Origin of the sequence: Desulfovibrio aminophilus DSM 12254 (genome assembly GCF_000422565.1) — a bacterium.
GTDB classification, from domain to species: Bacteria; Desulfobacterota; Desulfovibrionia; order Desulfovibrionales; family Desulfovibrionaceae; genus Aminidesulfovibrio; species Aminidesulfovibrio aminophilus.
This window is the reverse complement of record NZ_AUMA01000010.1, coordinates 1-56,089: the sequence shown is the minus strand read 5'-3', so window position 1 is coordinate 56,089 and position 56,089 is coordinate 1. Positions and strand designations below refer to the sequence as shown.

The following is a 56,089-nucleotide window of genomic DNA, read 5'->3' as shown; positions in this document are numbered from 1 at the left end:
ATAAATACGGCTTCACCGCGGCCTCCAAGCGCTTTGACTGGGGGTGCGATCACTACCTCGCGCACGGCCGGATGATGCCGGAGCATGCGCTGGACATCCTCAAAGGGTTCGACGCCATTTTTCTGGGGTGCGTCGGCGATGAGAGCAAGGTGCCGGACCACGTTTCGCTGACCATGCTTCTCGAGATTCGCAAGGGATTCAAACAGTACGTGAATCTCCGCCCGATCCGGCTTTATCCCGGCGTGTCCACGCCGGTGCGTACGGCGACGCCGGAAACCGTCGATTTCGTCGTTGTGCGTGAGAACAACGAGGGGGAATACAGCGGCGCGGGGGCCTTCTTCAAGATCGACGAGCCTGATGGGTTCGCCCTGCAGACCGGAATCTTTTCGCGCGGCGGCTGCGAGCGCGTGATGCGCTACGCCTTCGACTTGGCCGAGCAGCGCAAGCAGGCCGGCTACAAGGGCATGGTGACCAATTGCACCAAGTCCAATGCGCTCAACTACTCCATGGTTTTCTGGGATAAGATTTACCAGGAGGTCGCCGCCGGGCATTCGGACATCGCCACGGACAAGGCCCTCGTGGACGCCATGACCATGTGGATGGTCAAGAAGCCCGAGTGGTTCGACGTGGTCGTGGCCTCCAACCTCTTCGGCGACATCATCACCGACCTCGGGGCGATGCTTCAGGGCGGCATGGGATTCGCCGCCGGAGGCAACATCAACCCAGAACGGGAATTCCCCTCAATGTTCGAGCCCATTCACGGCTCGGCGCCGAAGTACACGGGCAAGCACGTGGTCAATCCCATCGCCAGCATCGAGTCCGTGCGCATGATGCTCGATTTCCTCGGGGAAAAGGACGCCGCCGAAGGCATCGGCGTGGCTGTCCGTTCGGTTCTCGCCCAGGGCGCCGTCCGCACTCGGGACATGGGCGGTTCCCACGGCACGGACGCCATGGGCGACGCCGTGTTGCAGGCCCTTCTGGCGGACTGACCCGCCTGGGCCTACGCCGTCTTCCGGCGGCGGAAGGATAAGGAGTCGATGATGAAAGTGCTTGAAAAGCTCAACGAGTTCATCAGAAACCTCTCGGCCATATCGCTTGCGTTCATGACCGTTCTGGTCGTGGTTCAGGTCTTCTTCCGCTATGTCCTGAACCATCCGCTTTCCGAGACGCAGGAATTGTCCATCTACAGCATGGTGTACGTGGTGATGCTCGGCTGCACCATCGCCGTGCGCAACAAGACGCACATCGCCGTGGATGCGCTCGTCGGGATTCTCCCGCCGCGCGTCGCCTGCGCCGTGCGCCAGGTCAGCTACTGCTTCATGCTCTTCTTCTTCATCGTCCTCCTCAAGGAGGGCTGGAAGCTGACGCTGCGCTCCATGCTGCAGATGTCTCCGGCATCAGGAATTCCATTGGGATATGTTGTCTTTTCCATCCCGCTCTGCTCAGCGATCTCAATTCTGTACATTTTCGAGCACATGATGCGGGATATGAAGAAATGAAGGCAATGTCCCCGCTGACATAAAAAATCGGGAGAGAGACATGGTCTCGATTCTGTTCATCGCGTTTTTCATGCTGCTGGTGATCGGAGTTCCGATCGCCATATCACTCGGCGTCGCCTCGCTCGCCGCGCTGCATTTCGGGAGCCATCTGCCGTTTCTCATTCTGCCGCAGAAGGTCTTCAACGGCGTCAACAGCTTCCCGTTCATGGCCATTCCCTTGTTCCTGCTGGCCGGCAACATCATGGCCGAGGCCAAGATATCGGACAAGCTCGTGGCTCTGGCGGCGATGCTGGTGGGGCGCTACCCCGGAGGACTCGCGCACATCACGACCGGGGCTTCGGCGTTCTTCGGCGCCATCTCCGGCTCGGCCCCGGCCACGACGGCGGCCATCGGTTCGATCATGATACCCTCGATGATCAAGCGGGGCTACAGCCGTTCCTATTCAGCGGCCGTGGTCGCCGCCTCCGGGGCTCTGGGATTGATCATTCCGCCGAGCCTGACCATGGTGGTCTTCGGCGTCATCGCGGGCGTCTCCATCGGCAACATGTTCCTCTGCGGCATCGTGCCGGGCATCCTGATCTCCATCGCCCTGATCGCGGTGAACTACGTCATCGCCAGACGCCGAGGCTTCGTCCGCGAGGAAGTGCTGTCCACGAAGGACATGGTCCGGGTCATCAAGGACAGCACACTGGCCTTGCTGATGCCCTTGATCATTCTCGGCGGCATCTATTCCGGCATGTTCACTGCCACGGAATCGGCCGCTGTGGCCTGCCTCTACGGCGTGCTCGTGGGGTTCCTCGTCTACAAGACCCTGACCTTCAGATCCCTGTATCGGATATTCAAGGGCACGGCCGAGAACGCCGCCCTGATCATGTTCCTTATGGGCACGGCCAACCTGTTCGGCTACATCATCACCGCCGAGCAGGTGCCGCAGCATTTCGCGGCCATGCTCATGGGCGTCACGGACAGCAAGGTCGTCGTGATGCTCATCGTGCTGCTCATGCTGCTGATCATCGGCACGTTCCTGGACAACGTTGCCGCCCTGGTCCTGTTCGTGCCGACCATCATGGGCGTGGTGCAGGCCATGCAGATCGATCCGGTCTATTTCGGCGTCTACACGATCATCGCCCTAGCCGTCGGGCAATTCACCCCGCCGGTGGGGCTGAACCTCTTCATCGCCTGCAACATCGCCAAGGAAAAACTGGAGGTCGTGGTCCGGGACATCCTGCCCTACCTCCTGGTGTACATCGTCCTGCTGGTGGTCTTCGCCTTTGTTCCGCAACTGATCACCTTGTTCCTTTAGCCGCAAGGGAGACGATATGGGAAAAGTCATTGTCCTGACCACCGGGGGAACCATCGCCAGCGTGAGGAACGAGGCGACGGGACTGTTCACCTCCGGCGCCATGCCGGGCGAAAAGCTCGTGGACAGGAACCGACTGGATTTGGACATCGAGGTTGAGGCGGAGTCCGTGTTCCAGGTGCCGAGCAACGCCATGGACTTCGGCAAGCTGATGATCCTGCGCGCCAAGATATTGGAGCGCCTGACCGATGAGGATGTCCTCGGCATCGTGGTCACTCACGGCACGGACACCCTGGAGGAATCCTCCTACTTCATGGACTTGGTGCTGGATTGCCGACGTCCCGTCGTGTTCACGGGGGCGCAGCGCGCACCCAGCGACGAGGGCACGGATTGCTACACTAACATCCGGGACGCGGTGGTCGCCGCCGCCTGTCCCGATTGCGCCGGACTGGGCGTGCTGGTGGTCTTCAACGAGGGAGTCTACTGCGCCAAGTACGTGAGAAAAATGCACGCCTTCAATATGCACGCCTTCACCGCCTTCACTTACGGCCAGCTCGGCTATGTGGACAAAGGGCAGTGTTTTCTCTCCCAGAAACCCCTGCGCCGGGAGCACCACGTCCCGACCAAGGCCTTTCCCCTGGTGGAGATCGTCAAGGCGAGCCTGGGCTCGGACGGTGATGTCATCAACTATCTCACCGATTCCGGCGCGGCGGGCATCGTGCTGGAAGGACTGGGGCGCGGTCACGTGACTCCCCGCTTCATGACCGCGGTGCAGCGAGCCGTGGACAAGGGCGTGCATGTGGTCATCACCACGACCTGCGAGCAGGGGCGGGTGCATCCGGTGTACGACTTCCCGGGAGGCGTGCGCGATCTTCAGGCTCGCGGCGTGATCGCGGGCCACGATTACAGCAGCCACAAGGCGCGGATCAAGCTCAGTGTGCTTCTGGCCTCCGGGGTCGATTCCTCCCAGGATTTGCGGGAAGCCTTCTCGGTCTGACCCCCGTTCTTCGCTTCCAATGGAAAAGCCCGCCCCGCCATATCGGCGAGGCGGGCTTCCTCTTCGCTTCGGAGCGCAGCTCAGCAGCTTATTTATACGTCAGGGACGTTTCCCAGCTTTTCGAGCTGACGCGGATGGCTTCGCGGATGGCCGTCTCATCTCTCGCGAGGAACGCCTTGTAGATGGCCTTGTGATCCTTCAGCGCCACCTCGGGCAGGGTGCGCATGGACGTTTCGATGGAGGCGTCGAACAACTCCATCATGGTTTCGCCGATGCGGATGACCAGCGGATTGTGCGTGGCGCGCAGAATCGCCATGTGAAAGGCGAGATCGTAGCTGGAATCCTGCCTGCTCTCTGTCAGGGCTTTTTCGAACGCCTCGAGCGCCTGCCGGATATCCTGGAGATCCTCCTCGGTGGCCCGCTCCATGGCCATGACCGTGTAGGCGGGCTCGAACATCTTGCGCAGGTCGAGCATATCCTTGGTGATGCCTTTGGCCAGAATCATCTGGAAGACCATGGAGTTGAGCGCATCCTCGCTGGGATGCTCCCGAATTTTCGTGCCCTGTCCGCGCCGGACTTCGAGGATGCCCATGGCCTGGAGCATCTTGATGGCCTCACGGACGCTCGATTTCCCCACGCCGAGGTTGCGTGTCAGCTCGGATTCCGAAGGGAGATAATCCCCCGGCTTCAGTTCGTCATTGATCAGCGCCTGCTTGATCCGATCGATCACCAGGAGGACCACGGATCCCTGAAAGAGGGGGGTGGTCAGGGAGTCACCGAGGGGCTGGCTGTTCTTTCGCGGGAGGGCCATCAGGCACATGCCTCTGCAACGTCGTGTTGTCCCATCGCCGCGCCTCCGGGATGCCGACGATTCGTTCTCGGAGGCCTGTGCGGGGCGATGAGCGGGAGGACAAGCGGGTCTCTGCGGAAGGAAGCCGTCGGGACGTGTCGCATGTGCAATCCTCATCTATTTGCAACAAGCTTGATAATATTAGTGATCTTCATGCGTGTCAATGAGTTGTAATGCTTGGAACAAAAAGTCGAAAGGTTGCGCGACCGCATGCGGCACGGAGGCGGCATATCCCCGAGCATGTTGCCCGATAGAAAAAGGGCCTCGCGGAATACCCGCAAGGCCCTTGTTTTTTCTGGTCGGGATGGCGCGATTTGAACGCGCGGTCTCTGCGTCCCGAACGCAGCGCTCTACCAGGCTGAGCCACATCCCGAAGTGAAGAAGCGGTCTTTACCCGAATCATTTTCAAAAGGCAAGGCCCCAATCTCGGGAGGGGCGGTTTTCGATCCGGGGCCCGAGTGTTATAACTTGCCTCGCGATGCCCGGCGGGCGTGGGGGCAGCGGGGATTTAATGGACAAGCGCCTGTAAATGTGCCAACATTCTTTAAGCTTTTCAGCCCGCATCGGCAACGATCCCAGCGGGTTCGACGCGCCGCCCGGAGAAGGGGGGCCGCCCGCGACCCTTGAGGAAAGGAGCAACGAGTGATCAAGGTTCTGGTTTGTGACGACTCGGCCTTCATGCGCAAGGCCATCAGCACCATGCTCGGGAAGGATCCCGAGATCGAGGTGGTGGCCACCGCGCGCGACGGAGAGGAGGGGCTGGAGATGGTCCGGCGCCACGATCCGGACGTCGTCACCATGGATATCGAGATGCCGCGCATGGACGGGCTCACGGCCCTGCGGCACATCATGATGGAGTCCCCCCGTCCGGTGCTCATGGTCAGCTCCCTGACCACCGAGGGCGCGGAATCCACGCTCAAGGCCCTGGAACTGGGTGCGGTGGACTTTATTCCCAAGCAGTTGTCCAAGGTCTCTCTGGACATCATCAAGATCGAGAACGACCTGATCAACAAGGTCAAGACCGTGGCCAAGCGCAAGATGCGCCATTTCGCGCCCCGTGCGGCCGCCCGCCCGGCCGTCCAGGCGCCCCGCCCAGCCGTGACCCGGCCCAGCGGAACCCAGTTGCGCGACGTGGTGGCCATCGGCGTTTCCACCGGCGGCCCGCCCGCGGTGCAGAAGATCCTTTCCGCCCTGCCTGCGGACTTCCCGGCCGGCATCGTCATCGCCCAACACATGCCGCCGGCCTTCACCGGTCCCTTCGCCAAGCGCCTGGACGGAGTCTGCAAGATCCGCGTCAAGGAGGCCGAGACCGGCGACCGGCTTCAGCCCGGCTGGGCTTTCGTGGCTCCCGGCGGCCAGCACTTGGTCCTGGACCAGAAGGTCAGCCGCATCGATCTGGTCATCACGCCCGAGCCGCGTGACGCCCTGTACAAGCCCTCGGCCAACGTGCTGGTCACCTCCACGGCCAACGCCGTGGGGCGGCGCGCCCTGGGCGTGATCCTCACCGGCATGGGCAGTGACGGCATGGAAGGCGTCAAGGTGCTCAAGGAGAAGGGGGGACGGGCATTGGCCCAGAGCGACGCCACCTGTGTGGTCTATGGCATGCCCAAGGCCATCGTGGATGCCGGGTTGGCCGACGAGATCGTCGACATCGACGACATGGCCGGAGCCATTCTCGGCAACCTCTACAAGTAGCCCGACGAACGGGGGGCGGAGGGGGTTCGATGCTGGAGTGCAAGAGCATCATTGAAAGGTTGGGGAGCGACGACAGCGAAGTCCTGCGCGAGGCGGCCTTCGAGGCGGGCGAGGCCCGTTGCGAGGATGCCGTGCCGCTTTTGGCGGGTCTGCTTCGATCCGGCAACCTGGGCGTCCAGGAGGCGGCCGACCGGGCCCTGCGTTCCATCGGTGGGCAGAAGGTCATTCAAGTGACCATCCCGCTGCTGCGGGTGGATGACGCCCCGGCGCGCAACCTGGCCATGGACATCCTGAGGGCGTTGGCCTCTCAGGACGTGGCCGCGCTCATTCCGCTCATCCACGACCCCGACGCCGACATCCGCATCTTCGCCGCCGACATCCTGGGCGCCACGGACAATCCGGCGGCCGTGCAGGTGCTTTGCGAGGCCCTGCTCAAGGATCCTGAGGTCAACGTGCGCTACCAGGCAGCCGTGAGCCTGGGGAGCCTGGCCCGGCCCGAGGCCGCCGAAAGCCTGAACAAGGCCATGGAGGACGAGGAGTGGGTTCAGTACGCGGTCATCGAGGCCCTGTCCAAGATCAAACACTCCAGTTCCGTGGGGGCGCTGGTCAAGGCCATGGCCCGTACCTCCGACCTCGTGACCTCGATGATCATCGACGCCCTGGGTGAGATGGGCAACATCAAGGCCGTGCCCATGCTCCTCAAACGCCTGGAGGAATCCCCCACGGCGCTGCGCAACAAGATCGTCAAGGCCGTGGTCCGCATTCTCGGCGGCAAGTCCCTGCAGTTGCTTTCCCGCGACGAGCGGGAGAATCTCAAGGTCTACATGCTCGTTGCCCTGGACGACGAGGATCTGGAGGTCCAGGACGCGGCCATCCAGGGATTGGCCTTCGTCGGCGGCGAACGGGCCTCCGAGGCCGTGCTCAAGATCGCCAGCCGGCTGGACCCGGACCGCGATCAGGAACGCCTCCAGCAGACCGTGCGGGCGCTGGCCCAGATCGGCCTGACCAGCGCCCTGCGCTCCGGCCTGCTTTCCGGCAACGCCGACGAGGCCCGGGTGGCCGTCATGGCCCTGGCGCATATGGACGACGCGAGCGTCCCCCAGGTGCTCATGGACGCCTTTTGGAAGCATGGGCGGGATCTCCAGCGCCAGATTCTCGGCGTCCTGTCCAAGACCGCCGGGCCTTCGGCCAAGCAATTTTTTTTGGACGTGTTGGATAGGCACGAAGACGGCAAGGTCATCAAGTCCGTGGCCTACTTTTTGGGCCAGAAACTGCATCTGGAAGAGGCCGCCGACCGTCTCTTCACCCTGCTCGAACATAAATACGACGACGTGAAGGAGGCCGGCCTCGAGGCCTGCATCGCCATCGGCGGCCCCCGCGTCAACGCGCGCTTCCGTGAATTCTACGGGAGCGAGGATCCGGTGAAGCGGCTCATGGCCGTCTACGCCTTCGGGCGCATGGGCCAGGCCGAGCATTGGGAAGCTCTCAAGGCCGCCCTGGAAGATGAGGTGCCGGATATCCGCAAGGTTGCCCTGGAGGCCATCGCGGGCATGTGCTGGGAGTCCGACGCTTGGCTGCCTCTGTTGGAAGGCCGCCTGAAGGACGAGAGCCGCGAGGTGCGGCTCACGGCCATCGATCTCATGGGCCGCTGCTACCGCAAGGAGGTCATCCCCTACCTTCTGAGCGCCCTGGACGATGAGGATGACTGGGTCAAGGTCCGGGCCCTGGACGCCCTGGGCTTTCACAAGGAACGCGAGGCCGTGCCCCGCATCGTGCCCTTGCTGGTGAACCCGAACCGGCTGGTGATGCTCAAGGCCGTGGAGGCCCTGGGCAGCATCGGAGGCACCAGCGCTTTCCGCGCCCTTCTGGACGTTTCCACCAGTGAGGAGCCGGAGTTGCAGCAGGCCGTGGAATCCTCCATCGCCAAGATTCAGGAAGAACACGAGACGGGGGAATAGAGCCGGATGTCTTCCCTTTTTTCAAGCACCATCACCTTGGGCAAGGAGCTCAAGGTCACCGATGCGGAGTTCGCCCAACTGCGCGACTTCATCTACGCGCAGTGCGGAATATACGTGGCGGACAACCGCAAGTACCTTCTGGAAAACCGCTTGGCGAATCGGCTCAAGCAATTGAACCTGAAAAACTTCTCGGAGTATTATTACTACCTGCAATATGACGCGGGCCGCCGGGAGGAACTGAACCGGCTTTTCGAGGTGATCACCACCAACGAAACGAGCTTCTACCGCAACCCACCGCAGCTTCAGGTTTTCCAGGAACACATTCTGACCGAGGTGCTGGACACGCTGCGCAAGTCCGGCCAGAAGAAGCTGCGGATATGGTCCGCGGGCTGCTCCACGGGCGAGGAGCCCTACACCCTGGCCATGATCATCGCGGACGTGCTCAAGGGCGAACTGCCCACCTGGGACGTGCGCATCACGGCCAACGATCTCTCCGAACGGGTGCTCGACTCGGCTCGGCGCGGCGTCTACAACGAGTATACCCTGCGCACAACGCCCAAGGAGATCCTGGGGCGGCATTTCGTGAAGCAGGACACGTTCTACAACGTGCGTCCGGAACTCAAGAAGCTCATTCTCTTCCACCAGATCAACCTGAGCGACGCGGCCCAGGTCAAGCGCGTGGAGCGATCCCAGATCGTCTTCTGCCGCAACGTGATCATTTACTTCGACGACGAGATGAAAAAGAAGGTGATCGGCGCCTTCTACGACAACCTGCTGCCCGGCGGGTACCTCATCATCGGGCACTCGGAGTCGCTGCACAACATTTCCAGGGCCTTCAAGCCGATACATTATCCCGGCGCGATCATTTACAAAAAGGAGGGTTGAGTCCGGCGGATGCGCGGGCCGGACTCCGGGAGGACATGTTGGGAGCGAGGATTTTGGCCGTGGCCAACCAGAAGGGCGGGGTGGGCAAGACCACGACGGCCCTGACCCTGGGAGCGGCGCTGGCCCGTCAGGGCGGCAAGGTTCTGGTCATGGACCTGGACCCTCACGGCAACGCTTCGGTACACCTGACCTTCTATCCCGAGAACCTGGATTACACGGCCTATGACCTGTTTCACGCCGAAGAGGGCGACGCGAACGTCTGGGACCGGATCATCAAGCGTCGTGAAGGGTTGGTGTTCGATTTCGTGCCGGGACACATCCGGCTGTCCGAACTGGAGGTGGACCTCAAGGATCGCAAGAACAAGGGCCTGATCTTGAGCCAGGCGCTTGCCCGGGTGCGCGACCGCTACGACTTCGTTCTGCTGGATTGCCCACCGCATGTGGGTGTGCTCCTGGTGAACGCGCTGGTGGCCTCGGACCTGGTGATCATCCCGATCCAGACGGATTTTCTGGCGCTTTACGGCATTCGGCTGCTGTTCGACACGATCCGGCTCTTGAACAAGGTGCTGCCCAGGCCGGTGCGCTTCATGGCTCTGGCGACCATGCACGACAGGCGGGCCTCGGCCTGCCGGAAGATCCTGAGGCTCATGCGGGACAAGCTGGGAGAGAGGGTTTTCGAGACGGTGATCAACCTGGATACGCGGTTCCGGGACGCCTGCGCCCAGGGGAGGGTGATCTTCGAACTGGACCCGGACACCCGGGGGGCACTGGAATACAGCCAACTGGCGAAAGAGATCGTGAGCCATGAAAACACCTGAGACGTATTTCATCGAGGACGTGCAACTTCCGGGCGAGGAGCGCGGAGGAACCCTGTCCCAGGCCGAGCAGGCCTTCTTGGACAAGTATGTGGGGCTGGAGCAGGACCGCCTCCTGTCCACGACCCCGCGTGTGGACCCGCGCGGCGATGCCGTGCTGCCGGGATTCGCGGCCAAGGCCGCCGCCGGGGCCGAAGACGAGGGCACGGACGCTGGCTTCGAGGCCCGGGTGCGCGAGATGAGCGAGGTCCAGCTGGTGAGCTTCGCCGTTGACGGCAGGGAGTTCGCCCTGCCCATCATGGTCATCCAGGAAGTCATCAAGTTCGTGCCCCCGACCAAGTTGCCCACAGCGCCCAGCTTCATCGCCGGAATCATCAACCTCCGCAGCAAGGTCACGCCGCTGTTGCGGCTGCGCAACCTCATGGGCCTGCCATCCAAGAGCGGGGAAAACGACCGCTTCATCGTGGTTTGCCGTCACCGGGGGTTGCAGGTCGGGCTGATGATCCAGTCCGTGGCCACCATGTACCGCGCGCGCCATGAAGACGTGGACTGGGGCGTGGCCGCCCATTTCGGCGACAGCGCGGAGTTCCTCATGGGACTGTTGAAGAACGGGGACAAGTTGGTGAGCATCCTGTCCATCGACCGTCTGGTGGAAGGCGTGCTGAAGCGGGAAGGAGGCCCCGATGCCTAAACATATTCTGATTGTGGACGATTCGAAGACCGTACGGAATCTCGTGGCCTTCATCCTCAAGAAGGAGGGCTTCAAGGTGAGCACGGCCGAGGACGGCCTGGACGGCCTGGAGAAGTTGTACGCCTCCGAGCAGGTGGATCTCATCGTCTCGGACGTGAACATGCCGCGCATGGATGGCTTGAGTTTCATCAAGACCATCCGTGAGCAGGAGGCGTACCGGGATATCCCCATCGTGGTTCTTTCCACCGAGGGCCAGGACAAGGACATCCAGATCGGCTTGGCCATCGGCGCGAATCTCTACATGGTCAAGCCGGCCCAACCGGAGAAGCTGGTCCGAAACGTGAAAATGCTCTTGGGCTAGGTGTGACGCCGGGACGCGGGACGTCCATGGCGATGACCCCGGGCCGGGGCCGACGACAAGCACCCGAATGGGGGAGCTGATGAGTCAGGAATTCATGGATCCGGAAATACTTGCGGATTTCTTCGTTGAAGCCAAGGAGCACCTCGAGACCATCGAGCCGAACCTCCTGGAGTTGGAGAAGAATCCCACCAACCTGGGGCTCTTGAACGAGATTTTCCGGCCCATGCACTCGCTCAAGGGGGCCTCGGGCTTCCTTGGCCTGAACAAGATCAACAGCCTAGCGCACAAGGCCGAGAACATCCTTGACGAACTGCGCCAGGGCGGCATGGCCGTGACCGCCGAGATCATGGACATCATCCTGGCCGCCACGGACGCCCTGCGCACCATGGTCGAGAGCCTGGAGACCAAGGGCAACGAGGGCGACGTGGACACCGCCCCGATCATCGCCCGCATTGAGGCCGCGCTGGAAGGCGGGGCCGCTCCAGCGGGCGGAGCCGAGGCCGGGGCAGAGCCTGATGCCGAACCGGAACCGGAGTTCGAGACCGAGCCGGAACTGGTGCTTGAAACCGAAAGCGTTTCCGAGGAGGTCGCCGACCAGACCAACGGTCGCCGCCCCATGATCCAGGTGGAGGTCGACCCCGATTTCGACGCCACCCCGTATGCCCTGACCACTGTGGGTGAAGGGCACTTGGCCGACTTCCTGGAAGAGGCCGGAGAGATCATCGCCAACCTGAATCAGTCCCTCCTGGACCTGGAGTCCGAGGAGGGAGACCGCGCCGGGCTGGTCAACGACACGTTCCGCTATTTTCACAATCTCAAGGGCAACAGCGGCATCATCGGCTTTCGTGAGCTGAACGCCCTGACCCACGAGGCCGAGACGCTGCTCAACCGGGCCCGCAAGGGTGAGATGGCCGTGAGCCAGGGGCTCGTGGACCTGCTCCTGGCCGCGGTGGACGCCATCGAGGCCATGGTCGGCAAGGTGGACGCGAAGAGCGGCCAGGTGGTGCCATCCGACATTTCGGGACTCGTGGCTCTGTTGCGCCAAGCCACCGAGAGCGGGGAAGTCGCCGCGCCGTCGCGCGCGGAGGCCGCCGCCCCGGCCGGAGAGCCCGTCCCGTCCGTCGCGGTCGAATCCGAGCCGGAGGTGGAGGCGGAACCCGAACCGGAAGCCGCCACGACCGAGGTCGAACCTTCCGTTTCGGCCTACGACCCCGAAGACGTGGCTGTGTTCGAATCCACGGTCCGGCAGCAGATCGAGAACGTGAACCTGGCCATGGACGCCCTGCGCAAGGATGACGGTCAGACCGAGTACGTGGACGGCCTGTACCGCAGTCTGGTCACCTTCCAGAACTCTTCCGGCTACATGGGCCTCGGGGAGTTGCGGGACTACGCGGAGCGAACGGCCAAGCTGGTGGATCAGGGACGCAAGTCCGGCATCGGCTTCGGCATGATGCTGGACATCCTGGAGCAGGAGTTCGCCATCCTGCGGGACATGGTGCTCAAGGAACTGGAGAGCATCAAGGCCGGCCAGGCGGCCGCTCCGGTCGCTCCGCCCGCGCCTGAAGCTCCGAAGCCCGAGCCCAAGATCAAGCCCAAGCCGGCGGAGACTCCAGCTGTTTCGGCTCCCGCGCCCAAGCCCGCTCCTCCGGCGCCCAAGCCGACGCCGAAATCGGCGTCCAAGCCCGCGCCCCGGCCCGATCCCGGTCCGCCGCTGCCCGACAATGGCCGGGCAGCCCCGGCGGAGGCGGGCAAGCAGAAGGTTTCCACCACCATCCGGGTGGACCACCAGAAGCTCGACCACCTCATGAACCTCATCGGTGAGCTGATCATCAACCGCAACCGGTACTCGATGCTGGCAAGAGCCTTGGAGGAGGGCCAGCAGGAAGTGCATATGGTGGCCCAGCAGCTCACCGAGACCACCTACGCCATGGCCCGCATCTCCGACGACCTGCAGGACACCATCATGAAGGTCCGCATGGTCCCGGTGCAGACGGTCTTCTCCCGTTTCCCGCGTTTGGTGCGCGACCTCTCCCGCAAGAGCGGCAAGGAGGTCGAGCTGATCCTGGAAGGCGAGGAGACGGAGTTGGACAAGAGCGTGGTGGAGGAGATCGGCGACCCGTTGGTGCATCTCGTGCGCAATGCCGTGGACCACGGCCTGGAGTCTGAGCAGGACCGCACGGAAGCGGGCAAGAAGGCCACTGGTCATGTCTGGCTGCGCGCCTACCACAAGGGCAACTCCGTGGCCATCGAGGTTGAGGACGACGGTCGGGGCATCGATCCCGAGAAGATGCGCAAGGTGGCGGTGAAGAAAGGGCTCATGAGTCAGGAAGAGGCTCAGGCCCTGGGTGATCGCGAGGCCATCGAGTTGATCTTCGCCCCGGGCTTTTCCTCGGCGGACAAGGTCACGGACATCTCCGGCCGGGGTGTGGGCATGGACGTGGTCAAGACCAACATCAAGAACCTCAAGGGCAGCGTCCAGACCCACTCCGAAGTGGGCAAGGGTACGCGCATCACCCTGACCCTGCCCCTGACCCTGGCCATCATCGACGCCCTCATGGTTCAGGTCAACGGCCACACCTACGCCATCCCCCTGGACGCGGTCTCGGAGACCACCAAGATCGAGACCGAACGACTGGCCGACGTGAACAAGCGCAAGGCCGTGACTCTGCGCGGCGAAGTCCTGGGCATCGTGGAGCTTTCGGAACTGCTCAACCTGCCCGCCAACGAGGAGAACCGGGAGATACTGCCCGTGGTGGTCATCCACGACAACGACCGTCGGTTGGGCATAGTGGTGGATCGGCTTCTGGAGCGCCAGGAGATCGTCATCAAGCCCCTGGGACACTACCTGAACACCTTCGACATCAAGGGCATCTCGGGCGCGACGATCATGGGCGACGGCTCGGTGGTCCTTATTCTCGACCCCCACGAGGTCTATGCATTGTCCACGCAATTGGCCCGCTGAACGCATCTCGGAAAGAACAAAAGGCCCTCCCGGCTGAGCCGGGCGGGCCTTTTTCGTCGCGGGGCGTTTGGGTCAGGAGAAAAAGAGGTTGGCGGCCACGGCCAGGAGCAGGCTGTGGAAGACCCATATCCCGCCGCCTGCCGCGATCATCAGGCCTTTGAGGCGCATCGGCGAACCGCTGCGGGCCACGGCCAGCCAGAGCAGCAAGCAGGTCAGCATGACCACCAGGGCCAGGGCCCAGAGCAGGGCCACCGAGGAAACCAGAACCAGGGCGCGTAGCTCCGGTTCCAAGCTGAACAGCATCCAGGGCTGCGCGGCCAGGACCGGAACGAGGCTCCAGGTCGCCCAGCGGGCGGCCCGGCGCATGGAGAAGGCGTAGTAGTCACGGCCGTAGTTGTCGCGGTCGCGGCGATGCAGGAGAAAGAGCAGGGCCAAGGCGCCCGCCAGGGTCAGCGAGAGGGCCGCGTACTGGACAAGGCAGGGCCAGAGCGGCGATCCCGGGCCGGGGAAGAGCAGGGCGACGAGGTTCGTGTCCCGCCCTTCGGGAGACAACAGGGGCGCGAAGCCGCGCAGCCCCGGCAGGGAGACGTGGATCGCGGCCAGCGAGGAGAGCGAGGCCAGGATGCCCAGGCCGCAGTGCGCGCCCTTGGGCAGCCTCCAGGTGCAGCGGTAGAGCCCGTGCGTCAGCAGGGTCAGGCCGAGGGCGACATAAAAGGCGTACAGCGGAGACCCCGGCGCGTGCAGCCGGGCCATGATTTCCTGGAAGCGTGCGGCGGCCAGCGCGGCGCCGGCTCCGCCCACGGCCAGGACGAGGAGCAGCAGGCCGAAGCCCATGGCCGAGACGTGCTGGGCGAACTTGTCCAGAAATGCCTTGCGTTGCGTCTGGCCCTGGATTTCCGAGGCCACGGCCAGAACGGGCGCGCCCAGGGCGGCCAATCCCAGGACGTCGAAAAAGGCCGGGGCCAGGACGCTGGAGAGAATGGTCACGGTTCCTTGCAGTTCCGCCATCGCGAAAAGACTCCCTCGAAAGTACCCCCGGCGGGGGGCCGCCTGCGCGGCTGGCCTGGGTATTGCCTCAAAACAGCCTTCGAGGCAAGGCCGGATGCGCTCGGGAAGCAACGGGAACCCCGTCGCTTTCCTTGCAAAATGCCGGGGCATGGCCTATGGAGCAGGGAAGATGAAATTCCTGCTCGCGGCACGACCCGTTCTTCTGACCGCATGCGTGCTGGCCGCCGTGGTTCTGGCCGGTTGCGCGGCCAAGTCCGACCCCGCTGTCGACGGCAGCGCCGAATGGCGTCTGCGCAGTCTGGAGGAAAGCTTTCTCCAGTTCCAGGAGGCCCAGCGCTCCCAGGAAGACCGGTTGAAGCATCTGGAATCCCGCCTGGAGGAACGCCTCAAACGTCTGGAAACGGAACTGGAGGAGGTCAAGGCCCAGCAAACCGCCTCCGCCGGTCTGGCTCCCGCCGAGCCCCCGGTGGCCCGAAGCCCCGAGCCCCGTCCCTGGACCCAACCTCCCGTCTCTGCCTCCTCCCAGACTCCGTCCAAGTCCGCCGCTCCGGCGCTGAAATCCTCATCCGCGTCCAAGCCCGCTCCCGCACCGGCCAGGGCTCCCTCGGCGAAGGAGATCCAGAACGCCTACGAGCGGGGACTCAAGCTGGTCCTGGCCGACAAACCCGGCCCGGGGCGCGACGCCTTGAAGGAGTTCCTGGCCCGCTACCCGGACAACTCCCTGACGCCCAACGCCCTCTACTGGATCGGCGAGACGTGGTATGCTCAGAAGGATTACACGCAGGCCGTTCTTTCTTTCAAGGACGTGACGCAGAAATATCCCCGCCATCCCAAGGCTTCGGCCGCGCTGTACAAGAGCGCCCTGGCCTACGAGGCCACCGGCGACAAGGCCAACGCCGTATTTTACCTCAAGGCGCTGCTGGATGAATACCCCCGTTCCGAGGAGGCTTCCCCGGCGAGGGTCAAGCTCAAGGCCCTGGGGGGATGACGCCTCGCCGTGAGCACCGGCTCGGATCAGGAATTCTTCGCCAGCTTGGCCTTGCGGCATTGCCCGGGGATTGGGTCGCGGCGGGCGTTGCTCCTGCTGCGGGCCTACGGTTCGGCCTATGCCGCCGTACGCGACGCCTCCAACTGGACCTCGCGCGGCCTTCTGGCCCCCGCCCTGTCGCGGACCTTCCTGCGCGAGGAATGGCGGCCGGCGGCTGAATCGGAATACCGCGCGGCCCGCGCCGCGAGCATGGAGCGGTTGACCTGGGCCGACCCGCGCTATCCCGCCCGTCTGCGTGAGCTTTCGGACGCGCCCCTGTTGCTTTATTGCCAGGGCGACGTGGCCCTGTTGGGCAATCCGTCGGTGGCCGTGGTCGGGGCTCGGGCCTGCACGAACATGGGCCTGCGCGCAGCCGAGATCATCAGCACCGGCCTGTCCGCCCTGGGAATCACCGTGGTTTCCGGCCTGGCCGAGGGCATCGACCGCCAAGCCCATCTGGGGGGGCTTTCGGGCCTGGGCTCGTCCATCGCCGTGCTCGGCGCGGGCCTGGACCAGGACTATCCGCCCAGAAACGCCGATCTGCGCACGATCCTGAACGAACGCGGCCTGGTGGTCACGGAATTCGGCCCGGGCGTCGAGCCTCGTCCGAGCCATTTCCCCGTGCGCAACCGGATCATCAGCGGCCTTTCCCTTGGTGTGGTGGTGGCCGAGGCAGCCGCCAAGAGCGGCAGTCTGATCACGGCTCGCCTGGCCTTGGAGCAGGGCCGCGAAGTCTTCGCCCTGCCGGGCCCCCTGGGCCAGCCCTCCTTCGTGGGCTGCCTCGACCTGCTCAAGCAGGGCGCGATCCTGGTGGAGAAGGCCGAGGACATCGTGGAAGCTCTGCGTTTCCCCTTGCGCACGGCACTGGGAGAGCTGCCGGACCCCCGACCGGACTTCCAGCCTCCGGAACTGCCTCCGGCCCGACTTCCGGAGGTATTGCGTCCCGTGCCTCGACCCGTGCGTACGGCGAAGCGGTTTACGCCTCCGCCGCCGACTCGGCCCGCGCCGGCTCCTCCGGCCGACTTGCCACCCCTGGAGCGCCGCCTGCTGGACGTCCTGAAGCGGGAACGCAAGACGCACATCGACGAGTTGTGCCGCCTGCTGGATCTGGGCAGCGCCGAGGTGGGCAGCGCCCTGCTCCTGCTGGAGATGAAGAACCTCGTCCGGCAGTGGCCGGGCATGAGTTATACCCTGTTCGAGGATGATGGGGCTTACGGAAGCTGAAGGTTTTCGGCCTTGAGCCCGTGCGCGCGGCGGGGTATGATCCCCGTCAGCACAACCCTGGAGCCGTCATGCAGAAGATTCCCCTGACCCTGGCCAAGCCGGGAATGAAACTCGCCAAGGCCGTGACCCGCGACAACGGCATGGTGGTCATGGGCGCGGGCATGGAGCTGACCGAGACGCATATCGAGCGCCTGCGCGGCATGGAGGTGGACCGGATCACCGTGGAGGGCAACCCAGTGGAGGGGGCCGACGGTGTGGACACCTCGGCGGCCAAGCGCCTGGAGCGTCTGGATCATCTCTTTCGCCGCATGTCCGGTGATCCCTGGATGGACCAGGTGCGCGGCTATCTGAACGAATATTTCCGGCTCAAGGCCGCCGAGCAGGCCGCCCGGGCCGCCGCCGAGGGAAAATAGATGGTGGAGCAGGATCTGAAGACCTCGGTGAAGGGGCAGATTCTGTCCATCAAGGATCTGCCGACCCTGCCCAAGGTGCTGGACGAGGTCAGCCGCCTTGTCCAAGACCCCAACGCCAACACCGACGAGATCGCCAAGATCATCTCCCGGGACCAGGTGCTTTCGGCCAAGGTGCTCAAGATGGTCAACTCTCCAGTCTACGGCTTTCCGGGCCGCATCGGCACGGTGCAGCACGCCCTGGTGCTGCTCGGTTTCAACGTGGTCCGGGGCATCATCATCTCCACCTCGGTGTTCGAGATGATGGTCAAGGCCATGGAGGGGCTCTGGGAGCACAGCCTGGGCTGCGCCCTGGCCGCCAACGTGGTGGCCAAGCACGCCGGGCTGGCTGATCCCGAGGAGTTCTCGGTGGCCGGGCTGCTGCACGACCTGGGCAAGGTGGTCGGCGCGGTGCAGTTGCCCGAACTGCACGAGGCCGTGGCCGCGGCCGTGCGCGAGCAGGATCTGCGTTGGTTCGAGGCCGAGCGTGCGGTCATGGGCTTCGGCCACGACCGTGTCAACGCCTGGTTGGCCCGCCATTGGAACCTGCCCGGAAACATCCGCGAGGGCATGAGCCACCACCATTCCCCGGAGACGGCCCAACTTTACCCCGAAACCGCCGCCGTGGTGCACGTGGCCGACTTCATCGTGCGGGTCTACGAATTCGGCACGGGCGGCGACGACCAAGCCGCGCCGTTGTCGCGCAAGGCCCTGGAGGTGCTTACGCTCAAGCTTCCGGACCTGGATCGCGTATTGGACGAGTTCGCGGTCCAACTGGCCGACGTTTCGGACCTGGACCTGGCCTAGGAGGCGTTCGTGGACGACATTCCCGCCCTGCGCGGGCAGGAGGCCTTTCTCCTCTCTCCGGACAAGGAGCTGGCCGAGTTGCTTACCGGGCTCTGGCCTGTGGAGCACATGCGCTTCACGGTCTTTGAGCGCGGCCGCCGGGCCATCGAACACCTCTTCAACGACCCGCCGGACCTGTTGGTGGTGGACGAGCGCTTGCCGGACATCGGCGGCCCCGAGGTGGCCTCGCTGGTCAAGAGCGAGAACGTCTATCGCCAGTTGCCCGTGGTCCTGGTCATGGATCGCGAGGGTCTGGACCTGCCCCGGGATTGGGAGCAAGTGGAGGTGGACGACTTTCTGGTCCGCCCCCTGGACCCGAAGGAAACCCGGGCCCGCGTCAACCTGACCATGTTGCGGGCCATGCGCGCCCTTGACGCCAATCCTTTGAGCAAGCTGCCGGGCAACACCTCCATTCTCCAGCGCATCCAGCAGTGCGTGGACAGCGGCGAGGACTTCGCCCTGGCCTACTGCGATCTGGACTATTTCAAATCCTTCAACGACAAATACGGCTTCTCCCGGGGCGACGAGGTGCTCATGATGACCGCTCGGGTCATCGTCAACACCATCCGGACGTTCGGCGGAGTGCGTTCCTTCGTGGGCCACGTGGGCGGCGACGATTTCGTCTTCATCATGCCGCCGGACTTGGTGGAGGAGGCCTGCCGCCGGGTAGTCCAGAGCTTCGATTCCATCGTGCCGCATTTCTACGACGCCGACGACCGGGCCCGGGGCTCCATAGTTTCCGTGGATCGCCAGGGCGTCACGCGCACCTTTCCCATCATGGCCGTGTCCATCGCCGTGGTCTTCAGCACGGGGAAGCGCCGGCTGAGCCACGCGGGCGAAGCCGCCTCCATCGCCATGGGACTCAAGAAGAAGGCCAAGGAAAACCCCAAGAGCTGTTATGTTCTCGACCAGAGGGAGCGCTAGTCCGCCGCCCCTGGCCGAGATCTGCCAGGGATTTCTGGCGCATCTCGCGGCCGAGAAGGGCTTTTCCGCCGCCACCCTGGCGGCCTACGAGAACGATCTGCGCCTGTTCACCGGGTATTTGGGCGGACGCGGCGTGTCCCTGGAAGAGCCGGAGACGGTCACCAAGGAGCACGTGCGCGGCTTCCTGGCCGAACTGCACCGGCGCGGCCTGAAGAAGAGCAGCGTAGCCCGCAAACTCTCGGCTTTGCGGAGCTTTTTTCGTTTTCTTCTGCGCCAGAGGCTGGTGGAGAGCGATCCCGTGCGCGGATTGTCCAACCCCAAGCAGGAGAAGCGCCATCCGCGCGCACTCAACGTGGACCAGGCCATCGGCCTGATGGAGGCCAAGCTGCCGCCGGACCCCGAGGGGCTGCGCGATCTGGCCCTGGCCGAACTGCTCTACGGTTCGGGCCTGCGCATATCCGAGGCCGTGGGCCTGGATGTGCATGACCTGGACACCTCCTCGGGGGTGGCCAGGGTCACGGGCAAGGGTTCCAAGGAGCGTCTGGCTCCGCTTTCGGATGCCGCCCGGACGCGTTTGGACCGCTACTTGGCTCAGCGCCACGCCTTCGTCGCCGATCCCCTGGAGAAGGCCCTCTTCCTGGGCCGCCAGGGCAAGCGCCTGAACCGGCGGCAAGCGGCGCGCATCGTGGACCACTTGGCCAAGCTGGCCGGGTTGCCTCAGCACGTGCATCCACACATGCTTCGCCACAGCTTCGCCACCCACATGCTCGAGGCGGGCGCGGACCTGCGTGACATTCAGGAGCTTTTAGGGCACGAGCGCATCAGCACGACGCAACGCTACACGCACCTCAACCTGCAGCAGATCATGGCGGTGTACGACAAGGCCCACCCCCGGGCCTCGTCCGAAGAAAAAAAACCTCGGGAAAAGGAGAAATAATGAGCAATCCCATGGTGCTGATCGAGACCCCGATGGGCGAGATCCTGGTGGAACTCTGGCCCGACAAGGCCCCGGAAACGGTGGAGAACTTCCTCAAGTACGTGGATGATGAGTTCTACGACGGGCTCATCTTTCATCGCGTCATCAAGGGCTTCATGATCCAGGGCGGCGGCATGGACATGATGATGCGCGAGAAGAAGACGCGTGGCCCGGTGAAGAACGAGGCCCGGGCCGACACGCCCAACCAGCTCGGCACCATCGCCATGGCCCGCACCCCGGATCCCCACAGCGCCACGGCCCAGTTCTTCATCAACGTGGCCGACAACCAGTTCCTGAACCACCGTGACGAGACGGCCGACGGCTTCGGCTACTGCGTGTTCGGCAAGGTCACGGAAGGCATGGATACGGTGGAGAAGATCGCCAAGGTTCGGACCAAGACAGCGGGCTTCCACGCCGACGTGCCGAGCGATCCCATCACCATCATTTCGGCCCGCCGCTTTGAGCTGTAGGCTCGGCGGCCGGTCGGACAAAGAAAAAGGGGCCTCGCGGCCCCTTTTTTGTCGTTCCGTCCGAAGCTAGTCTTTCTTCCCGCAGAAGCGCATGAAATCGTCGCGAAGCTGGTTCACCAGTTCGCGCACTGTGACGATGGAGTCCACCCGCCAGGCGTTGGCTCCGGCGAAGGCGAAGCCGTGCTTCAGCTTGCCCTTCATGGCGTTCACCAGGGCCTGAGCGATGCAGTACGGGCTCTTGGTGTGGTCACAGGTGACGATGCACTTGTAGGCGCAGGTCCGGGGCTTGCGGTTGCCCTGGGCCACATCGTCCAGGAAGGGGCCCTTCACCGCCCGGCCGGGCATGCCCACCGGGCTCTGGATGATGACGATGTCCTCTTTCTTGGCCTGCACGTATGCCTGCTTGAACGCCTCATCGGCGTCGCATTCCACCGTGGCCACGAAGCGGGTGCCCATCTGGACTCCGGCCGCGCCCATTTCCAGGAAACGGCAGATGTCCTCGCCGGTGTAGACGCCGCCCGCCGCGATGGTCGGGATGCGCTTGCCGGACTGCTCCTCGAAGGGCCGCACGGCCTCGATGACCTCGGGCACGATACGTTCCAAGGCGAAGGCCGGATCGTCCACCTGCTCGGGCTTGAAACCCAAGTGGCCGCCCGCCTTGGGGCCTTCGACCACGAAGGCGTCGGGCAGGACGTTGAAGCGCGAGAGCCACTTCTTGCACAGGATCACGGCGGCCCGGCCCGAGGAGACGATGGGCACGAGCTTGGTCTTGGCTCCCTCGGTGACGTACTTGGGCAGGTCCAGGGGCAGGCCCGCGCCGCAGAAGAGCACGTCCACGCCCTCGCGCACCGAGGTGCTGACCATGTCCGCGAAGTTGGAGAGGGCGACCATGACGTTCACGCCCAGGATGCCCTTGGTCATTTCGCGGGCCTTGCGGATTTCGCGGGTCAGGGCGCGGATGTGCGCGCCGGTGGGGTCCTTGGCGATGTCGGGCTCGGCATTGCCGATCATGGCCGCCGAGATGACTCCCACGCCGCCCTCGTTGGCCACGGCCGAGGCCAGGCCGGAAAGCGAGATGCCCACACCCATGCCGCCCTGGATGATGGGCAGGCGGGCGGTCAGGTCGCCGATGGTCAGTTGGGGAAAATCCTTAAGACATTTCAATAGGTTCATTGATCCTCCCGAGCGGCCAGGGGATTGTATCGACCGGGACGGACGTCCCGTTCCGGCCGAGCACCGGAAGCCGGTTCGAACGATGCGCATACACGACAAAAAGACCCGGGTCAAAGGCCTTTCGCCGCAGGTTCCCCGGGTCGCTCCAGATGCTCGTCGGCGAGCATGCGGGCGAAGAACAGCGAGCTGGTGAAGGCCGGGGAGATGGCGTTGAGCACGTGCAGGCTCTCCCGGTCGCGCTCCACCAGGAAATCCATGACCAGTTCGTGCGTCCCCAGATCCACCAACTGAGGCCGGATGCCTGCCTTGTGCGTGGGAACCACGTCGGCCGGGTCCAGTTCCTTGACCAGCTTTCGGGCGTCGTTGAAGAAGTGCCTGAAGAAGTATTTGCGCGGCTCCTCCAAGGCCACGGCCCGGAATTTGGGATTCTTCGCGAAAAGCACCGTGTCGCGCCAGAGGATCGAGGGGGCCTCGCCGTCCACCCCGGTCAGGATGCCGTAGTTCTCGCGGCCGAAGGCCGGAATGGCCGTGGGCCCGAGGTAGACGTCGTCGTGCACGCCCCGGGTGAAATGCACCCCCAGAAAGGGATTGCGGATGTCCGGCACGGGATAGATGCTGCCATGCACGAGATCGGCGCGCGGGCCGCTGAGCTTGCGGTAGATGCCCTTGAAGGGCACCAGCCGGTAGTTGCGTCCGACCCCGAAGGCGTGGGCCACGCGGTCGCAATGGGCCCCGGCGGCGTTGATGAAGAATCCGTAGCTCACGCGCCCGGCCGTCGTCTCGGCCTGACGCGGGCCGGGGCGTCCGGTGAAGCGGGCCATGAACAGGAACTGGACCTTGCCCGAATCGGTCAGCTCCCGGCGCAGTTGGGCCAGGATGGCCTTGGGGTCCACCACTGCGGTCTGGGGCACGCGCAAGGCCTGGCCCACGGTGCGGGCCAGGGGTTCGATCTCGGCCAGGGCGCGTTCGTCGATGAGCTCCACCAGGGCGCCGTTTTCCGTGGCCCGGCGGTGCAGCTCAAGCAGGGCAGGCAGCTCGGCTTCCGTCCGTGTGACGATGACCTTGCCGTTCTCCTTGATCGGCAGGCCGTGCTCCCGGCAGTATTCGCGCATGAGGCGGTTGCCTTCCAGGCAGGATTTTGCCCGCAGGCTGCCCGGAGAATAATAGACCCCGGAGTGGAGCACACCGCTGTTGCGGCCCGAGGCATGGCGGCCGATGTCCGGCTCCTTGTCCAGGATGAGGATGTCCGAGTGGCCCCGGCGGACCAGTTCGCGGGCCAGGGTCAGGCCCACGATGCCCGCCCCGCAGATGACGATTCCGGCAGTGCGCATCTCAGTCCTCGGCCAGCAGTTCCAGACCGCTGGCGGCGTCTTTCTTGCGGGACATGGCTACGTCCAGCAGTTCCAGGATGACCAGCTCCCCCACCAGCCAGAGGTCCACGCCGGGCCGTACGCAGCCCGTGCGGGTCCGGTCCTCGCGGCCCAGGGCGGCGTGCATGTGCAGCTTGGGCCTGCTGCGGGAGTCTGGAAAGATGGTGCCGACGGCGGCCATCTCATGAGCCCCTTCGATGGGCTGGAGCATGACTTCGGGCGGCAGGACCGAGGCGTCCTTGGGACCGACCACCAGTGCGCCGCCGCCCGCGCCGCCCAGGAGCCAACACACGGCCCGGCGGATGTTCTGTTCGGTGGCGAAGGCCTCCACGCTGTCCGGCAGGCGGTCGCCGTCCCCCAGTCGGACCACGAAGACCCGGCCGGTTTTCCCTTGCGCGTATTCCATGGAACGTCTCCTTACGCCCCGCAAGCCTCGCGGAAGTCGCAACGGGCGCACCGCCGTCCGGGCCTGGGGAAGAATTCCGGGGCCCCGACAATGTGCCGGACGAGGAAGTCTGTCAACAACGGCAGGCGGTCACGGGCAAGCAGATCGCGCAGCTCGTCGTCGCCCTCGCGGCCCAGGAGCAGGATTTCCTTGCCCTCGCGGGCGAGTTCGATCCAGCCCGCGTCGCGCGGCGGGGAGTCGGGCAGGGCCTGGGCCGCCATCTGGAGATAGAGCGGCAGCTGCATCCCCCGCAGCTTGTCGCCCAGTTCCTCCAGCAGATCCGGTCGGGGATCGGCGGCCGGGTCGCAGGCGGCCAGGGCTTCCCAGAGCGCGTCGTCATGCCAGACACCGGCGCGCGGCCTGGGCAGGTTCGCGCCGGTCTTGTAGTCCAGGACCACCACCCCGTCCTCGCGCCGGTCCACCCGGTCCAGGGTTCCAGTGAGGGGCACGCGTAATCCGGCGGCTTCAACGATCGCATTCACGGGCTGTTCCAGGGCCAGGATGGTCGTCTCGGCGTCCTGGGACTCCAGGTAGCGGGTCAGGCGGTGGCGTCCGGCCAGGGCCAGAGCCAGGCGGCGGTCCAGGGGGATGCCCGCCAGCTCCGGGCTGGCCTCCAGGGCCTCGGCGAAGGCGTCTCCCAGGGCCTCGGCGTCCAGGTCGGCGAGGCGCAAGGTTTGGTTCAGGTGCGGCCGCAGGAAGGCTTCCAGGACGCCGTGAACCAGGGAACCCACCACCTGGGGATCGCCGTCCTCGTCCACCTCGCGGGGCGGGCGCAGTCCGGTGAGCACACGATAGAAAAAGAGCTTGGGGCAGGCGAGGTAGTCGTCCAGCCGGGAAGGCGAGAGGCCCCGGGAGGTGAGCCGGGCCAGGAGCTGGTCGCGCACCACGCCGTCCTTGGGCACTGCCGGGGCTCCCGAGGGGATGGCCGTCACGCGGAAGGAAACGGCCAGCAGCGGCGGAGCGTCTCCGGCCTTGATGAGCGTGCCGCGTTCCTTCTCCAGACCCCAGAGCAACTCCTCCACGAAGCGGCTGCGTACGCTCTTGCCGTCCAGCACGCCGGGAGTCACGCCGTTCTTGTAGAGCAGCACGGCCTCCTCGGCCCCACGCAGGAGGCGGTGCAGGGTGTAGCCCGCCACGTGGTCGCGTCGGCGGGAGTCGGGCAGGCCCAGAAGCACGCGCAGCGAGTCGGGCAGGAGCGGGTCGGCGGCGGGCTGGCCGGGCAGCAGGCTCTCCACCGCGTCCAGGAGGTAGAGGCGGCGGAAGTGCAGGAGCCGGGTTTCGAGCATGCCCATGACCTGGAGACCGGTGAGCGGCTCGGGCTCGAAGGAGACGCGTTCGTCGGCGCAGAGCCGCCGCAGGATGGAGAAGAGCAGGTCGCGCGGGTAGGGATCGCGGCTGATGGCGCTTTGGCCCAGCTGGGGCACCACGCTGCCGAAGAGCCGGAAGAGGCATTCGGCGTCCAGAAGGTGGCGTTTCCAGAGCCCGCCGCCGTGCTCGTGCAGGAGCCGGGCCAGGCCGTCCACGGCCCGGGCCAGATCCGCCAGAGTGGCCGGGTTCTCGAAGGCCCGCAGGCAGCGTTCCAGCACGGCCTTCAGCAGGGTTCCGGCAGCCTCGCGTTCTTCCTCGGGCAGTTCCGGAGCGAAGTGGCGCGGCAGCGCGAAGGGGTCCAGGAAACGTCGCCCGGAGCGGATTTCCTGCTCCCAGGCGTGGAACAGGCCGCGCAGGGGCTGGCCCTCGCCCACGGGGAGCATCTTGAGATAGGGGTGGCGGATGAGGGCGATGACGTCGCGCCAGAGATAGCCGTGATCCGTGCGGTTTTCCTGGAGGGTCAGCACGGTCTCCAGCAACTGGAACAGGGCCGTGCGCTCCAGGGGGTAGCCCATACTGATGTTCACGTCCCGTTCGGGCAGGTGGTGCAGCACCGGGATGAGCGCTCCGGCGTCGGGCAGGACCACGGCCGTGTTCTCCGGGGAGTCGGGCAGTTCCCGCTCCAAGGCCGCCAGTTGTGAATGCAGGTCGAAGCCCTCGTGGAAGCGCAGTTCGGGCATGCTCCGCGTGCCGGGCTCTTCCAGAAGTTCGGCCCGCGTCCCCCAGCGGGACAGCCAGCGGGCGTGTTCCTCCTCGCACCAGTGGACCGGTCCGCCCTGAGTCAGGGAGGGATCGCCGTGCCAGAGGACCTCGGCTCCGCGTTCCCAGAGGGCCCGGAACAGGACGTCCTCGGCTCCGGACAGGGCGTAGTGCCCGGCCAGGATCACGGTCGTGCCCTCCAGGCCCGCCAGCACCCGGTCCATGTCGCGTCGGACTTCGCGGCAGTCCAGACCCGGCGTGCTCCAGCCGCGCGTCTCCAGTTCCGCGACGTAGGCCGAGTAGATGCCGCCTAACTGCTCCAGCAGGGCGGCGGCGAAGGGTTCCACCGCATCCCGGGCCTGATCCAGGTCCGGCGGCTCCACGTCCTGGCGCAGCAGCTCCTCCAGGAGCGTGGCCAGACGCAGACCCCAGGGGAAGAACTCCAGGCGGTCCAGGGGCAGCTTGGCCAGCAGGCCCTGACCCGAGCCCCGCAGGCGCTCGACGATGTCGTAGAGCAGGCCCGCCAGGTCCAGGCGCTGGGCGCGGCGGGCCGGGGCTGGACGCAGGTCGCGGGCCAGGGCGGCGAAGAGGCCCGGCACATCCTGGATCACGGGCATGAGCGTGGGCCGGGGCAGGCCCGGCAACTCGGCCAGGGCGCGGCGCAGGTAACGGCGCGGCCGCTCATGGGGGAAGACCACCAGGATGTTTTCCGGCCCCCGGTCCCAGATCCCGGCCAGGAAGCGGGCCAGGGCGGGCACGAAAGGATTGTTCCAGGGAACCAGACGCACGGGGCTAGGCATGGGCCACCTCGCGCACCTCGCGCCGATCCAGGTAGACGAGCAGTCCCCGGGCCTTGGGTCGCAGGGCCAGGGCCAGCTTCAGATAGCGGCGCACCTGGGTCTCGTGCTCCGGGTCCGGGCGGCCGGTCTTGTATTCCAGCACCAGGGCCTCGTCTCCGCTCAGCACGAGCCGGTCGCAGCGCAGGGCCCGGCCCTCCTCGTCCAGGGCCTCGGCTTCGGCCAGTCCCCGGCCCAGGCAATCCTTCAGTTCCGGCCGGGAGAGAACCCAGAGGAGCAGGTCGGCCAGCTCGCCCTCCAGGTCGGCCCCGCCGCCCACGAAGGGGAAGTCCAGCACAGCCAGCCGGGCCGCGCGGCTGGCGTCGGCCGCGTCGTCGCCGGTGGACCGGAGCAGCTCCAGGGCGCGGTGGGCCATTTCGCCCCGGCGGCGCTGGTCGAGGAAGACGTCCTCCAGGGAGTGGCGGAAGACCCGCAGCCGAGGCAGCCAGGCAGTGAGCTCCTCGCCGGGTTCCGTCGGTTCGGGCGGAGCGGCCGGGGCGGGCTTGGAACGCTCTTGCGGTTCGCCTTCGGAGGGGTGGCCGCGCTCGAATGCGGCCTCTCTCTCCGGGATGTCCAGGAGCCGGGTCATGGCCGCCAGGGCCGGGGGACGGCGCTTGTCCTCGCGCGCGTCCGGGAAGAAGCCGTATAACTCCTCGCGGGCCCGGGTCCAGGCCACGTAAAGCAGATGGAGCTGTTCGCGAGCCTCGCGGCCCGCCCGTTCGCGGTATTCCGGCCCCAGGGCCTCGCGGGCCGGGGTGAGCAGGCGTTTGCCGCGCAACTCGATGGTCAGCAGGCCGTCCTGGGGCCGCAGGGACCAGTCGTGGAACGGCACGACGGCCACGGGAAACTCCAGCCCCTTGGACTTGTGCATGGTGAGAACCTGGACCGCGTCCAGGTTCTCGGGCAGGGGCACCTTCTCCTCCGCCCCTTGGCCGCGCCAGAAGTCCAGGAAGGCCGAGAGCGAACGGCAGCCGCGTTCCTCGGCCAGATGCACCACCTCCAGGAAGCGGCGCACGTACAGCTCGGCCCCGGGTTCGGCGGCGAACACGCCGAAGCGCTCCACGGCCGCCTGGGCCAGATCGTAGGGCGTGAGCAGCCCGGCCTTGTCGAAGAAGGGCTTGAGCGTGCGTTCCCAGACCTCAGGGAAGGCGTCGCGGAAGCGCATGCCCAGATTGCCCCGCTTCCGTTCCACGAGCCAGTCGGCCACCCGCAGCGGAGCAAGCCCGGCGGCCCGCTGGAAGACCGACCCGGAAACCAGGGCCAGGAAGGCCAAGTCGTCGGCCGGGAAGTCAAGAAATTCCAGGAATGCGGCCAGCTGACGCACCAGGGGATGCCGGGCCAGGAGCAGGCTGCTCTCCGTGACCACCGGGATATCCAAGGCCACGAGCTGTTCGCAGACCACGCCCGCCTGCCGGTTGTCGCGCACGAGCACGGCGATGTCCCGATAGGGCCGCCTCGCGACGAGGTCCAGGATCAGGGCGCGCAGGGCCTCCAGGGTCCGGGTCTCGAATTCCTCGCGCGTGCCGCCGGGCAGGCGGGTCAGACGCACGTAACCCTCGGGCCCGTCGTAGCCGTCGGGGATGTCTTGGCGCGCGTCGGCGAAAACCTGGGACAACTCCCCGGCCAGGGCCGCGCGTTCCTCCTCAGGGGCTTCGCCGAGGATTTCCCCGGCCAGTTCCCCGGCCATGTCCGGCTCGGCCAGATGGGTGAAAAAGTCGTTGTTGAAGGCCACCACGGCCGGGGTGCTGCGCCAGTTGCGCGGCAGGGTCTCGGCCGTGACGCGCTCGGCCAGGTCGGCCAGCCCGGGGCGGCGGGGCACCTCGTCGAAGAGCGAGGCGTCGCCGCCGCGCCAGCCGTAGATGGCCTGCTTCACGTCGCCCACGCAGAACAGGCTGCCGCCCTTGGACAGACACTCCTCGGCCAGGGGCGCAACCGCCGTCCACTGGGCCCGGCTTGTGTCCTGGAATTCGTCCACCAGCAGGTGGAAGAGCCGCGAGCCCAGGCGGCAGTATGCTTCGGGCACGGCCTCGGCCTGGCCCAGGAGATCGCGCACGGCCCGGGTCAGGGCCGCGATGGGCACCACCCCGCGCAGCCGCGACTCGGCCCGCATGTCCTCCACCAGCAGCCCGGCGATGGTCAGAGCCGGGGCCAGGGCGTAGGCCCCGCTCACCGCGGCCCATTCGCGGCGGTAGGCGGCCACGGCGGTCTTGAGCAGGTCGTAGGCCGCCTCGCACTGGTCCGTGACCCGGGCCTTGCCCGCCTTGGTCAGGCAGTCCTCCAGGAGAGGTTTTTCGGCGTAGGCCGACTTGGGCGGCTCGTCGAAGCCCTGGACCGCCTGGCATTTCTGGAGAAAGGCCAGGAAGCGCTTGTCCGGGGCAAGGGCGTATTCGTCCAGGAAGCCGCGCATGAGCGTCACGGCCTCCAGAAAACGTGCGCGGCAGGCCGTGAGCAGGTCGGCCAGCTCGTCCTGGTCCGTGAGCAGCGGTTCGCCCTCGGCCTGGAGCAGGGTCGCCAGCTCCTTCAATCGCTCGCGGATGCCCCGTTCGGGTCGGAAGCCGGAGCGGTTTTCGTGGCGCAGGAAGGTGTCCAGGGCGGTGAGCAGCAGGGTCCGCTCCGGGCCCGCCGGGTTTTCGCAGCAGCCCACGAAGCGTTCGTAGGCCAGGTCGAAGACGTCGGTCTCCTCGAAGGCCACCTCGAAATCCGGCCGGATGCCGTATTCCAGGGCGAAGAGGCGCAGCAGGAGCACGAGCAGGCTGTCGATGGTGCGGATGTTCAGGCGGTGGTAGCGACGCAGGATGGTCTCCACCACTCCGGCGGCCCGCGCGCGGTCCCAGTCGGCCCGCTGGCCGTCGTCGCGGAGATCCAGAGCGCAACGCTTGAGGGCCTTGAGCACGCGCTCCTTCATCTCGGCGGCGGCCTTGTTGGTGAAGGTCACGGCCAGGATTTCGGGCCAGGAATAGGTCTCCGGCCGCAGTCCCCGGCAGGTCAGGCCCGGGTCGTCGGACCTGGCCGCGCCCAGGAGCTCCAGGAAGCGGGCCGTGAGAGCGAAGGTCTTGCCTGAACCGGCGGCGGCCTTGACCTGACGGATGCTCGACGGACTCACGACGGGCTCCCGGTCGGACGCCGCCGCGCACCCTCGGCCACCATGAGCAGAACGGCCGCGAGGATGAGGCCGCTGCCCAGGTATCCGGCCGGGCCGAAACGTTCGTTCCACCACCACCAGGCCAGCCAGGCGGCGATCACCGGCTCCAGGGTGGCCACCACGGCGGCCCGGGTGGCCTCCAGGCGCTTGAGGCCCGCGTAGTAGACCGAGTAGCCGCCCCAGGTGGTGGCGGCCGAGAGCAGGACGAGCAGGGCCCAGGCCGAGGGCGACTTGGGCGCGAAATGCACGAAGGGCAGGAGGCAGAGCGAGCCCACGGGCAGGGCGTAGAGGAAGAGGGTGGCCGTGTCGTAGCGGGTGAGGAACTTTTTCCCGAAGATGTAGTAGAGGGCGTAGGTGAACCCGGCGGTGAGCCCTGCCAGGACGCCGAGGGCCGAGGGTTTCACCGTGCCGCCGCCGGAGAGGCTCACCAGGGCCACTCCGATGATCGTGGCGGCCACGGCGCAGAGCTTGGCCGGGGTCGTCGGCTCGGCCAGGACCAGCCGGGAGAGCAGGGCCACCCATGCCGGGGCGGTGTAGAGAAGCACCGAGCCCAGGGCCGCGCCCACGTGTTCGATGGCCACCTGGTAGGAGCCGTAGAAGAGCGCCACGCCGACGAGACCGAAGGCCGCCAGCGCGGGGAGATCCGAGGCCTTCGCCCGTTGCCCGGTCCGCAGAGCCAGGGCCTGGACCGCGAACAGGCCCCAGCCGATGGTCGAGCGCCAGAAGGCCACCTCCAGCGGCGTGACCCCCTCGGCGAAGAGAAACTTGGACAGCGGCCCGATGAGCGCCCAGAGCACCGCGGCGCACAGGACCAGGAGATATCCCGTCATCAGAGTTGGACCACGCTGCCCAGTCCCTTGGCCCTGGCCAGGTCGAAGGCCAGGGAGGCGGTCATCACGTCGTGGCTGGCGATGCCCATGAGCACGGCCGCGCGCAGTCCGTCGCGCACGCCGGGCTTTTCCCCGGCGCAGATCTGGCCCATGTCGGCGTAGACAGCCGTCTTGTCCGGGTAGCCGTTCTGGAAGTACACGCCCTGGTCGCGGGTCCAGAGGTATTGGTTGGCGTTGTCGCAGACGAAGCAGGGCGTGGCGGCCATGACGTCTTCGGCGAAGGCCGAGTCGTAGTCCACGGACACGGCCAGAACCTTTTCCTTGAGCCAGGCCCGGTGCACGAAGCGTTCGGGCTTCTCCACGATGGGCGTGCAGGTGACCACCACGTCGGCGTCGGCCACGCATGATTTCGCATCGGCGCAGACCACGAACTCGGCCCGGGGCAGTTCCGGCCCCATATCCTTCAGGAATCGTTCGGGCTGTCCGGCCACGGGGTCGAAGCAACGCACCTGTTTGATCTTGGGGAAGACTTCCTTGAAGGCCAAAAGGTTGACCCGGCCCTGCACTCCCAGGCCGATGACCGAGACGACCTCGGAATTCGGGTCGCCGAAATGCTTGGCGTAGACGCCCGAGGCCGCGCCCGTGCGCCAGGCCGTGACCCAGCCCGCGTCCATGACCGCCTGGGTCAGGCCAGTCTCCGGGTCGATGAGGACCATGACCCCGGTGATGTAGGGCAGGCCCTTCTTCTGGTTCGGCGGGTAGCCGGACACGCACTTGATGCCGCAGCGGTCCACGGCCCCGCCGATCCAACAGGGCATGGCGTGGATGAAGCAGTCGTGGCGGGGGTGGATGCCGATCTTGGCGGGCATCTCGGCCTCGCCCCGGCCGAGGCAGGCGAAGCCTTGCTCCACGGCGTCCATGATGGCGGGCATGCCGAGGCCCAGGGAGTCCAGGTCGGCGCGGGAGAGCCAGAGCACGTCGAAGGACATGGAAAGCTCCTTTTGTTTGCTGTGGGGGCGGCCGGGAGATTCGGCCGAATGGTTCTGTGTAGGGCCTTTCGCGTCAGGCGTCAAAGCCTGAGCACTCGCTTGCCGTGTGTCCGCTTCGGCCGTATGGGAGGGGTATGAACGAGATGCTGGTCCCCGAGGACATGGACGGCGCGCGGCTGGACCAGGCCCTGGAACTCCTTCTGCCCGGCAGTTCCCTGCGGGAGCGGCGGCGGGCCTGGGAGGCGGGGGCCGTGCTGGTGGACGGCCGGGCCCGCTCCAAGGGCTTCCGCGTGAGCGTCGGGCAGCGCCTGGTCCTGGCGGCGCGGGAGCGGGGGGAGTCGTCTCCGGTCTTGGGCGTGCGGCTTCTGTCCGTCCAGGGCGACTACGCCGCGCTGTTCAAACCCGGCGGGATGCACAGCGCGGCCATTGCGGGCCGTGACAACCCGAGCGTGGAACGGCTGCTGCCCGAATTGCTGCCCGGGCGCGGGGCCCGGCTCCTGAACCGCCTGGATTTCCTCACCTCCGGCATCGTCCTGGCCGCGCTCACGCCCGAGGCCGCCGCGCGTTACTATGAGCTGGAGGATGCGGGCCGAGTGACCAAGGAGTACCGGGCCCTGGTGCGGGGCTGCCTGGAATGGCCCGTGACCGTGATGAACGCCCTGGATACAGACGGCCGGAAGAAGACGAAGGTGCTGGCGCGTGAGGACGAGAGCCCCCTGCGCTGGACCCGGGCCGAGCCCCTGGAGTACGACGAGGATCACGACCGGACCCTGCTCAAGGTGGTCATCCACAAGGGCGCGCGGCATCAGATCCGGGCCCACTTGGCGCACGTGCTCCTGCCCATCGTGGGCGATCCGCTCTACGGCGGCGGGGAGGGGGAACGGCTCTTCCTGCACCACGGGAGGCTGTCGTTCGAGGGCTTCGAGGTGGCCGTCGAGAGCGGTTTTCCCGTTGCCGGAGGCGGCACGGGGAGGACCATCCCTCAGGATGACGCCTCGAAGAACTGAAGGAGCGCTCATGCTGCTGACGCGCAAAGATCTGGAACTCGCCGTGGACCAGGGCGTTCTCGACGCCGCGCGGGCCGAGGGCCTGTGGGCGTTCCTGCTCCGAAAAAACGCCCAGCGGCCCCAGTTCGACCTCCAGCATCTGCTTTACTACTTCGGCGCCCTGCTCGTCATGGGAGCCATGGGCTGGTTCGTGAACGAGAGCTGGGAGCGCTTCGGCGGGCTCGGCCTGCTGCTCATCGCTCTGGCCTATGCCGGAGTCTTTGCCGCCGTGGGTTGGTGGTTGTGGACCAAGGCCGGGTACCGGGTTCCGGGCGGGCTGCTCGTCACCCTGGCCGTGTGGATGACGCCGTTGGCGATCTACGGCCTGGAGGTGCTCACCGGCATGTGGCCTCAGGGTGTTCCGGGTGCGTTCGCGAAATACCACGTCCTGGTGCGCGGCGGCTGGCTGCTCATGGAGGCGGGAACCGTGCTGGCCGGGCTTCTGGCTCTGCGCTTCTTCCGTTTCCCCTTCCTCACCTTCCCCGTGGCCTTCGCGCTCTGGTACATGTCCATGGACCTGACCCCGCTCTTGTTCGGTCGGACGGAGTTCAGCTGGGACGAGCGGAAGCTCGTCTCGCTCTGCTTCGGCCTGATCGTTCTGGCCGTGACCTACGTGGTGGACCGCCGGACGCGGGAGGACTTCGCCTTCTGGGGCTATCTTTTCGGCCTCATGGCCTTCTGGGGCGGGCTGAGCGCCATGGAGAGCCACAGCGAACTCGGGAAACTCGCGTACTGCGGCATCAACGTGGGCCTGCTCCTCGTCTCCATTCTCGTGCAGCGGCGGGTATTTTTGGTCTTCGGCGCACTGGGCGTGGCCGGATACCTCGGGCATCTGGCCTGGCACGTATTCAAGGATTCCCTGGCCTTCCCCTTTGTCCTGAGCCTCATCGGCCTGCTCGTCATCGCGGCCGGGGTCCAGTACCGCCGTCATGGCGCAGCCCTGGAGCGGGTGGTGTTGGCGGCGTTGCCGGGCTGGCTCCGCGACGGGTTACCGCAGTACCGGCGCGGTTTAGGGGACTGAGGATGGAATGCGGACGGCCTAGTCGCTCTGCTTTCGCTCCAGCAGGTCCACGTAGGCCCATTCCAGCAACTGCGCGGGCTCCACGCCGAGCCGAGTCATAAGGACATGGGCCTCGGCCAGTCCCGCCTCCAATGCCTCGCCTTCGGCCAGCACCACTTCCAATTCCAGGAACTCCCCCAGTCCCTCCACCTGGTCCAGATGGATGCGGGTGCGCCCGGCCAGATACAGGGTGCGGCGCTTGCGCACCCGGCCCGTCACCCCATAGGCCAGGGCCAGGGTTTCACGCAGCGTGTCCGGCGCGCTGGTGGCGCTGATGACGTAGAAGGATTCCTTGGGCCCGGCGCTGTCGGCCCGGCGGTAGAAGATGAGCTGCCCGTCGTTTTCCGCCAGGGCGCGCAGCTTGAGCCGACCGTTGGGGCAGGCGAAGAAGGTGTCGTCCTGCTCAATGGTGAACGGGCCCTGTTCCGCGAGAGCGGCCGCCAGGGGTTCGACCGAGGCGATGTCCGCGACACGGGCCTTGATCTCGACGTTGCGGGCCATGGCGTTTGCCGCCTAGGCCTTTTCGGCGCGCAGGAAGACCATGCCGCGCTCGCTCTCGGTTCTGACGTCCCGGAATCCCAGCCCGGCCAGGGCGGCGCGCACGGCCTCCGGCGCGAGGCGGCACTTGGGGTAGACGCTGGCGGAAAAGATCCATTGGCCGTCTTCCTGGCGGGTGTGCAGGAGGGCGTGCACCTGCACGTGGGTCGTCCCGTACTCCAGGAAGCAGGTGGCCACGCGGGTGTCGTCGGAGCGCACCGGGATGAAGCGCGAGAGGCCTTCCGGCGTGGACGAGGCATAGTCCCGGAAGGACAGGAGCAGGACGCCGCCGGGTTTGAGCAGGCGCGCGGCCTGGGTCAGCAGAGTCCGTGCGGCGTCCTGGTCCGGCAGATGCGTGAGCGTATCGCCCATGCAGAGGACTAGGTCGAAGGTTTCGGTCTCCCGCTCCAGGTGCGCCAGGATGTCCGCGCGCACGGCCTGGATGGGCAGGCCGCCCATTTTTTCCTCCAGCACGGCCAGCAACTCCGCGCAGGAGTCCACGGCGGTCACGGCGTAGCCGGACTCGGCCAGGGGGATGGACTGGTGGCCCGAGCCCGCGCCCAGGTCCAGGGCCGAGGCCCCGGGGGGAGAGGCCGGGGCGAGGCGGCGCAACAGATGGCGGTTGCGCTCCACGGCCGCCTCGAAGCCGCCGCAGAGCCAGTCATAGAACGCGGCCAGATGTTGGGCGTAGTGCTCCTCGACTGCGGGCATGACGTGGTCCTTCAGCAGAGCAGGGCCTTGGCGAAGTCCTCGCCGTTGAACGGCCGCAGATCCTCCATCTTCTCGCCCAGACCCACGAAGGTGATGGGAATGCGGAACTGCAGGGTCACGGCCACCACGACCCCGCCCTTGGCCGTGCCGTCCAGCTTGGTCAGCACAATCTCGTCCACGCCCACGGCCTCGTGGAAGAGCTTGGTCTGGGACAGGGCGTTCTGGCCGGTGGTGGCGTCGATGACCAGGATGCTGCGGTGCGGCGCGCCGGGGTGTTTCTTGTCCAGCACCCGCTTGATTTTTTTCAGCTCTTCCATGAGGTTGGCCTTGGTGTGCAGGCGTCCGGCCGTATCCAGGAGCAGAAGGTCGTAGCCTTCGCTCACGGCCTGGTCCATGGCCTCGAAGGCCACAGCCGCCGGATCGGCTCCGGCCTGCTTGGCGAAGAAGCCCGCGCCCACGCGCTTGGCCCAGATTTCCAGCTGTTCGATGGCCGCGGCCCGGAAGGTGTCGCCCGCCGCGATGAGCACCTTGCGGCCCTGCATCCGTGCGCGGTAAGCCAGCTTGGCGATGGTCGTGGTCTTGCCCACGCCGTTGACCCCGATCATCATGACCACCTCGGGCGGGTTCACGGCCTGGATGCGCTTGGGCGTCTTGAAGATGTCGGCCAGCTCGTCCTTGAGCAGGTCACGGAAGCCGTCGGCCTCGTGGATTCCGGCCTTGCGCACCCGGGCCCGGAGGTTGTCCATGAGCCTGGACGCGGCTTCGAAGCCCACGTCGGCCATGATCAGGATTTCCTCGAACTCCTCCCAGAAGGATTCGTCGATGGCCCTGTTTCCGGCCAGCAGGGTGTCGATGCGCTTGGTGATCTGCTCGCGGGTCTTTGCCAAGCCCTCGGAGAGCTTGAGGAAGAGCCGGTCGCGCTCGTCCTCCTCGTCCTCCAGGTCCAGGGCCAGGGCCAGACGGTATTGCAGCTCGGAGCGGAATTCGTCCACGCCGCTGTAACCCATGGCCGAGAGCCAGGATTCGAAGTCGGCCACGAAGGCTTCGGCCTCGGCCTGGGGCGCGTCCAGGGCCTGGAAGAGGAACAGCAGGCGTTCGCGCAGGAGCGGCCCGGCTTCATGCACCCCCGACAGCACGTGGCCGAGCCAGATCGAAAGCCGGGGTTCGGCCTGGCGCAGGGCCAGGGTCAGGTCGGTGCGCCAACCTTCGCCCGCCGCGGCCTGGGCTGGAGCGGAGCGTTCGACGTGGGCCGGAGCGGGAGCCGCCTCGGTTCTTTCGGGGGTGGGGGCGGTTTCGGCGGGCGCCCCGCCGCGCCAGAGCGTCTTCAGCTTGGAAAAGAATCCCATGGGCATCCTCGGAAAGCAGCGTTCTGGGCCCGGTTGTAGCCCAAGCCGACCGGCCCGGCAACCCGCTGTCTTGCCTTTTGGCCGGGGATATGATTCACCCGGGCATGCGCGTCAGGGTCACCTACATCTTCCACAACTGTTTTCTTCTGGACATAGGTGGTCGGACATTGCTGTTCGACTGCCCGGACGGGAAATATCTCAAGCGGCGGGCCGCCGAAGCCCTTTCCCTGGGGCTGGGAGGCCGTAGGGTGACGGCTTTCGTCTCGCACAGTCACGACGACCACTTCCGCCAGGATCTCGCCGTGGCCTGCGCCGGGGCGGCCTCGGCGGACTTCGTGGTTTCCGACGACGTGGCCGAGATGTACCCGGCGGCCGTGCCCAGGGGGGCGCTCGTGGTCGAGCCGGACGAAGCGTATTCCTTTTCAGGTTTGGCCATCGAAACCTTGATGTCCAACGACCTGGGTGTGGCCTATCTTGTGGAGGTGAATGGCGTGCGGGTCTATTTCGGTGGCGACTTGGCGGCCTGGGTCTGGGAGACGGCCGCCGAGGCCGAGCGGACCTTCACCGCCGAGTTTTTCACCCGGGCCCTGGAACGCATCGCCCGGCGGCCGGTGGACATCGCCTTCACCAACGTGGACCGACGGCTGGCCAATCTCGCCGGAGGGCCGGAATTCGCGCGCACGGCGCGGCCCCGGCTGCTGGTGCCCATGCACGCCTTCGGCCGCACTGCCTGGCTCAAGGAGGTCCGGCCGCTGCTGATGGCCGGAGGATCGGACGTGTTCGTTTACGACAAGCCGGGCCAGACCCTGGAACTGGACCTGGAACCGAGCGGAAATCCCACGTAAGCAAAGGAACGCCACATGCAACGGATCAAGATCATCGCGGCGCTGAATGCGGAGACGCCCCTCACGAACATCATGGTCAAGGGTTGGGTGCGCACCAAACGCGACTCCAAGGGCTTCTCCTTCCTGGAGATCAACGACGGGTCCTGCCTGAAGAACCTTCAGGCCGTCATCGACCACACCCCGGAGATCGTGCGGACCCTGGAAGACATCGGCACGGGAGCGTCCGTGGCCCTGGTCGGCGATCTCGTGCCCTCGCCGGGCAAGGGGCAGAAGTGGGAGCTCAAGGCTCGGAGCGTTGAACTCCTGGGCGCGGCCGATCCCGAGACCTTTCCGCTGCAGAAGAAGCGCCATTCCGACGAATTCCTGCGCACCATCGCCCACCTGCGGCCGCGTACGAACAAGTACGGGGCCATGCTGCGCATCCGCTCGGAGATGTCCTTCGCGGTGCACCAGTTCTTCCGCGACCGGGGCTTCTTCTACGTGCACACGCCCATCCTCACCGGCTCGGATTGCGAGGGCGCGGGCGAGATGTTCCGCGTGACCACCCTGGACCCGGCCCAGTGGGGCGGCAAGAGCGCGGCCGAGCTGAACGCGGCCGACTTTTTCGGCCGCCCGGCCCATCTCACGGTCTCCGGGCAGTTGGAGGGCGAACTGATGGCCCTGGCCCTGGGCGACGTGTACACCTTCGGTCCCACCTTCCGGGCCGAGAACTCCAATACGCCCAAGCATTGCGCCGAGTTCTGGATGATCGAACCGGAGATGGCCTTCGCCGACCTCACCGACGACATGAATCTGGCCGAGGATCTGGTGAAGGCCACGGTGGGCTGGGCCGTGGAGCGTTGCGCCGCGGACCTGGACCTGTTCGCCAACTTCGTGGACAAGGAGCTGCGCCCGACTCTGGAGGGCATCCTCGCCGATCCCTTCGTGCGCCTGCCCTACGCCGAGGCCGTGGAGATTCTCGCCAAGTCCGGCAAGACCTTCGAGTTTCCCGTGGGTTATGGCGTGGATCTCCAGACTGAGCACGAGCGCTACCTCTGCGAGGAGCATTTCAAGCGTCCGGTCATCGTTTACGACTACCCCAAGGAGATCAAGGCGTTCTATATGCGGCTCAACGACGACGACCGCACCGTGGGGGCCATGGACCTGCTCGTGCCGCGCATCGGTGAGCTGGTCGGCGGCAGCCAGCGCGAGGAGCGCCTGGACGTGCTGGAGCGCCGGATCACGGAGATGGGCATGACCCCGGAGCAATACAGCTGGTACCTGGATATTCGGCGGTTCGGCTCCGCGCCTCACGCGGGCTTCGGCCTGGGCTTCGAGCGCCTGCTCATGCTCGTCACGGGCATCTCCAACATCCGCGACGTGATTCCCTTCCCGCGTACTCCCGGTCACCTGGAATTCTAGGAGGCCCGCCTCCCGCCAAACGAAAAGCGCCGGACGCCGCAAGGGGCGTCCGGCGCTTTCGCCTGTCCTGGGGCGCGGGTTCAGAGCGGGAAGCAGACGCGCGGCTCGCTCGACTGTTCCACGCAGCGCGGCAGGCGGCAGAAGGCCGCCGAGTCCTCGCGCATGTCGTCCTGCCAGGCGATGACGTCGGCCATGGTGATGTTGTCCAGGGTGTCGAACAGGGCGCGGCTGGCCTCGGACCAGAGACGCTGCGCCGGGCAGCCCTGGGTGCGCTGGCAGGGCACGCAACGGGTGCCGGGGTTGGCGCAGTCCGTGAGAGCAGTCTTGCCCTCCAGGACGCGCACCAGTTCTCCGGCGGTGATCTCGTGCTGGAAGCGGGCCAGGAGGATGCCGCCGCGACAGCCGCGGACGCTTTTGAGGATGCCCGCCTCGCGCAGACTGATGATTATTTTTTCCAAATACTTGTGTGAAATGTTCTGGCGCAGGGCGATATCCGAGACCTTCACCGGTCCGTCGGCCTGATGCAAGGCCACGTCGAGAACGATGCGGACGCCGTAGCGGCTTCGCGTGGACAGGTGCATGGCGATCGCCTCCTGTCTCTGAACGTTGGCGCGGGAGAGAAGCCGGGGGGCGGGACGGCCCCGCCCCCCGGGGTTGAGACTACTTGCGGATGTGGCACTCGCCGCAGGCGACGGGGCCCTTCTTTTTTTCCGTATGGCAGGTGATGCACTGCTTGTGGTAGGCGCGCATGAGCGAGGTGGTCTTGCCCGTGGGCTTGACCTTGTGGCATTCGGAGCAGGGGGTGCCCTCGCTACCGGTGGTCTTGTCCTGACGGCCGTTCTCGCCGCTGTGATGGCAGACCAGACAGTCCTCGATCTGGGCCTTTTCGTTGTGGGCGTTGTGGTCGAAGGGAACCGCCGGACGCTGGAGCGTGCCGAAGGCCTCCGACTTGATCTCCTTGAGATCGTCCTGGGCGGCGACCCGCAGGGCCGGGACCAGCACCCAGAGAGCCAGCAGGGCGACAATCGTGGTTTTCTTCATATGGTTTCTCCCCCTCGCCCTAACTCGGCTTTTCCATGCACTCGTAGATGATGTCGCCGAGGAACTTGATGTCCATGCCCAGCTTGTAGCGGTGGACCGTATCTTCCAGGCCGCCGTGGCAGTTGTGGCAGGGAGCCACGATGGTCTTCACGCCGGTGGCTTTCAACTCTTCGGCCTTGGCCTTGCTGCCGGCCAGACGGACGTTCTTGAACGGCGGGCCGCAGTTGATCACGCCGCCGCCCGCGGTGCAGCAGATGGCATGCTCGCGGTTGGAGGCCATCTCGACGATGTCGCCGTCGATGAGGAAACGGACCAGTTCGCGGAGCTTCTCGTGGTGGCCGCGACCGCGGACCACGTTGCAGGGGTCATGCACCGTGACTGGGCCGGGGTATTTCTTGGCCAGTTTGATCTTGCCCTGCTTCATGAGTTCCCAGAAGAACTCAATGGAGTGGATGACCGGAACCGGATACATCTTCCAGGCCACCCAGCGGTTGCCCATGTCGTAGACCGAGCGGAAGGCGTGGCCGCACTCGCCCATGACGATGCGCTTGACCTTGAGCTTCTGGGCGGATTCGAAGTGACGGCGCTTGAGGCGGCCCATCATCTCGAAGTCGCCGGTGAACATGCACATGTCCGAGTTGTCCCATCCGGGTTCGGAGGGCATGGTCCAGTCCACGCCGGCGGCGGTGAAGATGGCCGCCGCTTGGTAGATGAGTTGGGTGCGGAACTTGGGCTCGGGCGCGATGACCGAGTAGTAGATGTCCGCCCCCTCCTTGTCCAAGGGGATGCGCAGGCTCGGGAATTCGTCGCGGGCCTCGTCCTCCTGCCACTGGAGCGTGTCGATCCACTCGTCGTCCTTGACCCACATCTGGTTGAAGGTGGCCGAATGGCTGTGGGCCGTGTCCTGGATGTATTGCGGCGTGACGCCGAGCTTGTGGCAGATGCGGCGCACCGTGCTCATGATGTAGCCGGTGTCGATGCCCACGGGGCAGAAGTGCACGCAACGACGGCAGAGGTTGCATTCGGTGTAGGCGATCTGGGCCATGCCGTAGATGAAGTCCGGGCTGACCCGGCCTTTCTTCTTGAGCAGCACGGCCATGGTCTGCTGCACCTTGCCCACGGGCGAGTAGCTGGGGTCGCCGTCGTGGGAGAGGTAGAAGTGGCAGGCCTCGGAGCAGAGTCCGCAACGCATGCAGATCTCGTTGTAGGCCGCCAGGCGCGCGCCGGTCTCGCCTTTGAGGACGGCCTGCACCACCTGCTCGATTTTATCCTCGGTGAGGCGCTTGACCCCCTCCCGGAGGCCGACGTCCTCGATGAGTCTGTCTTGGATTCCCATGTATTTCCTCCTCCTTCAGGAGCTTACCAGTCCTTGACCCGACGGACGCCGCCGAACTCCGAGCCCATGTAGGCGCGCGTGAACACGGCGAAGAGCATGTGCGAGAGCCGCGTGAACGGGATGGCCGCCAGCATGATCTCGCCGGTCAGGATGTGCAGGATGACCATGGTCTGGTAGTTGAATATCTGATGGTAGGCCAGGATGCCGGTGAGGAAGGGCAGGACCGCGATGACCAGGATGAGCCAATCCTGGCAGGTGGTCACGTAGCGGACTTCCTTCTGGAACAGCCGCCGTCCGGCGAAGACCAGACCGCCCGCCACCACGATCATGCTCATGATGTCGGTGACGTTTTCGCGGAACACGGGATACTCCACGCCGAAGAACTGATCCCAGAGGGCCACGTGGGCCAGGAGGAAGATCGGCGCCAGCACCAGGCAGATGTGGAAGGCGAAGGTCGCCACGGTCATCACCGGGTTCCTGCGCCAGCCCAGGGCGTTGAAGGGAATGAGCCAGTTGATGATCGAGCGCAGGGAGAAGCCCCAGCTCATATAGGCCAGGGAGGGACCGTCCTTCTTCTTGGCCAGGATGTACATGATGGCCAAGCGGTAGATGGAACCCACGATGAAGATGCCCCAGGCCAGCCAGGCCAGGGGTCCGGTGACCAGGTTGTAGATCTCGTGCATGGCTTCCTCCCCTAGAAGTCCGCGGCCTGGGCCACGATTCGGAGGTATTTGCCGCCGTCGCGGGCGCGGATGAGCACCTTGGAGCCGTCGGGGCTGAAGGCAGGTTCCCAGACCTGTTCGAAGTCCCGCTTGTAAGGCTTGCCGTCGAGCAGGACGTTCTGGCGGCCCTTGCGTTCGACCTTGGCGGCCACGCGGGCGCCGTCCGGGCTGAAGACCGGTTTCCAGGCCATGTCGAAGACGCCGTTCCAGGGCCGGCCGTCCACGACCACCTGCCAGTCGGCGTTGTACTCGTTGGCCAGGGCCGCGGCGCGCTTGCCGTCGGCGGAAAGCGTCAGGTCGGTCACCACCGGGAAGGTGGCGGCCCAGGGCTTGGCGTTCACGGCCACGGTGAATTTGCCGTAGCCCGTGGCCACGATGGCGGCGATGGTCTTGCCGTCGCGGCTGAAGGCCTGCTGCCAGCACTGGGCGAAGACCGGCTCCCAGATGATCTGGCCGTCCTGGGCCAGGCCCCAGGAACCGGCGATGCGCACCGGCGCGACCACCGCGCCGGAGGCCGGATTGAAGCGCGGTTCCCAGACGCAGGCGTACGTCTGCTTCCAGGTCTCTCCGTCCACGGCGATGCCGTAGTCGTAAAGATTGAGGCGAACCTGGGCGGCCACGCGGCTACCCGAGGCGTCGAAGGTCGGCGTATAGACGTTGACGAAGGTGCGTTCCCAGGGCTGGCCGTTGATCGCCACTGAGAACACGCCGCGCTGGAAGGCGGCGAGATCCGCCGCCGCCATGGACTGCATCTGGACCACCGCGGCGGTGGCCTGGCCGTCACGGCTTAGGGTGAACTGGTTGGCGTTTTCGTAGAGGGTTTCCCACGGAGCGCCGTCGATGCAGAGACCATACTCGCCGTCCTGCTGGATGGCCGCGGCGATGACCGAACCGTCGGCCGAGAACATGGTGGACCAGAGGTAGGCATAGTTCTCGGGCCAGGCTTCGCCGTCCACGGCCAGGGTCCATTCCCCGTCCTGCTGCACGATGGAGGTCAGCCGCCCGTCAGGGCTGAAGCGCGGGTTCCAAATCTTGTCGAACGTGGCCTCCCAGGGGGTTCCGTTCACGCAAAGGGTGAAAAGGCCGTCGTCCAGGCGGACGATCGCCCCGAATTTCTCGCCGTCGGGCGAGACATGGGGCTCCTCCTGCCATTCATGCGGCGCCGGACAGGCAGTGGAATCCAGCACCACTCGCTCACCAGGCTGCCAGTCCCATGAGGAAGCAGGGTGCAGCATAGGGCCTCCTTGACTCAATTGAGGTTGGCGCACCGGTCGATGCGGGTGACCGGTACGCGGGCACGCGAAAAAGAGAACTTACCACGTTTCATGAATGATACAAGATATTGATATACTTATTTAATACTGTGACACTAACATCTTTTTCGTATTTTGAAAAGAGGGATTCGGCAAAAAAAAGGCCAGCGTCCGAATCATGGATTTTTTTACTACGGTATACGCCGCCGTTGTTCATTCCCGACTAATTTAGTATGTCTTCATACTTATTCGGACAAAAGAGGTATGCTTTACTCGAACCAAAAAAGTGGTGACAATGCAAACTGATATGAGATAGCATACAAGAGCGTTTCGGTAGGCAATGCAGTTGAGGCCCGGCGGTGTCTCGGGGACGTCCGGCCGGGCGTCGAGGACGGTCTGGGCGTCGTCTGAAAAAGTGCAGCCGGTGGAGGCGGGCGGGAATCATGCGGGGCATTCCGAAGCTGGTGCGGCAGAGCCTGACCGCCAAGCTCATCATCTCCACGGGGCTCGGCCTGCTCCTGAGCATCGCGGGGCTGTCCTACTTGGCCATCGTGCATCAGGAGGAACAGCTCATGGGCTACATGGTGGCCGAGGCCGACCGCCTGGGCACGACCATCAAGCTCGGTACGCATTACGCCATGATGCTCAACTCCCGCGAGGACATCCAGCAGATCATCGCCAACATCGGCCGGCAGAAGGACATCCTGGCCCTGCGCATATACAACAAGGCCGGAGAAATAAAATATTCCAACGTGGAGCGGGAGATCGACACCCGCACCAACATCGAGGCCGAGGCCTGCCACGTCTGCCACCGCGCCTCGCCGCCGTTGTCCTCTTTGGCCCTGGACGAGCGCATCCGGGTTTTCGAGAATTGGGACGGCACACGCCTCATGGGCATCCTGGACCCGGTCTACAACGAGCCGGGCTGCACCGAGGGCTGCCATTACCACCCATCGGACAAGAAGATCCTCGGGGCCATCGACGTGGTCGTCTCCCTAGAGGATCTGGATCGCGAGGTGGCGCTCTTCAAGAACCGCATCATCGGTTTCACGGCCGTGGTCTTCCTGGCCCTGGCCTCGGTGATCTACATCTTCATGCTGCGGTTCGTGATCCGGCCTATCCGCAAGCTCATCGTGGGCACCCAGCTCATCGCCAAGGGCGGAGAGTGTTCCCGCATCGACATCGACCACGAGGACGAGATGGGGCAGCTGGCCAAGTCCATCACGGATATGGGCCGGGACATCAGCAACAAGCAGATCGAACTGAATCGCCAGAAGGATGAGTACCAATATCTCTTCTCGCATGTGCCCTGCATCATCACGGTGCAGGACCGCAACTTCCGGCTGCTGCGCTACAACTTGGAGTTCAAGGAGAAGTTCAAGCCGAAGAACGCGGACTTTTGTTATCACGCCTACAAGGGGCGCAACGAGAAGTGTCCCAACTGCCCTGTGGAGCTGACCTTTCAGACCGGTCGCTCGTACTGCAGCGAGGAGTCGGGGCCGGACGCCGACGGTCGCATGCGGCATTGGCTGGTGACGACCTCGCCGGTGCGTAACGCCGAGGGCGAGATCGTGGCGGCCATGGAAATGAGTCTGGACATCTCCTCGCGCAAGCAGTTGGAGCAGAAGCTCGAACGCTCCGAGCGCAAGTACTTGGCCATCTTCAAGAACACGCCCAACCCGCTATTCGTGCTTGACGCCGAAACCCTGAACGTCCTGGACTGCAACGAGTCCGCCCAGGCCATCTACGGTTTCGAGAAGAATGAGCTGGTGGGTACCTCCTTTCTGGAATTCTGGCGCGAGGAGGAGCGCGAGGCCACGGCGGATCTGCTGCGTCAGGCCCGTGTCTTGGATCGGGCCAAGAACGTCATCAGGGACGGCCGCAGCATCTACGTGACCGTGCGCGTCTCGCCCTCGGAGTATTCGGGCCGCAAGGTCTTGCTCGTGACCACCAGCGACATCACCAAACGCCTGGAGACCGAGCAGCAGCTCATTCAGGCCTCGAAGATGGCCACCCTCGGCGAGATGGCCACGGGTGTGGCCCATGAGCTGAACCAGCCGCTTTCGGTGATCAAGACCGCCAGCAGCTTCATCGCCCGCAAGATCAGCCGCAAGGAGCCCATCGACGAGGAAATTTTGGGCACCATGGCCCGTGAGATCGACAGTCATGTGGACCGGGCCACCAGGATCATCAACCATCTTCGGGAGTTCGGCCGTAAGCCTGAGATGAGCCTGGAGCCGGTGCGGGTCAATGAAGTCCTGCGGCGGGCCTTCGACATCTTCAGCCAGCAGCTCAAGTTGCGCGAGATCACCGTGGACTGGCGGCTGGACGAGAGCCTGCCGCCCATCAAGGCCGACCCGGGGCGGCTGGAGCAGGTTTTCATCAACATGCTCATCAACGCCCGCGACGCCATTGAGGAAAGGTGGGCCGGGACCACGGCCCCGCCGGGCGGAAAGCGGATCACGATCACTTCGCGGAGGATCTCCGGCGGTGTGCGGGTGGAGGTCGAGGACACGGGCCGGGGCATTCCCCGGGGCATCCTGGACAAGATCTTCGAGCCGTTCTTCACCACCAAGAAGGTCGGCAAGGGCACGGGCCTCGGATTGTCCATCAGCTACGGGATCATCAAGGACTGCGGGGGGACCATCCGCGCCGAGTCCGTGGAAGGGGAGTGGACCCGCTTCGTGATGACTTTCCCGGAATGGAAGAACGAAGGGGAGAGGCATGGATAGGAATCTGCTGCTGGTGGATGACGAAGAGGGCATCCGCACGGTGCTCTCCCTGTCCCTGGCCGACGCCGGGTACGTGGTGCATACGGCCCGCACCGGCGAGGAAGCCCTGGCCGTCTTCGACCGGGTTCGGCCGGGGGTGGTGCTCACGGACATCAAGATGCCCGGCATGGACGGCATCGAGCTGCTGGAGCGGCTCAAGAAGCGCGACCCGGACGTGGAGGTGATCATGATCACCGGCCACGGCGACATCGATTTGGCCATTCAGAGCATTCAGCGCGAGGCCGCCGACTTCGTGACCAAGCCCGTCAACGACGCGATTTTGGAGATCGCTCTGAAGCGGGCCCGCGAGCGGAGCCATCTTCGGCGCCAGTTGCGGGAGTACACGACCAACCTGGAGCGGATGGTCGAGGAGAAGTCGCGAGCACTGGTGCGCGCCGAGCGGCTGGCGGCCGCCGGGCAGGCCGCGGCGGGCATGGCCCACGCCATCAAGAACATCGCGGGCGGGCTGGAGGGCTGTATCTTTCTCCTGGAGCAGGGGCTCAAACAGGATCGCCGGGTCTACCTGGAGCAGGGGTGGGAGATGCTCAAGGCCAACGTGGAGAAGATCAAGGATCTCTCCCTGGCGCTGCTGGACTACTCGCGGCCGGAGGAACTTCATTTCCATCCCACCGATCCCGCCGGTCCCCTGGAGGAGATCGCCGCCCTGATGCGTGCGCGGGCCCGGGAGCAGGGCGTCGATCTGGTCCTGGACAAGGCTCCGGGTATGTCTCAGGCTCTCTTGGACCCCGAGGCCATGCACCGCTGCTTGCTCAATCTCGTGGTCAACGCCCTGGACGCCTGCGCCGAGCGCGGGGAGCGGCCCGAGCCGTGTCGGGTGGAACTGCGGGTGGAGCCGGACGCGGGGGGAGGGGTGCGCTACGTTGTTCGGGACAACGGACCTGGCATGGACGCGGACACCGTGGACATGCTCTTCACGGTGTTTTTCAGCACCAAGGGCGGCCGCGGCACGGGGCTGGGTCTGGCCGCCAGCCGGAAAATCGTCGAACAGCACGGCGGGGTTCTGGAGGTGGAGTCCGCGCCGGGGCGAGGAACGACCTTCACTGCGAGGCTGCCACGCCCGGAAACCCTTCGGGGGAGCGGTTCGACGGGGATGTAGAAAAAAGCGGCCCGGGAGCTTCTTGACGCGTTTTTTGTTTTGGAATATTGGGCCAGGAAAAGTATACCTTTTTTATAGGATTTTGCTGATGGACATGGTGGAGTTGCAACCGGACGGCCGCATGATGGAGCGCGGCAGGCCCATCGGGGATGATCCGCTGCCGTTCTTCAGCAATTCCGTTCAACTCAATCCGGGATTCACGCTCCGCAGTTTCTTTCTCCTGCTCAAGCGTTATCCCGAATTGCCGCGCGTCAATAGGTTTTTCCCGGGCATGCTGGAACGTTACGGCTCCTGGCCGGAACGGGATTGCCGGCCCGCCGGCCTGGATTGGCTGCAACTGACCAGGACCGTGGAAATGGTCGGGTTTCCGGGCAAGCCGCGCCTGGACATCTACCATGCGTTCCACGGCATGGCCGCCGGCGAGGCGCTGGAGATCAAGTCCTATCAGCTGGAACATCTGCTGGACGTGCCGGTCCGCCTGGGTGGTTTGCGGCACGTCGTGTTCGGCGACAAGGTCAATGTCTTCGTCTTCGAGACGACATACACCCTGTTCGACGTGCTGGAAGGAATCGGCTGGCAGCTCGCGTTTCATGGAACACCAACCGAATGCTCCTTAAGGAGGTAGCCTCATGTTCGAGAAGATTCTGTTCGCCACCACGGCGTCCCCGACCTGCGACGACGCGGCCAAGGTCGCTTTTGAGCTGTCCCGCAAGAATCATTCGCGACTTTCCGTGTTCCATGTCTTCGGTCTGCCCTCGCGCGGATTCGGGCTCGAATATCGGGACGTCCGCACTGGGGAGCGCGTGGAGGGCGACGAGAACCTCGTCGGTTTGGTCCTGGAGGAGATGAAGCAGTATTATGAGAAGCAGGCCAAGGATCACCCCAGCGCCGCCTTCGAGGCCCTGGTGGGCGAGCCGCACACCGAGGTCCTGCGCAAGGCCCGCAAGGATGACGTGAATCTGATCATCATGGGCGCGCACAACCGGCCCGAGGACATCGGCGCTTCCCGGCACCGGGCCATCGCCGGCAGCACCATGCAGAAGGTGGCCAAGTCCGCCCGCTGCCCCGTGCTCATCGTCAGCCGTCCCTGTGTGACCTGCTGGTCCTACTTCGCCAACATCGTCGTGGCCACGGACTTCTCCAAGGCCTCGGACTACGCCTTCCAGTTCGCCCGCAACGTGGCCGCCGACATCGGCTGCACCCTGCACCTCTTCCACTGCGTGGACCTGAGCGCGGAGAACGAACTGCACGCGCCCAACCAGGCCGCCATCGAGGCCAAGGTGCGCGAGGCCGAGGAGAAGATGCAGGCCAAGTACGTGGCCAACATGGGCGAGTTCGACAACTTCACGGTCACCATCCGCGAGGGCACGCCCCACGTGGAGGTTCTGAAGTTCGCCCGTGAGAGCAAGGCCGACCTCGTGGTCATGGCCCACCACACCCGCGAGGTGGATCCGGAGAAGGCCCTGCTGGGCAGCACCGTGGAGCAGGTTGTCCTGCGCTCGGCTTGTCCGGTGCTCAGCGTGAACCACCCCGACAAGGTGGACGTCACGCCCTACGGCGCCCGTCCCGGTTCGGACTAGGCTCGGCCGGGAGAGTGGAATGACGCGGCCTGCGGTGCTCGTCGTGGATGACGAAATGCATCTGCGCATCTTCATCGGCGCGGTGTTCGAGAGCGCCGGCTTCAGGCCGGTGCTTGCCCGCGACGGCGAGGAAGGTCTGCGCAAGGCCCGCGAGGAGGCCCCGGTCCTCATCAGCCTGGATCTCATGATGCCGGGCGACGGCGGCATCCGCATGTTCCGTGAACTCAAGGCCGACGAGCGGTTGAGCCGTGTGCCGGTGATGATCGTCTCGGCGGTGGGCGGACCGACCTTCGAACATGCCCTGGAAACGTTGCGGGCCGCCACCGGCGGCCCGCTGCCCGGGCCCGAGGCGTATGTGGAGAAGCCGCCGAAGCCGGAGGCCCTGCTGGCCGCGGCCGAACGGCTGCTCAGGGGAAACGGCTGACGGTCCGCGCGGGCGGCCCGTCGGCAGATGTTGAGGGACACAACCCAAAAGGGGGACATCATGGCGAAGAAGATCATGGTCGTGGACGACGACCCGGCCATCGTCGAGTACCTCGTCTCCGTGTTCAAGGACAACGGCTACGAGACGTGCAGCGCCTCGGACGGCGAGGCGGCCCTGGGCGTGCTGGAGAAGGAGAAGCCCCAGCTCATCACCCTGGACCTGGAGATGCCCAACGAGTGGGGCCCCCGGTTCTATCGCAAGTACACCCAGAAAGACGAGTACAAGGACATTCCGGTGATCGTGATCAGCGGTCTGGCGGGCATCCATCTGGCCATCCGCAAAGCCGTGGCCACAGTGAACAAGCCTTTCGATCCCCAGGAAGTCCTGAGGATCGTCGAACAGACCATCGGCAAGCCGTAAGGCTGGGACCGGGCGCCGCCCCGGTCCCGACGGGGCCGGAGCGGCCCCTCTCCTCGAAGATTACCCTACCGTTTCAATGAGGTATTCCGCCATGCGACATTGCCCCCCGCGCGCGGCGGAGAGATCCGGTCCAGGCGGGGGCGGAGCCGCGACCCATGGTTGATTCCCTTCTGCTCGTCGACGATGAAGACGGCATCCGCCGCGTGGTGGCCATCACCCTGGCCGACATGGGCTATGAGGTCTTCACCGCAGCCAGCGGCGAGGAGGCCATGCGCGTCTTCCGTGAACACCACCCGCCGATAGTCATCACGGACATCCGCATGCCCGGCATGAGCGGCATCGATCTTCTGCGGGCCGTCAAGCTGGAGTCCCCGGACACCGAAGTCATCATGATCACCGGCCACGGCGACCTGGACGTGGCCATCGAGAGTCTCAAACTTTCGGCCGCGGACTTCATCAATAAGCCCGTGAGCCCGGAGGTTCTTGAGATCGCCTTGCGTCGCGCCACCGAGCGCATCGAGATGCGCGCCAAGATGCGCGAATACACCGAGAACCTGGAACGCCTGGTCCAGGAGCAGGCCTCGCGCATCGTGGATTACGAGCGCCAGAAGGCCGCCGGACAGGTGATGGAGGGGCTGACCCAGGCCCTGCAGGGGCTCTCCCGGGATTTCGCCGGCGACATCCGGTTCTTCAACGATCTTCCGAGTTTCGTCTCCCTGCACGACCGCCATGGAACGGTCCTCTCCGTGAACCGCTATTACAAGGACCGTCTCGGCGACAAGGTCGGGCTGGGCAGTTGGGAAGTCTACAAGAACGGGACCGACGCCCCCGACGGTTCGCCGGTGGCCCGCACCCTGGCCACGGGTCAGAGTCAGCACTCCCGCGAGGTGGTGGTCTGCGTCAACGGCAACGACCATCCCGTCATGGTGCATACCGTGCCCATCCGGGGGGCCAACGGCGAGGTGGAACTGGTTCTGGAAATTTCCGGAGATGTGGGTGAGGTTCGCCGTCTCCAGGATGAGCTTCGCAACACCCAACAGCTCTATCGTCAGCTTTTCGACGAAACCCCCTGCGCCATCGCCCTGGTCAACCCGGACCTGACCATCGCCGCGGCCAATCGTCGCTTCCGCAAGGAATTCGGGGAACATGAGGGCGCGCTGTGCCACCGCGCCTGCCACGGCCGCAACGACCCCTGCCCGGAGTGCCCGGCGCTGCTGACTTTCAAGGATGGCCAGTCCCATCGCCTGGAGACCCAGTTCCTGACCTGCGGCGGCGGACGCATCAACGCCCTGGTCTGGACCGCGCCCATCCGCGATGCCCAGGACCGCGTGGTCCAGGTTCTGGAACTGGCCGCCGACATTACCGAGGTCCGCCGTCTTCAGGAGCACCTGACCTCCCTGGGCATGCTCATCGCCTCGCTCTCGCACGGCATCAAGGGACTGCTCACGGCCCTGGACGGAGCCATGTACAAGGTCAATTCCGGCTTGGCCAAGGGCGACCAGACGCGCCTGACCGAAGGTTGGGAGTCCGTGACCCAGCTCGTCGGCCGCATCAAGGGCATGGTCATGGACATCTTGTTCTGGGCCCGCAAGCGGGATATGAATATTCAGGATCTGGACGTCGCCGAACTCCTGGGAGGGGTGGCCGATTCCGCCGGTCCCAAGGCCGAGAAGCTCGGCGTGTCCTTCGTCCGCGAGTTTCAGAGCGGGCTGGGCCGTCTGGTGGGCGACCCCTCGGTCCTGGCCCCGGCCTTGGTCAATCTCCTGGAGAACGCCGTGGACGCCTGCGTCCAGGACACGGCCAAAAAAGAGCACCGGGTGGTGTTTCGGGCCTATCGCAAGGACGAGGATCTGGTGGTGGAAGTGGAGGACAACGGTATCGGCATGGACCGCGAGACCCTGGAAAAGCTCTTCAGCGTCTTCTTTTCCACCAAGGGCTCCAAGGGCACCGGGCTCGGGCTGTTCATCGTCCGCAAGGCCGTGGATCAGCACGGCGGCGACATCGAGGCCGACTCCGAGCAAGGCAAGGGCTCCATCTTCCGGGTCTTCCTGCCGCTCTCGGAATGCGCATGACCCTGGAGCGCGAAGTCCGGGCGCGCGACGGCGTCCGGCTCGTGCTGGACGAGCGGGGGCGCGGCGATCCCCCGTTGCTTCTGATTCACGGCAACAGTTGCGACGCCGCGTTTCTGACTCCCCAGAGCGAGTATTTTTCCCCCCGTCATCGCGTCATCGTCCCGGACCTGCGCGGCCACGGACGCAGCGACAAGCCCGAAGGGCCCTTCGACTTCAAGACCCTGGTCGGCGACCTCGCGCTGATCTGCAAGGAATTGGATCTGCGTGGGCTGGTGGCCGTGGGGCATTCCCTGGGCGGAGCCCTGGCCGTGCGTCTGGCCGCGTTCCGGCCCGATCTGGTGGCCGGGGTCGTGGCCCTGGACTCCCGGCTGCTGCCGCCGCCGGACCTGGATCTCTGGCTGCCGGGTCTGCGCGACCGGCTGCGGGCCGAGTCCTCGCCCCTGGCCGCCCGGGCCTTCTTTGACTCCATGTTCACGCCCGAGGCCGATCCCGGGGTGCGGGAGTGGGTGTTGTCCCGGGTGGAGGAGACACCGCGGCGCGTGCTCCTGGCCCTGATCGAACTCTACGCCGACCCAGGCTACGAGCAGGCCCTTCGCGACCTGCGTTGTCCGCTGCTCTGCGTTTCCGCCGATCACCCGCGTGTGGATTCACGCGCCCTCCGCCGTCTCGTGCCCGGTGTGGTCCAGGCCCAGGTTGCTTGCGGCGGACATTTCCTGACTCTGGAGGTGCCTGAGCAGGTCAACGTCATGATCGAGCGCTTTCTGCGGATCAAGCTGGCCGTCTCCTGATTCCGACAATCCCTCTCGTTGCGGAAGACATTGATTTCATTGGTCGAGGCCTCTTGACCCAGGCGCGGCGAGTGCGCATGATGGGAGCAAAGACGGTTGGGGGCGGCTCCGGTCATGACGGTTTCTGGCGCGCGTGTTTTGAGCGGCTTTCTTGCCGTGGTTCTGCACGGTGCGGCCTGCATGTCCCTGGGATTCACCCTGGCGATGCCCTGGTGGCTCTCCAGGTCCAGGCCCGTGCTGGAGCTTGATCTGCGCGAGGTGGTCAGCGTCGAACCCGCCCAGGCTCCCGCGCCGCCGCCTTCCTCGAATATCGTCGAGGTGCGTAAAAGGGCCCCGGCGACTCCCGCGCCGCCAGTGGTCCGACCCGCGTCTCCTCCTCCGCCGGAGGCGGCCCGGGCCAAGGCGCCGGTTCGGCGTACGCCGCCAGCGCAGCCCCGGCCTCTCAAGACCGCGCCGCCCGTCGCGGCTCCGGCGGCAGCCCCGCCCAAGCCCATCAGCGAACACAAGACCGAGGTGCCGCCGCGCAACGCGGACCCGGAGTTGGAGGAGTTCGCCCAGAGTGGCGGCTATGTTCATCCCGAGGCCCCGGATTACCTCAGGCACGGGGCCGAGAGCCGCTTCGGGCATGTGCTCGGCTACTACACCTACACCATCGAACAGTACGTGGGGCAGTACACCTACGACGACGGGCAAAGCAGCGTGACCATCATCGACGCCCGGGACACGCCCTACAAATGTCTTCTGTTCTACGACTCGAAGACTGGGATATTCAGAAACCTCAAACAATTCGGGCGCTACATCTATTCCTATGGCCCGGCCTTCGGCGAGGACGAGCCCGTGGTGGGCACGATCATCTTCCTGGCCAACGGCGACGACATCAGCCGGGTCATCTGGATGCACGGCGGCAGACAGGCCGCCCAGTTCCCGAACAAGATATTCTTCAGCGAGCGGGCCGTGACCTTTTCACGGGGATTCACGGACCTCTCAGGCACACTCATCGTGCCTCCCGGCGAAGGACCGTTTCCCGCCGTGGTCTGGCTGGCCGGGAGTCAATGCCGTCCGCGCAAGCTGTCGGAGGGTGTGGCCCGGCAGTTGGTTGCCCAGAACGTGGCGGTGCTCTTGTTCGATCCGCGCGGGTGCGGAACCTCGGAGGGAAAGTCCGGCGGGGACGCGGACTTGGCCGAGGACGCCCTGGCTGCCGTGGCCTTCCTGCGCCGCCAGGAAAGGATCGACCCGAAGCGCGTGGGCATCTTCGGACGGGACGAGGGAGTGTCGGCGGCTCTGGACGCCTGTCGGGCCGGGCGCAAGGCCCCGAACTTCTTGGTCCAGGCGGTCGTCGCCCAGGATGCGGCGCCGCGGCCCGCCGTGCTGAGCGAATCGTCCCTGCGCGCGCTCTCCATTCCTTCGCTTTGGCTGTTCAGCGGCCCGGACCCCAGGCGGATATGGAGCGAAGACTTGGCCCTGCTGGAGAGCGCGCCGCCGTATGGCTTGGCCCGTGTTCTTCTCCTGCCCGAGGAGGACATCCCGCCCGAGGACGCCCCGGCATGGGCCCGGGACGCCGTTCGGCTGGAGCGGATGACTTCCGGGTTCGCCCGGTTCGCTGGGCCCTGGATCGGTGAGCGGTGAGTGCTCAGACAAGGGGAATGTGTAGTTCCGTGACCAAGTCCTCGGGCGCGGTGCTTTTGGGATCGTTGCGGTAGATCTCGAAGCCGGGCGCGTCGCGCAACATCCTTCCGCTTTGCGGCAGCCAGCCGCCCATGAGCGCGGCGTAAGTCTTTTCCAGATTCTCGTAGGGCCCGCGGTGGGTGGTCACGGCGTAGTCCCCGCCCGGGATGGTCTGAACCGTGATTTGTCCCTCTGAGCAGACGTCCGGACCCACGGGGATGGAGGCGTCGTAGCGGATGGCCTCCGGCCCGGTGGCCTGGGGATCGTCGTAGCAGATGCCGATGAACAGCGTGGCCGGGGTCAGCAAACCGCGCGGCCCGGCCCAGGCGCAGAGGGCGATCCAGGCCACCTCCACTTCTTTGTAGGGGCCGAGGTGGCGCACGCTGGCCACACGGCGTTCGGGAAGCGTTTCGATACGAACGTCCATGAGGATTTCTCCTTTTGGGATGAAGGTGAAGCCCAAGGGCAGACCACCCGGATGGTAGCGGACCCCGGACGGAGCGGTGGGGAACATTGGAGTGTGGCGTTTTCGGAGGCATTCGGAGGGAGCGCTGCCGAAGGCGCGGCGGAAGGCCCGGCTGAACGCCTCAGGGCTTTCGTAGCCCGAGTCCATGGCCGCGTTCGTGACCGAGGTTTCCTGGCGGGTCAGGCGATGGCAGGCCCGTTCCAAGCGGATGCGGCGCACCTGGTCCATGAGGGTCTCGCCGAGCATGCCTTTGAAGACGCGGTGGAAATGCGAGGGCGAGACATGGGCCAACGCGGCCAGATCGGCCAGTTCCAGAGGTTCGTCCAGATGCTTCTGGATATGGACCAGGATGCGCTGGATGCGCTGGTGGTAGGATTCACGGGTATTCTGCCGCATCACGATGTCACCCTATCTGGGCCGGATGCGGCCCACCTGACCGTTTTTCTCATTTTCCCCGCTTTCCCATGATTTCGCGTCGAGTGGTCTCTGGTAGCTTCTCCACGGCGATGCGCAGGGCCACGCGGGCCATTTGCTCCCGCCGGGAGAGCAGATAGTCGCGCATCGGCCCGGGCTGGCGCCGTCCGGCCTCCTTGAGCAGCCAGCCCAAACCCTTGCGCACCAGATCGTCGGAGTCCGGGAGCAGGGTGTCGACTCGGGCCAGGATGGACCGCAGCTCTCCGGCTTTGGCCAGGGGAATGAAGGCCACAGCCGCGCCCCGGCGTAGCCAGCGGTTGGGCGAGGCGATCCAGGCTTCGGTGCGGGGGCGCACCTCCTTATAATGAAGGAGCAGGGATCCGATGGCGTGGGTGCAGAGGTCGTCGCAGTGGCCCAGTTGGATACGTGGCGACCGAGCCAGTCCTCCAACTCCGGGAAGTCCTCCCGGCCGAGGTGGCGTTCGGGCCGGGCCGCCAGCTTGCAGGCCAGACTGCCTTCCTCCATCACACCCAGTCGCCCAGAGGGCCCGACAGAGCTCCCAGACGCACGGAGTGTCCCAGTCCCGGACGAGGCGGGCGACTTCGGCCGCCAGCCGGTTCACCTGGGCCGCGCGCACACCCAAGGGGTTGATGGTTTCTTTGAAGAAGGCCCGGCAGCCATCCCGGTAGGGGATGTCCACCTGCTCCAGAAGGCGGGCGCGGATGAGGGAGAGAAGGTTGGTCATGAAGACTCCTCGATGGATCGGGACGTACGCCCCGGGAAAAAGACCTGTTTCGAGTGCGGAAGCGGGCGCATTGTGTGTCTTAAAAAGTGAATATCATCAATGTATTGCGCGTCAAGAAAAACTTTTTTGCATTTCGTTGGGATTTTCCCTTGACCCTTCGACGGTATTTGCCTAGAAACACCCTTCGCCGCTGAGGACGAGCTCGCGAGGGCGCAACGGCGGCGAAATGATCTTTGAGACTCGGATGCGAAAAAACGGTTGACAGGGAGTGAGGGGAAAGCGTACATACACTTTCCCGCACGACGGGAGGCCGTTTTGAGCGGTCAGGGATCTTTGACAATTAAATAGCGAGTTGGGCGAATTTAAAAGACCACGTTTCTTGTGACGTGGATCAACTCGAAAGTTTCAACTGGAGAGTTTGATCCTGGCTCAGATTGAACGCTGGCGGCGTGCTTAACACATGCAAGTCGTGCGAGAAAGGTTCCTTCGGGGACTGAGTAGAGCGGCGCACGGGTGAGTAACGCGTGGGTGACCTACCCA

The 56,089-nt window shown here is 65.4% G+C and carries 50 protein-coding genes, 1 tRNA gene and 1 rRNA gene (1 of these 52 cut by a window edge); 32 read left to right on the top strand and 20 right to left on the bottom strand.

Annotation, left to right across the window (positions count from 1 at the left end; genetic code table 11):
• The 4 genes in view from H587_RS0108050 to H587_RS0108035 are tightly spaced (at most 51 nt apart) and all read left to right on the top strand, a layout consistent with a single transcriptional unit that may run on beyond the window.
• A protein-coding gene (locus H587_RS0108050) for an isocitrate/isopropylmalate dehydrogenase family protein (protein WP_027175838.1) crosses the window boundary here: on the top strand, positions 1-989 show its 3' portion. 88 nt of this gene lie to the left of the window's left edge; 989 of the gene's 1,077 nt are visible here — the last part of the coding sequence; its start codon lies beyond the left edge, outside the window; its stop codon occupies positions 987-989.
• Between the two features lie 51 nt (positions 990-1,040).
• The gene (locus H587_RS0108045; protein WP_027175837.1) at positions 1,041-1,499 is read left to right on the top strand and encodes a TRAP transporter small permease; all 459 of its coding nucleotides are present in this window, start codon (positions 1,041-1,043) and stop codon (positions 1,497-1,499) included.
• A gap of 40 nt (positions 1,500-1,539) precedes the next feature.
• Entirely contained in the window at positions 1,540-2,802 is a 1,263-nt protein-coding gene (locus tag H587_RS0108040; RefSeq protein WP_027175836.1) for a TRAP transporter large permease, read from the top strand.
• 16 nt (positions 2,803-2,818) lie between these two features.
• Positions 2,819-3,796, top strand: a complete 978-nt coding sequence (locus tag H587_RS0108035) for an asparaginase (RefSeq protein WP_027175835.1) — start codon at positions 2,819-2,821, stop codon at positions 3,794-3,796.
• 88 nt (positions 3,797-3,884) lie between these two features.
• On the opposite strand, the gene H587_RS0108030 is transcribed toward H587_RS0108035, so the two are convergent.
• Entirely contained in the window at positions 3,885-4,607 is a 723-nt protein-coding gene (locus H587_RS0108030) for a FadR/GntR family transcriptional regulator (protein ID WP_051202591.1), read from the bottom strand.
• A 335-nt stretch (positions 4,608-4,942) separates the two neighbouring features.
• Positions 4,943-5,019: transfer RNA gene (locus tag H587_RS0108025), tRNA-Pro, on the bottom strand.
• 269 nt (positions 5,020-5,288) lie between these two features.
• On the opposite strand from H587_RS0108025, the gene H587_RS0108020 reads away from it, so the two are divergent.
• The 7 genes from H587_RS0108020 to H587_RS0107990 all read left to right on the top strand — a co-directional run bounded on the left by H587_RS0108020 (position 5,289) and on the right by H587_RS0107990 (position 14,013).
• On the top strand, positions 5,289-6,341 hold the full coding sequence (locus H587_RS0108020; RefSeq protein ID WP_027175833.1) for a protein-glutamate methylesterase/protein-glutamine glutaminase: 1,053 nt from the start codon (positions 5,289-5,291) through the stop codon (positions 6,339-6,341).
• A 29-nt stretch (positions 6,342-6,370) separates the two neighbouring features.
• Positions 6,371-8,299 carry a HEAT repeat domain-containing protein gene (locus tag H587_RS0108015; protein WP_027175832.1) on the top strand — a complete coding sequence of 643 codons (1,929 nt, stop codon included), beginning with the start codon at positions 6,371-6,373 and terminating at the stop codon, positions 8,297-8,299.
• 6 nt (positions 8,300-8,305) lie between these two features.
• Positions 8,306-9,184 (top strand): CheR family methyltransferase, encoded by an 879-nt coding sequence (locus H587_RS0108010; protein ID WP_027175831.1) that lies wholly within the window; start codon positions 8,306-8,308, stop codon positions 9,182-9,184.
• Positions 9,185-9,219: 35 nt separating this feature from the next.
• On the top strand, positions 9,220-10,002 hold the full coding sequence (locus tag H587_RS0108005; protein ID WP_425387183.1) for a ParA family protein: 783 nt from the start codon (positions 9,220-9,222) through the stop codon (positions 10,000-10,002).
• Positions 9,989-10,690, top strand: coding sequence for a chemotaxis protein CheW (locus tag H587_RS0108000; RefSeq protein WP_027175829.1), 702 nt, complete (start codon positions 9,989-9,991; stop codon positions 10,688-10,690). Before H587_RS0108005 ends, H587_RS0108000 begins: the two co-directional genes overlap by 14 nt.
• A complete protein-coding gene (locus tag H587_RS0107995) occupies positions 10,683-11,051 on the top strand; it encodes a response regulator (RefSeq protein WP_027175828.1) in 369 nt (122 codons plus the stop codon). Before H587_RS0108000 ends, H587_RS0107995 begins: the two co-directional genes overlap by 8 nt.
• 79 nt (positions 11,052-11,130) lie before the next feature.
• Positions 11,131-14,013: a chemotaxis protein CheA gene (locus tag H587_RS0107990; RefSeq protein ID WP_027175827.1), complete on the top strand. Its 2,883-nt coding sequence runs from the start codon at positions 11,131-11,133 to the stop codon at positions 14,011-14,013.
• Positions 14,014-14,085: 72 nt separating this feature from the next.
• Here H587_RS0107990 and H587_RS0107985 read toward each other — a convergent pair whose 3' ends face one another.
• Complete coding sequence (locus tag H587_RS0107985) at positions 14,086-15,021, bottom strand: hypothetical protein (protein ID WP_027175826.1); 936 nt, start codon at positions 15,019-15,021, stop codon at positions 14,086-14,088.
• A gap of 169 nt (positions 15,022-15,190) precedes the next feature.
• Here H587_RS0107985 and ybgF point away from each other — a divergent pair, with 169 nt between their 5' ends.
• From ybgF to H587_RS0107950, 7 genes are all read left to right on the top strand, one after another.
• On the top strand, positions 15,191-16,009 hold the full coding sequence (gene ybgF / locus H587_RS17775) for a tol-pal system protein YbgF (protein WP_034608862.1): 819 nt from the start codon (positions 15,191-15,193) through the stop codon (positions 16,007-16,009).
• Positions 16,010-16,018: 9 nt separating this feature from the next.
• Positions 16,019-17,272: a DNA-processing protein DprA gene (gene dprA, locus H587_RS0107975; protein WP_027175825.1), complete on the top strand. Its 1,254-nt coding sequence runs from the start codon at positions 16,019-16,021 to the stop codon at positions 17,270-17,272.
• A gap of 68 nt (positions 17,273-17,340) precedes the next feature.
• Positions 17,341-17,685, top strand: a complete 345-nt coding sequence (locus H587_RS17770) for a hypothetical protein (protein ID WP_034608859.1) — start codon at positions 17,341-17,343, stop codon at positions 17,683-17,685.
• Entirely contained in the window at positions 17,686-18,528 is an 843-nt protein-coding gene (locus tag H587_RS0107965; RefSeq protein ID WP_211219495.1) for an HDOD domain-containing protein, read from the top strand.
• A 9-nt stretch (positions 18,529-18,537) separates the two neighbouring features.
• Positions 18,538-19,491 carry a GGDEF domain-containing response regulator gene (locus tag H587_RS0107960; protein WP_034608857.1) on the top strand — a complete coding sequence of 318 codons (954 nt, stop codon included), beginning with the start codon at positions 18,538-18,540 and terminating at the stop codon, positions 19,489-19,491.
• A complete protein-coding gene (gene xerC, locus H587_RS0107955; protein ID WP_027175822.1) occupies positions 19,466-20,428 on the top strand; it encodes a tyrosine recombinase XerC in 963 nt (320 codons plus the stop codon). Before H587_RS0107960 ends, xerC begins: the two co-directional genes overlap by 26 nt.
• Positions 20,428-20,937, top strand: coding sequence for a peptidylprolyl isomerase (locus tag H587_RS0107950; protein ID WP_027175821.1), 510 nt, complete (start codon positions 20,428-20,430; stop codon positions 20,935-20,937). Before xerC ends, H587_RS0107950 begins: the two co-directional genes overlap by 1 nt.
• 66 nt (positions 20,938-21,003) lie before the next feature.
• Here H587_RS0107950 and H587_RS0107945 read toward each other — a convergent pair whose 3' ends face one another.
• The 7 genes from H587_RS0107945 to H587_RS0107915 form a co-directional block, all read right to left on the bottom strand.
• Positions 21,004-22,110 carry an NAD(P)H-dependent flavin oxidoreductase gene (locus H587_RS0107945; RefSeq protein WP_027175820.1) on the bottom strand — a complete coding sequence of 369 codons (1,107 nt, stop codon included), beginning with the start codon at positions 22,108-22,110 and terminating at the stop codon, positions 21,004-21,006.
• 110 nt (positions 22,111-22,220) lie between these two features.
• Entirely contained in the window at positions 22,221-23,441 is a 1,221-nt protein-coding gene (gene lhgO / locus H587_RS17765) for an L-2-hydroxyglutarate oxidase (protein WP_034608854.1), read from the bottom strand.
• A 1-nt stretch (position 23,442) separates the two neighbouring features.
• Complete coding sequence (locus H587_RS0107935) at positions 23,443-23,886, bottom strand: PPC domain-containing DNA-binding protein (RefSeq protein ID WP_027175819.1); 444 nt, start codon at positions 23,884-23,886, stop codon at positions 23,443-23,445.
• Between the two features lie 11 nt (positions 23,887-23,897).
• Positions 23,898-26,792 carry a PD-(D/E)XK nuclease family protein gene (locus H587_RS0107930; protein ID WP_027175818.1) on the bottom strand — a complete coding sequence of 965 codons (2,895 nt, stop codon included), beginning with the start codon at positions 26,790-26,792 and terminating at the stop codon, positions 23,898-23,900.
• On the bottom strand, positions 26,785-29,931 hold the full coding sequence (locus tag H587_RS0107925; protein ID WP_027175817.1) for a UvrD-helicase domain-containing protein: 3,147 nt from the start codon (positions 29,929-29,931) through the stop codon (positions 26,785-26,787). The genes H587_RS0107930 and H587_RS0107925 overlap by 8 nt, the downstream gene beginning before the upstream one ends.
• A complete protein-coding gene (locus H587_RS21085; protein WP_027175816.1) occupies positions 29,928-30,800 on the bottom strand; it encodes a DMT family transporter in 873 nt (290 codons plus the stop codon). Before H587_RS21085 ends, H587_RS0107925 begins: the two co-directional genes overlap by 4 nt.
• Positions 30,800-31,789: an ornithine cyclodeaminase family protein gene (locus H587_RS0107915; protein WP_027175815.1), complete on the bottom strand. Its 990-nt coding sequence runs from the start codon at positions 31,787-31,789 to the stop codon at positions 30,800-30,802. The genes H587_RS21085 and H587_RS0107915 overlap by 1 nt, the downstream gene beginning before the upstream one ends.
• 134 nt (positions 31,790-31,923) lie before the next feature.
• On the opposite strand from H587_RS0107915, the gene H587_RS17760 reads away from it, so the two are divergent.
• Positions 31,924-32,796, top strand: a complete 873-nt coding sequence (locus H587_RS17760; RefSeq protein ID WP_084630527.1) for an RluA family pseudouridine synthase — start codon at positions 31,924-31,926, stop codon at positions 32,794-32,796.
• A 10-nt stretch (positions 32,797-32,806) separates the two neighbouring features.
• Entirely contained in the window at positions 32,807-33,856 is a 1,050-nt protein-coding gene (locus H587_RS0107905; RefSeq protein WP_027175814.1) for a DUF2157 domain-containing protein, read from the top strand.
• Between the two features lie 18 nt (positions 33,857-33,874).
• Here H587_RS0107905 and H587_RS0107900 read toward each other — a convergent pair whose 3' ends face one another.
• Genes H587_RS0107900 through ftsY form a run of 3 tightly spaced genes read right to left on the bottom strand, consistent with a single transcriptional unit; the run spans position 33,875 to position 36,489 of the window.
• Positions 33,875-34,396, bottom strand: a complete 522-nt coding sequence (locus H587_RS0107900; RefSeq protein WP_027175813.1) for a class IV adenylate cyclase — start codon at positions 34,394-34,396, stop codon at positions 33,875-33,877.
• A 12-nt stretch (positions 34,397-34,408) separates the two neighbouring features.
• A complete protein-coding gene (locus tag H587_RS0107895) occupies positions 34,409-35,143 on the bottom strand; it encodes a class I SAM-dependent methyltransferase (RefSeq protein ID WP_027175812.1) in 735 nt (244 codons plus the stop codon).
• Between the two features lie 11 nt (positions 35,144-35,154).
• The gene (ftsY, locus tag H587_RS0107890) at positions 35,155-36,489 is read right to left on the bottom strand and encodes a signal recognition particle-docking protein FtsY (protein WP_027175811.1); all 1,335 of its coding nucleotides are present in this window, start codon (positions 36,487-36,489) and stop codon (positions 35,155-35,157) included.
• A 104-nt stretch (positions 36,490-36,593) separates the two neighbouring features.
• Between ftsY and H587_RS0107885 the strand changes: the two genes are divergently transcribed.
• Together H587_RS0107885 and asnS are read left to right on the top strand one after the other, a co-directional pair.
• Positions 36,594-37,334, top strand: coding sequence for an MBL fold metallo-hydrolase (locus tag H587_RS0107885; RefSeq protein ID WP_027175810.1), 741 nt, complete (start codon positions 36,594-36,596; stop codon positions 37,332-37,334).
• Between the two features lie 15 nt (positions 37,335-37,349).
• Positions 37,350-38,735 carry an asparagine--tRNA ligase gene (asnS, locus tag H587_RS0107880; protein WP_027175809.1) on the top strand — a complete coding sequence of 462 codons (1,386 nt, stop codon included), beginning with the start codon at positions 37,350-37,352 and terminating at the stop codon, positions 38,733-38,735.
• An 80-nt stretch (positions 38,736-38,815) separates the two neighbouring features.
• Here the strand turns inward: asnS and H587_RS17755 are convergent, their stop codons facing one another.
• The 5 genes from H587_RS17755 to tmcD all read right to left on the bottom strand — a co-directional run bounded on the left by H587_RS17755 (position 38,816) and on the right by tmcD (position 43,069).
• Positions 38,816-39,316 carry an RrF2 family transcriptional regulator gene (locus H587_RS17755; RefSeq protein WP_084630525.1) on the bottom strand — a complete coding sequence of 167 codons (501 nt, stop codon included), beginning with the start codon at positions 39,314-39,316 and terminating at the stop codon, positions 38,816-38,818.
• 79 nt (positions 39,317-39,395) lie between these two features.
• Complete coding sequence (gene tmcA / locus H587_RS0107870; RefSeq protein ID WP_027175808.1) at positions 39,396-39,776, bottom strand: acidic tetraheme cytochrome c3 TmcA; 381 nt, start codon at positions 39,774-39,776, stop codon at positions 39,396-39,398.
• A gap of 19 nt (positions 39,777-39,795) precedes the next feature.
• A complete protein-coding gene (gene tmcB / locus H587_RS0107865) occupies positions 39,796-41,112 on the bottom strand; it encodes an electron transfer complex ferredoxin TmcB (protein ID WP_027175807.1) in 1,317 nt (438 codons plus the stop codon).
• Positions 41,113-41,135: 23 nt separating this feature from the next.
• Positions 41,136-41,795 (bottom strand): TmcC family electron transfer complex membrane anchor subunit, encoded by a 660-nt coding sequence (gene tmcC / locus H587_RS0107860; RefSeq protein WP_027175806.1) that lies wholly within the window; start codon positions 41,793-41,795, stop codon positions 41,136-41,138.
• 11 nt (positions 41,796-41,806) lie between these two features.
• Positions 41,807-43,069, bottom strand: coding sequence for an electron transfer complex subunit TmcD (gene tmcD / locus H587_RS0107855; RefSeq protein ID WP_027175805.1), 1,263 nt, complete (start codon positions 43,067-43,069; stop codon positions 41,807-41,809).
• 461 nt (positions 43,070-43,530) lie between these two features.
• On the opposite strand from tmcD, the gene H587_RS0107850 reads away from it, so the two are divergent.
• From H587_RS0107850 to H587_RS19605, 9 genes are all read left to right on the top strand, one after another.
• Entirely contained in the window at positions 43,531-45,819 is a 2,289-nt protein-coding gene (locus tag H587_RS0107850; protein ID WP_027175804.1) for a PAS domain S-box protein, read from the top strand.
• A complete protein-coding gene (locus H587_RS0107845; protein ID WP_027175803.1) occupies positions 45,812-46,975 on the top strand; it encodes a sensor histidine kinase in 1,164 nt (387 codons plus the stop codon). Before H587_RS0107850 ends, H587_RS0107845 begins: the two co-directional genes overlap by 8 nt.
• Positions 46,976-47,063: 88 nt before the next feature.
• Positions 47,064-47,600: a hypothetical protein gene (locus tag H587_RS0107840; RefSeq protein WP_027175802.1), complete on the top strand. Its 537-nt coding sequence runs from the start codon at positions 47,064-47,066 to the stop codon at positions 47,598-47,600.
• Positions 47,601-47,604: 4 nt separating this feature from the next.
• Positions 47,605-48,555 (top strand): universal stress protein, encoded by a 951-nt coding sequence (locus H587_RS0107835; protein WP_027175801.1) that lies wholly within the window; start codon positions 47,605-47,607, stop codon positions 48,553-48,555.
• A 19-nt stretch (positions 48,556-48,574) separates the two neighbouring features.
• The gene (locus tag H587_RS0107830; RefSeq protein ID WP_027175800.1) at positions 48,575-48,979 is read left to right on the top strand and encodes a response regulator; all 405 of its coding nucleotides are present in this window, start codon (positions 48,575-48,577) and stop codon (positions 48,977-48,979) included.
• 60 nt (positions 48,980-49,039) lie between these two features.
• Entirely contained in the window at positions 49,040-49,399 is a 360-nt protein-coding gene (divK, locus tag H587_RS0107825) for a DVU0259 family response regulator domain-containing protein (protein ID WP_027175799.1), read from the top strand.
• 155 nt (positions 49,400-49,554) lie between these two features.
• Positions 49,555-51,471 (top strand): hybrid sensor histidine kinase/response regulator, encoded by a 1,917-nt coding sequence (locus tag H587_RS17750; RefSeq protein WP_034608852.1) that lies wholly within the window; start codon positions 49,555-49,557, stop codon positions 51,469-51,471.
• Positions 51,468-52,259 (top strand): alpha/beta fold hydrolase, encoded by a 792-nt coding sequence (locus H587_RS0107815; protein WP_027175798.1) that lies wholly within the window; start codon positions 51,468-51,470, stop codon positions 52,257-52,259. Before H587_RS17750 ends, H587_RS0107815 begins: the two co-directional genes overlap by 4 nt.
• Before the next feature lie 138 nt (positions 52,260-52,397).
• A complete protein-coding gene (locus tag H587_RS19605; protein ID WP_156904484.1) occupies positions 52,398-53,885 on the top strand; it encodes an alpha/beta hydrolase family protein in 1,488 nt (495 codons plus the stop codon).
• A 4-nt stretch (positions 53,886-53,889) separates the two neighbouring features.
• Here H587_RS19605 and H587_RS0107805 read toward each other — a convergent pair whose 3' ends face one another.
• Together H587_RS0107805 and H587_RS0107800 are read right to left on the bottom strand one after the other, a co-directional pair.
• Entirely contained in the window at positions 53,890-54,786 is an 897-nt protein-coding gene (locus tag H587_RS0107805; protein ID WP_027175796.1) for an AraC family transcriptional regulator, read from the bottom strand.
• 49 nt (positions 54,787-54,835) lie between these two features.
• A complete protein-coding gene (locus H587_RS0107800; RefSeq protein WP_027175795.1) occupies positions 54,836-55,549 on the bottom strand; it encodes a DNA alkylation repair protein in 714 nt (237 codons plus the stop codon).
• Between the two features lie 406 nt (positions 55,550-55,955).
• Between H587_RS0107800 and H587_RS0107795 the strand changes: the two genes are divergently transcribed.
• Positions 55,956-56,089, top strand: a 16S ribosomal RNA gene (locus tag H587_RS0107795); the annotation flags it as partial.

What these genes read in the sequence shown, in the direction of transcription:
- H587_RS0108045 (WP_027175837.1), top strand. Translation starts at nt 1,041, where the DNA reads ATGAAAGTGCTTGAAAAGCTCAACGAGTTCATCAGAAACCTCTCGGCC.
- H587_RS0108040 (WP_027175836.1), top strand. Translation starts at nt 1,540, where the DNA reads ATGGTCTCGATTCTGTTCATCGCGTTTTTCATGCTGCTGGTGATCGGA.
- H587_RS0108035 (WP_027175835.1), top strand. Translation starts at nt 2,819, where the DNA reads ATGGGAAAAGTCATTGTCCTGACCACCGGGGGAACCATCGCCAGCGTG.
- H587_RS0108030 (WP_051202591.1), bottom strand. Translation starts at nt 4,607, where the DNA reads ATGGCCCTCCCGCGAAAGAACAGCCAGCCCCTCGGTGACTCCCTGACC.
- H587_RS0108015 (WP_027175832.1), top strand. Translation starts at nt 6,371, where the DNA reads ATGCTGGAGTGCAAGAGCATCATTGAAAGGTTGGGGAGCGACGACAGC.
- H587_RS0108010 (WP_027175831.1), top strand. Translation starts at nt 8,306, where the DNA reads ATGTCTTCCCTTTTTTCAAGCACCATCACCTTGGGCAAGGAGCTCAAG.
- H587_RS0108005 (WP_425387183.1), top strand. Translation starts at nt 9,220, where the DNA reads ATGTTGGGAGCGAGGATTTTGGCCGTGGCCAACCAGAAGGGCGGGGTG.
- H587_RS0108000 (WP_027175829.1), top strand. Translation starts at nt 9,989, where the DNA reads ATGAAAACACCTGAGACGTATTTCATCGAGGACGTGCAACTTCCGGGC.
- H587_RS0107995 (WP_027175828.1), top strand. Translation starts at nt 10,683, where the DNA reads ATGCCTAAACATATTCTGATTGTGGACGATTCGAAGACCGTACGGAAT.
- H587_RS0107990 (WP_027175827.1), top strand. Translation starts at nt 11,131, where the DNA reads ATGAGTCAGGAATTCATGGATCCGGAAATACTTGCGGATTTCTTCGTT.
- H587_RS0107985 (WP_027175826.1), bottom strand. Translation starts at nt 15,021, where the DNA reads ATGGCGGAACTGCAAGGAACCGTGACCATTCTCTCCAGCGTCCTGGCC.
- ybgF (WP_034608862.1), top strand. Translation starts at nt 15,191, where the DNA reads ATGAAATTCCTGCTCGCGGCACGACCCGTTCTTCTGACCGCATGCGTG.
- H587_RS17770 (WP_034608859.1), top strand. Translation starts at nt 17,341, where the DNA reads ATGCAGAAGATTCCCCTGACCCTGGCCAAGCCGGGAATGAAACTCGCC.
- H587_RS0107965 (WP_211219495.1), top strand. Translation starts at nt 17,686, where the DNA reads ATGGTGGAGCAGGATCTGAAGACCTCGGTGAAGGGGCAGATTCTGTCC.
- xerC (WP_027175822.1), top strand. Translation starts at nt 19,466, where the DNA reads ATGTTCTCGACCAGAGGGAGCGCTAGTCCGCCGCCCCTGGCCGAGATC.
- H587_RS0107950 (WP_027175821.1), top strand. Translation starts at nt 20,428, where the DNA reads ATGAGCAATCCCATGGTGCTGATCGAGACCCCGATGGGCGAGATCCTG.
- H587_RS0107945 (WP_027175820.1), bottom strand. Translation starts at nt 22,110, where the DNA reads ATGAACCTATTGAAATGTCTTAAGGATTTTCCCCAACTGACCATCGGC.
- lhgO (WP_034608854.1), bottom strand. Translation starts at nt 23,441, where the DNA reads ATGCGCACTGCCGGAATCGTCATCTGCGGGGCGGGCATCGTGGGCCTG.
- H587_RS0107935 (WP_027175819.1), bottom strand. Translation starts at nt 23,886, where the DNA reads ATGGAATACGCGCAAGGGAAAACCGGCCGGGTCTTCGTGGTCCGACTG.
- H587_RS0107930 (WP_027175818.1), bottom strand. Translation starts at nt 26,792, where the DNA reads ATGCCTAGCCCCGTGCGTCTGGTTCCCTGGAACAATCCTTTCGTGCCC.
- H587_RS21085 (WP_027175816.1), bottom strand. Translation starts at nt 30,800, where the DNA reads ATGACGGGATATCTCCTGGTCCTGTGCGCCGCGGTGCTCTGGGCGCTC.
- H587_RS0107915 (WP_027175815.1), bottom strand. Translation starts at nt 31,789, where the DNA reads ATGTCCTTCGACGTGCTCTGGCTCTCCCGCGCCGACCTGGACTCCCTG.
- H587_RS17760 (WP_084630527.1), top strand. Translation starts at nt 31,924, where the DNA reads ATGAACGAGATGCTGGTCCCCGAGGACATGGACGGCGCGCGGCTGGAC.
- H587_RS0107905 (WP_027175814.1), top strand. Translation starts at nt 32,807, where the DNA reads ATGCTGCTGACGCGCAAAGATCTGGAACTCGCCGTGGACCAGGGCGTT.
- H587_RS0107900 (WP_027175813.1), bottom strand. Translation starts at nt 34,396, where the DNA reads ATGGCCCGCAACGTCGAGATCAAGGCCCGTGTCGCGGACATCGCCTCG.
- H587_RS0107895 (WP_027175812.1), bottom strand. Translation starts at nt 35,143, where the DNA reads ATGCCCGCAGTCGAGGAGCACTACGCCCAACATCTGGCCGCGTTCTAT.
- ftsY (WP_027175811.1), bottom strand. Translation starts at nt 36,489, where the DNA reads ATGGGATTCTTTTCCAAGCTGAAGACGCTCTGGCGCGGCGGGGCGCCC.
- H587_RS0107885 (WP_027175810.1), top strand. Translation starts at nt 36,594, where the DNA reads ATGCGCGTCAGGGTCACCTACATCTTCCACAACTGTTTTCTTCTGGAC.
- asnS (WP_027175809.1), top strand. Translation starts at nt 37,350, where the DNA reads ATGCAACGGATCAAGATCATCGCGGCGCTGAATGCGGAGACGCCCCTC.
- H587_RS17755 (WP_084630525.1), bottom strand. Translation starts at nt 39,316, where the DNA reads ATGCACCTGTCCACGCGAAGCCGCTACGGCGTCCGCATCGTTCTCGAC.
- tmcA (WP_027175808.1), bottom strand. Translation starts at nt 39,776, where the DNA reads ATGAAGAAAACCACGATTGTCGCCCTGCTGGCTCTCTGGGTGCTGGTC.
- tmcB (WP_027175807.1), bottom strand. Translation starts at nt 41,112, where the DNA reads ATGGGAATCCAAGACAGACTCATCGAGGACGTCGGCCTCCGGGAGGGG.
- tmcC (WP_027175806.1), bottom strand. Translation starts at nt 41,795, where the DNA reads ATGCACGAGATCTACAACCTGGTCACCGGACCCCTGGCCTGGCTGGCC.
- tmcD (WP_027175805.1), bottom strand. Translation starts at nt 43,069, where the DNA reads ATGCTGCACCCTGCTTCCTCATGGGACTGGCAGCCTGGTGAGCGAGTG.
- H587_RS0107850 (WP_027175804.1), top strand. Translation starts at nt 43,531, where the DNA reads ATGCGGGGCATTCCGAAGCTGGTGCGGCAGAGCCTGACCGCCAAGCTC.
- H587_RS0107845 (WP_027175803.1), top strand. Translation starts at nt 45,812, where the DNA reads ATGGATAGGAATCTGCTGCTGGTGGATGACGAAGAGGGCATCCGCACG.
- H587_RS0107840 (WP_027175802.1), top strand. Translation starts at nt 47,064, where the DNA reads ATGGACATGGTGGAGTTGCAACCGGACGGCCGCATGATGGAGCGCGGC.
- H587_RS0107835 (WP_027175801.1), top strand. Translation starts at nt 47,605, where the DNA reads ATGTTCGAGAAGATTCTGTTCGCCACCACGGCGTCCCCGACCTGCGAC.
- H587_RS0107830 (WP_027175800.1), top strand. Translation starts at nt 48,575, where the DNA reads ATGACGCGGCCTGCGGTGCTCGTCGTGGATGACGAAATGCATCTGCGC.
- divK (WP_027175799.1), top strand. Translation starts at nt 49,040, where the DNA reads ATGGCGAAGAAGATCATGGTCGTGGACGACGACCCGGCCATCGTCGAG.
- H587_RS17750 (WP_034608852.1), top strand. Translation starts at nt 49,555, where the DNA reads ATGGTTGATTCCCTTCTGCTCGTCGACGATGAAGACGGCATCCGCCGC.
- H587_RS0107815 (WP_027175798.1), top strand. Translation starts at nt 51,468, where the DNA reads ATGACCCTGGAGCGCGAAGTCCGGGCGCGCGACGGCGTCCGGCTCGTG.
- H587_RS0107805 (WP_027175796.1), bottom strand. Translation starts at nt 54,786, where the DNA reads ATGCGGCAGAATACCCGTGAATCCTACCACCAGCGCATCCAGCGCATC.
- H587_RS0107800 (WP_027175795.1), bottom strand. Translation starts at nt 55,549, where the DNA reads ATGACCAACCTTCTCTCCCTCATCCGCGCCCGCCTTCTGGAGCAGGTG.